Raw genomic sequence first — 56326 nt, forward strand, 5'->3', positions numbered from 1 at the left:
GTCGCTCAGCGCTTCGCGACCCGGGTCGAGGCCGGCATCGTGTGGATCAACGACCACGGCGCCAAGCCGCCCGGTATCCCCTTCGGCGGCTTCAAGTACAGCGGCATCGGCAAGGAAGGCTCGCTCGAGGAGTTGATCAGCTACACGCGCGAGAAGAGCATCGTGCAACGGATGATGTGAGCACTCCTGCGAGTCGAGACGGCGGGCGGCCCATCCGGGCTCGCCCGCCGTCTCGTCTTCGGGCGTCTCGTCACCCGTCTCGACCGGCGTCGTGGTCCCCGTCCACGTTCGCGCCGTCGCTGAACAGCAGTGACTTGATGGTGACGGGCACGGTGTTCGAAGGGAACCGCAGCGTGCCGAGGTCGACGAAGTCGAAGTCCCACAACCGAACGCCGTCGATGCAGAGCACGTCGCTCTTCACCTCGAGCTCCTCACGGAGCAGGCGGCCCACCGAGCGGGCGACGTCCGCGTCCAGGACGAGCACGAGGGGCCGGTCCGCCTCGATGGCGGGGCGCATGGCATCGGCGACGCCCCGGGCAAAGGCATGGAGACGCGGATAACTCGGCAGTCCGCTCCAGCCCAGCGCCAGTGCCACGTCGTCATGGGCGGGATCGAGGTCGAATGCTTCGAGGCGCTGTGCGACCGCGACCGCTACTGCTTGCGGATCGATGTCGTCGCCGAGGCTCAGGTCGGGTCGGACGACCTGCAGGTTCCGCCGGGGCAGCAGCCGGTCGGGATCGCTGATGTAGCCCGTACTCCCGCTCAACTGGATCGAATACTCGGAGGCACCGAGCGCCGTCGCCCGGATGCACTCACCCGGCGGCAGGACCGGGAAGGGGAACGATCCGTCCTCGATCCGCTCGCGCAGGCGTCCACCGAGCGCAGGACCGAGGTCGCCGAAGTCGCGGGACTCGCGGCCGTAGACGTACTCCCCGACGCCGCCCGAGAACATGACGCCGTCGATCGCCGTCCTGGCGGGCAATGGGCCTGCCAGGACGCGCAGACCGTGACCTTCGCGGTCGACGAGGAGGTCGACGAGCGCATCGGCCATCGCGGCCCCGACGCGGGAGCGCTGGTCCTCGGTCGCGGTGTCCCCCGGTTCCCAACTCAGCCCGGCGCGGCAGGCGTGCGCCCGGCCGGACGGCTCGAGGCGACGGATGATCGCGTCGTCGTCGACGGCGACGAGCCGACCGCCGACGTCCACGGCGGCGGTCTCGAGCACCTGGCCGCGCTCGACCAACCCCAGCTTGGTGGTCCCGCCGCCGATGTCGATGTTGAGGATGCGGGAGGACTGCTCGTACGAGCGCTGGGCCGCGCCGGATCCGTACGCCGCCAGCATCGCCTCCATCTTGTGGCCAGCCGTTGCGCAGACCAGTTCGCCGCCCTGCTCGGACAGGACCTGCGTGATCCGCGCGGCGTTGCGCCGTCGCAGTGCCTCGCCCGTCAGGATGACGACGCCCGTGTCGATGCGTGCCGGGTCCGCCTTCGCGGCGGCATATGCGGCGTCGATCATGCGTCCCAGCGCTTCGGCATCGATCTGGTCGTCCGGGCGGTAGGGCGTCAACTCGACCGGTGACCGGTACCAGGTGTCGCGGCGCACGACGATGAATCGGCTGCTCAGCTCCTCGCCGATGCGGCGCAGCAGCAGGTTGGAGAAGATGACCTGCGTCCCCGACGAGCCGACGTCGATGCCCACGCTGGTGAGCTCGACGTTGTCTTGCTGCCAGATCGGGTTGTCCTCGATCGGCAGGACGACCTCATGATCGTGGACGTGGTCGTGGTCCGGCGTGACGTTCGTGTAGACGAAGGAAGGGCCGTCGGCTGCGCTGCTCATGCGTCGTCCTCACTCACGGCGCGTCGAGGTCCCGACGCGCGTGGCCCGGCCCCTGCGGGCCGGGCCACCGTTCGGGCGGAGCCGTCAGGCGTCCGCGTCGGCCTTGGGCGGCAGATCCGCGAGCTCCGCCTCGTAGAACTGCTCCATCTGCGGTTCGAGACCGTGCTCGGCGAGGGCCTTGGCGAAGGTCTCGCGGACGAGCGCCGACTCGTCGGCGTAGTCGATCTGGTCGCCACCGATGCGCTGGCTGATCCACGCCTTCGGAACGCCCTGCGCGTTTCGCACCGACACGACCTCGTGCTTGAAGGCGAGGTAGCGGGCGGGTTCGGTCCCGGCGTTGAAGTGCTGGTGGAACCACATGTTCGGAGGCACGATGAGGCTGCCTGGCCCCCAGTCGTAGCGCTTCGGCTCTTCCCCCTCGGGCCACATCAGGCTGTAACCCTGACCGGACAGGATGATCACGTGCGCGCCCGGCCCGTGCCGGTGGGCCTTCTTGTAGGTCGCGGTAGGGAACTGCGAGATGTGGCTGTTCATCGAACCCTTGGCCATCGAGAACCGGATGTGGCCACCGCCGGCGCCGCGTTCCTTGGCCTCGATCAGGGGCAGGGTCACCGTGTCGGCCACGAAGTTGGTGTCGAGGAGCAACCCCTTCTGCTCGCCCTTGGGCGCGAAGTAGTCGGGGTCGCCGTCGAAGCGGTTCAGGAAGTCGTGTGCGGTTCCGAACACGAAGTCCACGTCGTCGTAGAGGTTCAGCACCGGTGGGAGGTTGGTCGAGGACACGAAACGGGCTGTCTTCTGGCCCGAGGCGTTGAAGTGCTGGTGATGGGTGTTCAGCGGGATCGCGAACATCGAGCCGGCCTGCCACTCGAAGGTGACCTCGGCGCCAGCGTCGTTCCAGACCTTGGTCGAACCCTGCCCGTCGAGGATCAGGATCATTTCCTCGAACAACTGCCGCTGGGGGGCGAGGCTGGCCCCGGCCGGGATCTCGCACACGTAGCAGTCGTTGGAGGTCCGCGACGCCTCGTGGTTGATGTAGACGCCGCGCCCGCCGCGGCGTTCCCACGGCTTGAGTTCGACGGTGCGCAGGTCGGGGACGTAGTGGGCAGCGATGATGTCCAACCCCTCTGCGGCCACCCACCTGGTGTAAGGCGTCTCCTTCTCGGTGGCGAACTTCCTCGCCATCTTGTCGTCGACCAGTGCGTCCTTGGCCATCGGGTGCTCCTCGGGGGTCACTGCTCGAGGTTCGTCTCGAACGATCGTCGATGGAGGCGCGCCGCCGGGTGCGGCGCGGATTCGGTCCCAGGATACCAGGGAAAGGCTAATAGGTCTAACCATTCACGTTCCATGGTCACGCATTGACGCTTCGCGCGCTGCTGCGGCATACTGGCCTAAGTTCATACCTTTAGCCCAAGCGTGACGGTTCGCTCATGCCAGGGTGGGGTCGAGCGTGGGAGCGCGCATGGACCTGCCAGCCGGGGCACCGACTGCCGACGAGTTGTGGGATGCCGGCCTGGGGCGGCTGTCCGCCGAGGTACGCGACCACCTCCTCGGTGGCGCGAGCGACGGCTGCGGCCCCGCGCGCAACCGGGCCGCTCTCGAGCAGGTCCTGTTCGTCCCCAAGGTCGTCGGTGGGGCCCGACCGCCGGACCTCGGCACGACGTTCCTGGGGCGTCGGATCTCCGCACCCTTCGGCACGGCGCCGATCGGGTCGGTGGATCTCGCGACGCCGCAGGCTGCCCGGGCCATCGTCGAGGTCCTCGCACGACGGGGGCTGGCGGGCTTCGTGGGACTGCTCGCGCTGGAGGACCTGCGCACGATGGCGCCGCTGCCCGAGTCGGCGGTCATGCTGCAGCTGTATCTGCGTGGCGACGACGGCTGGTTGCATGAGACCGTCAAGCTGTCCGAGGACAAGGGTTTTCACGGGTTCTGCGTCACGGTCGACAGCCGGGAGAAGGCCTACCGTCCCCGCGACCGGCGCAACCGCTACGTCAAGCGCGACAACCTCGGCAAGCCACCGAACCTGCCGGACGACCCCCTCGCCTACGACCACCAGCGTGCAGTCGACTGGCAGCGCTTGGAGCGGCTGCGCGCGATGACCGACCGTCCGCTCGTGTTGAAGGGGCTGCTGCACACCGCCGAGGCCCGTCGGGCCGTGGAGGTCGGCTTCGACGGCGTCTATGTGTCGAACCACGGCGGTCGCAACGTCGGGCACACGATCGCTACGGCCGAGGCACTCGCAGAGATCGCCCAGGTCGTCCCCGAGGAGTGCGCCGTGGTGGTCGACGGCGGGTTCCGCGACGCCGAGGACGTGCTCAAGGCCCGCTGCCTGGGGGCGGATCTCGTCACCTTCGGGCGGTCGCACTTCCTGGCGCTCGCCGCGGGCGGGGCGGCCGGACTCGAAGCGCTCTTCGAAGCGCTCGACGAGCAGATGCGCCTGACCATGCGACTGTTGGGCGTGGAGTCGCTCGCGGAACTGACACCCGATCTCGTGCGCATCGGCCCGCCGTGGCAGACCGTCCACGCCCACCACTGAGCACCGAGCAGTCGCGGACCGGACACGTTCGGCCGTCCGCGGCGAGGAGGAACACGTGACGAACTACGCCACGGCAGCCAAGGGCACGTTCGTGCCCCCGACCGGCGAGGAGTTCGCCGGGCCGCGCAAGTTCAAGAGCCCCAAGCAACCCTACGACATCTTCATGGAGTCGGAGGGCATCCCGATCCACCGGGACATCGGCTACCGCGACGTCCGCGAGTTGGAGTTGGCCGACTGGGCCCGCACCGGTGGACGTGGGGCATACATCCAGCTGCTGGGCACCGAAGAGCTGTGGGGTATGTACGTGCTCGAGGTCCCCGGCGGCGCCGCCCTGGAGATCGAGCAGCACATCTACGAGAAGATCGTCTACGTCGTCGAGGGCGCCGGTACGACCGAGGTCTGGCGCAGCACCGATGACCTCGGCAAGGAACCGCAGCGTTTCGAGTGGCACGACGGGTCGCTGTTCGCCATCCCGCTCAACGCGCGCCATCGCTTCGTCAACGGCAGCGACAAGCGCGCGCTCATGGTGGTCGGCACGACGGCGCCGCCGGTCTTCAACCTCTTCGACAACACGGCGTTCGTCTTCGACAACCCCTATCCGTTCGAGGAGCGCTACAACGCCGAATCGGGGTTCTTCGACTACCACGACGACCTGGTGCCCGACCCGGTCCGCGGTCGGGCGATGCAGGTGACCAGCCTCATCCCCGACCTGGTCAACCTGGAGCTGCCGTTGGACAACCAGCGGGGGCCGGGCATGCGGCGCATCCAGCCCTGGATGGCCAACGCCCGCTTCTACATGAAGATCCTCGAGTACCAGATTGGGCGCTACTCGCCGGCTCACTACCACCCGCCCAGCGCCGTCCTGCTGTGTGTCAAGGGTGGCGGCTACACCTACACCTGGCCCCGCGAGATCGGACTTCGCCCCTGGGCGGACGGCAAGGCCGACCAGGTGAAGCGCGTCGACTACGTCCCCGGTGGGCTCGTGGCGGCGGCACCCGGTGGCGGTGACTGGGTGCACCAGCACTTCGCCGTCAGCCGTGAGCCGCTGCGGGTGCTGGCGATGAACGGGCCACCGAGCGCGCGCATCGGCGGACTGTTCGCTCCGCCGGGCAAGGAACTGACCAGCTCGAACCTCGGCATGTCCGAGGGCGGTCGGAGTATCGAGTACTGGGCCGAGGACCCGCACATCCGTGCGGAGTTCGAGTCCGAGCTCGCCAAGGTGGGGCTGGAGTCCACGATGCCGCCCGAGCTGTACACGCGGCCCCAGTGACCGCCCCCGACGCGTGGCACGAACCGCCGCCCGGCAGCCACCTGCCGGGTCTCGACGGCGATCAGCTGGTACTGGTCAGCTCCGGGATCGACATCGGCTCGTCGACGATGCACCTCGCCGTGTCACGCCTCGTCGTCGAGCGCGACGGGGGCGGGTTCGAGATCGTTGGACGAGAGCTCGCCTACGAATCCCCGGTCGTGCTGACGCCCTACGTCGACGGCGCGCAGATAGACACCGAACAGGTCGAGCGAGTCTTCCGTTCCTTCTATGCCGAGGCCGGACTCGAGCCGGTGCACGTCGACACCGGTGTCGTGATCCTCACCGGCGTGGCCCTCGAACGGACCAATGCGCGCGCGCTCGGGGAGGTGGTCGCTTCGTGGGGCGGGCACTTCCTGTCGGTAGCTGCCGGGGACCGGCTCGAGGGGGTCCTGGCGGCGCACGGATCGGGCGCGGTCGAGCGGTCGCGGTCGGTCGGCACCGTGGCCAACGTCGACATCGGCGGGGGCACCGTCAAGATCTCCTGGTGTCGAGACGGCCGCGTGCTGGACGTCCAGGCCTTCGACATCGGTACCCGCCTGATCGCCTGGCAGCCCGAGTCCCGGGCGGTGCAGCGCCTGGAACCGACCGGGGCACAGCTGGTCGCCGCGTTGGACCTGCCGCCCGTTGCGCTCGGCGAGGGATTCCTGCCGGGGCACGAGCACGCCCTGACGAAAGGGGTCGCCCAGCACCTCGTCGCATTCCTGGCCGGCGAGCAGACCCCCCTGATGATGGCCACCGCGCGTGGCTCCGCCCAGCCACCCCGCGTGGCGCCGGACGAGGTCGTCTTCTCGGGAGGGTTTGCCGAATACCTGCTGGCGCGTGCCGACGGAGACTTCAGCGACCTGGGGAAGGCCATGGCCGCGGCGCTCGGGGACGTCGTCGGTCAGCGCCAGGACGTGACGGTCGCGCCCGTGGGCATCCGCGCGACCGCCATCGGAGCGGGCCAGTTCACGGTGCAGGTCAGTGGCATCACGATCCACCGCACCGCCGGGTTCCCCCTGCCGCTGCGCAACCTGCCGGTCGTCCGACTCTCGCCGGTCGGTGCGGCCGACCTGGCCGAGGAACTGCGCGCGCGGCTGCGTCTGCTCGAACTGCACGACCAGTCGGTGGCGATCGCGTTGCCCTGGTCGGGCCCAGCGAGCTACGAGCGGCTGCGCTCGTGCGCAGCCGCACTGGCCGACGGCGTCGGTCCGTTGCTCGAACGCGGGCTGCCGGTGGCGGTGGTGTGCGACGGCGACGTGGCACGGCTCCTGGGACAGCACCTCACCGCGACCAGCGGGGACGCGGCGTCGTTCCTGGTCGTCGACGGCATCGAGGTCGAGGAACTGGACTTCCTCGACCTGGGGGAACCCGTCGGGGCGTACGGCGCCATCCCGGTGACCGTGAAATCACTGGCGTTTCGCGACGAGGTCGGACAACGCCCCCGAGCGTGGCACCACACCGGCTGAACAACCCACCATCACACCAACACACGACGTTGCCGCGGGCAACGGTGGAAGGAGAACCGATGCTCGTCGTCGATCCGGATGCGCACTACATCGAGGACCATCGGGAGCTGGCCAATTACGTCCCCGAACCCATGCGGACGCGGTTGCAGAAGGCGAAGCTGGGCCATCTGCTGTCGAACAGCACGGGAGACCGGTTCATGAGCGGACGCATCCAGCGTCCGCTGATCAAGTCGTTGGAGAAGGCTCCGGCCAACGAGTCCTACGGGCTGCAACGCCCGGAGGACGTCCCGGCGATCATGAAGTTCCTGGGCGTCGACATCTCGGTGCAACTGCCGGGCAAGATGCTGCAGCTGTCCACGGCGCAGCAGCGTGACGTGGCGGTGGCGCTGTGCGAGGGGTTCGCCCAGTACATGATCGATCAGGTGGTAGACCCCTCCGAGGGCATCTATTCGATGATCATCGCGCCGCACCAGGACCCCGAACGCGCGGCCGAGCTGATCTACCGCTTCGCCGAGAGCCCGGGGATGTGTGCGGTCTGCTTCATCACCCAGGGCATCTCGCCCCCGCTCGGTGACCGGCACTACGACCCGATCTACCGGGCTGCTCAGGACGTCGAACTGCCGATCGTGTACCACGCCAACGGCGCCTCGATCGATCACTTCCCGATCCGCGGGTTCCAAAAGTTCCTCGAGACCCACACGCTCGGCTTCATCTTCTACAACCTGGCGACGCTGGTGAGCATGCTGGTGCAGGGCGTGCCCGAGCGGTTCCCGCGTCTGAAGTTCTCGTTCCAGGAAGCGGGGATCTTCTACATCCCCATGCTGATGCACCGACTGGACGCCGGCTACAAGAAGCGCCGCTCGGAAGCGCCGTTGCTGAAGCGTCTGCCGAGCGAGTACATGATGGACTTCTACTACGGCACGCAGCCGATGGAGGAGCCGAACGACATCAAGCAACTCGAGATGATGTTCGAGATGATCGACGCGCCGAACACGCTTATCTATTCCTCGGACTATCCCCACTGGGACTTCGACATGCCGTCGCGCATCACGGACCTGCCCTTCCTGAGTGACGAGGGCAAGGCCAAGATCCTGGGTGGGAACGCGGTCGACCTCTACCGGTTCGTCTGAGAGCGGGAGCAGCCATGGAAACCCAGACACGAGTGTCCGCCGCCGAGGTTCGTGAGGAAGGGCGGCTGCGCGTGACGGTCAGCGGCCAACCCGTCGTGGTGTTCGACTTCCAGGGCGGGTTCGTCGCCTACGTCGACGTGTGTCCGCACCAAGGAGGCCCGGTGTGCTCCGACGGTTCCCTGCATCCGTTCCTGACCGCGGAGCTCGACGAGGCCGGACGTGCCGTCGACACCTGGGCACCGGGCGGGGAACGCGTGCTGGCTTGCCCCTGGCACGGCTGGGAGTTCTGGCTGGAGGACGGCGTGCTCATCGCCGATCCGACGAAACGGCTCCGCCGGGTCTCGGTCACGATGGACGGCGACGACCTCGTGCTCGCACTCTGAGGCGACCCACCGCCTCACGCGCCGCCCTCGCCCCCACGCCCTGCCACCGGCGTCATCCGGCCGGGGCGTCGCGGGGGCGACGGCGTTTGAGCCAGCCGTAGTACGTGAAGAAAACCAGCGGGATGCCGAGTCCGGCGAGCAGGAACGTCGGCTCGTACCCGAGCGCATCCACCGAGACGCCACCCACGACAGGCCCGATGATCTTGCCGATGTCCAGGCCGGACATGTACGTGCCGGACGCCAGGCCGCGTTGACGGTCGCCGGCGCCGGCCGAGTCCATCACCAGGGCGGCGGACGACACCCGCAACAACGCCCGGCTGGTGCCGATCCCGAGCCGCGACCAGCAGAACCACGTAGAGACGCGAAACCGTCAGGGCTGCCGTGGCGGCGCCGCCGAGTATCACCATCCACGGCAGCACCGAGCGGTAGTGGATGCGCTTGAACAGGGCCGGCGTGGTGAACCGGATGGCGGAACTGAGTGCGGAACTGGCGCCGGTGAGTGAGCCGATCTGCGTCAGGCTCAGGCCGATCGCCAGCCCGAAGAGGGGGAAGAAGGTCGTCAACACGCCGCTGAGCAGGTTGATGTGCAGCGCGCAGAAGAACGCCAGCCAGACGTAGGGGCCGACGGCGGGCAGCAGGCGACCTGGGGAAAGTCGCGAGCGTGTCGGCGCGGACCCGGGCGACGGCGACGGCGCACGCCCGTCGCCGCCTCGACCAGTGCCCCAGAGTGCGCTCGCGAGTCCGATCGCGGCCAGCAACGGGAACGCCGCAACGGCCGTCAGTGCGCCCGAGAGGCCGAGTACGTCACCGGCCGCGCCGCCGACGAAGCCCGCCAGGCCGTAGCCCGCCCCGATGCAGCCGGTGTACCAGCCCATCAGGGAGCCGGCGTCACCGTTCGGGCGCAGCTCCATGACGGCCGCGAGGCCACCCGTGGAGGCGACGGCGAACCCCATGCCGTTGACGGCCACCGTCACGGCCAGCCACCGCGGTGTGCTGCTGTTGGCGAGGACGACGAAGGAGCCGGCCTGCAGCAAGCAGCCCATCGGCACGAGCCAGCGCAGACGGTGCGCTCGGTACAGCGCGCTGATCACGAAGCGGGACGCCAGCGCGGCCACGCTGTAGGCGGCCACGATGGGCCCGATGACGGGCGCGGCCACGCCTTGTTCGGCGAGGTGCGGAGCCAGCAGCAGGAGGACGGCGCCGTCGCCGAGCGTGAAGACGGACGAGGAGACGAACAGCAGCATCACGGCTCGTCGGCTGGCCGTCTGCATGCCGCCCAGCGTCAATCACGTTTCCTCACCATCGGTCAGTCCATCCTACCTTGGCGAGGTGGGGCGGGATCTCACACCTTGCGGAGCAGCCTCGCGGTGCTGGCCGGCATGTCGCGCCCCCGGAGCAGATGCGTGATCAGGACGTCGCGGGCACCCTCGGCGTTTCGGTCAGCGAGGTACTCCACCAAGGCCTCGTGCTCTTCGACGGTGCGCTTGTGGGCGTCGCGGCGGACCTCCGTCGCGCGAACCGCGGCCATCGACAGCGGCCCGGAGAACGTCTCGGCAAGCATGACCACCGCGGGGTTGTGTGCGGCGCGGGCGAGTTCGGCGTGGAACTGGACCGACAGCTTGGTGTCGTACTCGTCCTGCTCGAGCTTCTCGCGGGACTGTCGGCACAGGTCGCGGAGTCGGGCGATGTCCTCGTCGGTGACGCGTTCCAGCACGAGGTCGAGGATGCCGAGCTCGACGACCAGACGTGTCTCGGCGATCTGTTCGGGCTCGAATGTGCCCATGAACAGCATGTTCGAGAGGCTCTCGCCCACGACCGAGGGCGACGGCGTGGTCACGAACGCACCGCCGGCCGAGCCCACCCGGATGTCGACGAGGCCCATGGCTTCGAGGACCCGCAGCGCGTCACGGACGGTGACCCGACTGACCCCGAACGTCTCGGCGAGCTCCCGCTCCGCCGGGAGGCGATCGCCCGGTTGCAGACGACCGCCACGGATCAGGGCGATCACCTGCGAGACGATCTCGCTGGACATCCGGGTGCCGGTCACGGGCGAGAGATAGGACGACACGGACATCGGGGACTCCTGGATGGCGGCGGCCGACGCCCGTCCCGCCAGATGCGTGAGCTTCGCAGGAGGCTAGCTCGCGAATCGTCGGACCGTGGAAACTTCGCCCCTTTGCCGCCCAGTGGGTCTATGGTAAAACCATTGCCATCGGCGCGACCGTCGCGCCCGAACGGACGGACCCATCATGAGCGTCGTCGTTGGCTTCGCCGAACGTCCCGAGGCGGAGCGCGCGTTACAGGTCGCGGCCGACGAGGCGCGTCTGCACGACCTGCCGCTGCACGTCGTGCACATCGCGAAGGTGGGCGTCGGCCAGGACGACAACGAATCGATTCTCTCCCATCGCGAGCGCCTGAGTGCCATCGAGGCCAAGTACCAGGCCGAAGGACTCGACTGCACCGCGCGTGAGGTGTTCGCGCAGGGGCGGGTCAGCGAGGCCCTGATCGAGGAGGCCCGCGACCGGGCAGCGTCGCTGCTCGTCATCGGCATCCGCAGTCGCTCGGCCGTCGGCAAGTTGCTCGTCGGCAGCGTCGCGCAAGAGGTCATCATGGGCGCCGCCTGCCCCGTGCTGTCCGTGAAGCCCTGACCGTTCAGACGCGAAAATAGCTAATTGTCCTACCTTTAGCTAGCATGACGCTTGTCGAGGAGATGCGCTGATGGCGGACGAGGTACTCGCGGCGGTGCGCGTGGCGCCGTCCACGACCGAGCTGCGGACCTTTCCCTGGCCTCGTGTGCCCGACGACGGTGCGTTGCTGAAGGTGGAGGTCGCCGGGATCTGCGGCACCGATGTCAAGATGTACGCCAAACCGCCCTTCGACGACCCCGTCATCATGGGGCACGAGAACATCGGCGTCCTGGTGGAGGCGGGGCCGAAGTTCCTCGAGCGCCACGGTGTCGCACTCGGCGACCGGCTCTTCGTCGAGCACTACGTCGCCTGCTACCGCTGCCACTGGTGTCACCGCGGCGACTACCGGCACTGCGAGCTGACGGACTGGCGCACGAACCCGCACGCGCGGCGATACGGCTACACCTCGGCCGACAACGAGCACCACCTGTGGGGCGGCTTCTCGCAGTACATGTACCTGCCCTGGAACGCCGTGATCCACGCCGTGCCCGACGGCGTGTCCGCCGAGCTCGCGGGACTGGTCACGCCGCTGTCCAACGGCATCGAGTGGGCGTTGTTCGAGGGCGGCGTCGGCTACGACAGCACGGTGCTGATCCAGGGCCCCGGCCAGCAGGGGCTGTCCCAGGTCGTCGCCTGCAAGCAGGCGGGTGCCTCGAACATCGTCGTCAGTGGCACCTCGCGAGACGGGGCGCGATTGCAGCTGGCGCTGGAACTCGGCGCCGACCACGTCGTCGACGTGCAGCAGCAGGACCCCTACGCCGCCGTCATGGACGCGACCGCAGGCGTCGGCGTCGACGTGGTCCTCGACTGCACCGCCGGGGCGGGCACCGCGCCTCTCCTGCTCGGCATCGACGTCCTGAAGCGCCGCGGCGGCACCGTGGTCGCGCAGGGCGAGTTGGCCGCCTTCCCGGACTTCCCGCTCAAGAAGCTCACCGAGAAGGCTGCCGCCCTCAAGAGCGCCCGCGGACACCGGTACGAGGCGTGCGAACTCGCGCTCAGGCAGCTCGCCTCGCACCGGTTTCCGCTCGAGCGGCTGGCGACGCACACGTTCGACCTCGAACAGACCGACCGTGCCATCCGCACGGTCGGTGGCGAGACCGACGAGGACGTCATCCACGTGTCGCTGCTGCCGTGGGGGAGCGGTGCGAACTGAGTCGAGGCCACCCCCCGGTGACGGCGGGGCCGGGCTCGACGCGAGGGCAAGGAGCGGCACATGGGCATCGTGAAACGGAAGGTCGACCGCGCACACATCGAGCTCGTCGACGGCCTGGCCGCCTGTGGCGTCGCCACCGTGCACGAGGCGCAGGGCCGCACCGGCCTGCTGGCGTCCCGGATCGGACCCGTCTACGCGGGCGCCCGCGTCGCCGGTACGGCGGTGACGGTGTCGGCGCCACCGGCCGACAACTGGATGCTGCACGTCGCGGTCGAGCAGTGCCAGCCCGGAGACCTGCTCGTGGTCAGTCCGACGGCCCCCTCCGATGCGGGCTACTTCGGAGAACTGCTCGCCACGGCGCTGCAGGCACGCGACGTCCGCGGCCTCGTCATCGACGCGGGCTGCCGTGACGTCTCCGAGTTGCAGGTCATGGGCTTTCCCGTCTGGTCGAAATGCGTGTCCGCGTTCGGCACGGTCAAGGAGACGCTGGGCGACGTGAATCTGCCGATCGTCTGCGCCGGGCAGTACATCGAGCCCGGCGACGTCGTCGTGGCGGACGACGACGGCGTGGTGGTCGTGCCGCGGGCACGTGCGGCCGACGTCCTGGCGGCCTCCCGCGCGCGTGAGGAGAAGGAGGCGCGCTCGCGGGCCCGCTACGCGGCCGGAGAGCTGAGTCTCGACGTCGGCGCGATGCGCGAACGGCTCGAGCGCAAGGGCCTCCGTTACGTCGACTGACCCGCCAACGGGAGCTTCCCATGATCATCGACTGCCACGGCCACTACACGACGGCCCCGCCGCAGCTGCAGCGCTTCCGAGACGACCAACTGGCACGGCTCCGCGACCCGACGCGACCACCCGCGACGCTGGGCGCCATCTCCGACGGGGAGATCCGCGAGAGCATCGAGCAGCACCAGTTGCGCGTCCTGCGTGAACGCGGCGGCGACGTCATGGTGTTCTCCCCGAAGGCGTCCGGCATGGAGCACCACGTGCCGGACAGCGACACGGCGGCGGCCTGGGCGCGTGCCTCGAACGACCTCGTGCACCGGGTGACCGAGCTGTTCCCGGAGACGTTCGCGGGTGTCTGCCAGCTGCCGCAGACGCCGGACGGCGCCCTCGGCCCGGTGATCGCGGAACTACGCCGTTGTGTCGAGGATCTCGGATTCGTGGGTTGCAACCTCAACCCGGATCCGTCGGGTGGCCACTGGACCTCCTCCCCGCTGACCGACGAGTCCTGGTTCCCGTTGTACGAGACCATGATCGAGTTGGACGTACCGGCGATGATCCACGTCTCGTCCTCGTGCAACCCGAACTTCCACACCCTCGGCGCGCACTACCTCAACGCCGACACCTCGGTGTTCATGCAGTTCGTGCAGGGGGATCTGTTCGCGCGGTTCCCCGAGTTACGCTTCGTCATCCCGCACGGCGGCGGCGCCGTGCCGTACCACTGGGGTCGCTACCAGGGGCTCGCGACCCGACTGGGCCGTCCCCCGATCGAACAGCACGTGATGAACAACGTGTTCTTCGACACCGCCGTCTACCACCAGCCCGGCATCGAGTTGCTCACCCGTGTCGTCGGCATCGACAACCTGTTGTTCGCGTCCGAGATGCTGGGCGCCGTCCGCGGCGACAATCCCGACACCGGCTCGGGATGGGACGACACGCTTCGTTACCTCGAAGCTGTGGACCTGACGCCGGACGAGCGCAAGCGCATCTACGAGGCCAACGCGCTGCGGGTCTACCCGCGACTCGCCGCGCGACTCACCGGATGAGTGCACGGCGGTCGGCGTCTCGACCGATCGCCAGGGAGGAAGGTCCATGCCACCACTACCGCTGACGTTCGCCTGCGGCGATTACGACCGCACCCGGGCACTCGAGGAAGGCACCGTCCGGGCCAGCGGGATCTCGCTCAACTATCTGCGGCTGCCGGTCGAGGAGACCTTCTTCCGCATGATGCGCCATCAGGAGTTCGATGTCGCGGAGATGTCGTTCTCGTCCTACGTCGTCTCGCTGCAGCGGGACGACCCACCCTTCGTCGCGTTGCCGGTGTACACCTCACGGATGTTCCGGCACGGCGGGATCTTCGTGCGCTCCGATGCCGGGATCGAGCAACCCGAGGACCTCGTCGGCAAGACGGTGGGGTCGCCGGAGTTCCAGCTCAGCGCTTGCGTCTGGATCCGCGGCATCCTCGCCGAGCACCACGGCCTGCCGGTCGACTCCGTGCGCTACCGGACCGGTGGGCAGGAGAAGCCCGGCCGCATCGAGAAGGCAGCGCTGGATCTCCCGCCCGAGATCGAGGTGGAACCGATCGCGCCCGGCCAGACGTTGTCGCGGATGCTGGTCGAGGGCGAGATCGATGCCATCTATTCACCGCGGATCCCGTCCCCGTTCACGGAGGGTGACCCCCGCGTCCGCAGGTTGTTCCCGGACGTGATCGCGGCCGAGACCAAGTACTTCGGCAAGACCGGCATCTTCCCGATCATGCACGTCGTCGCCATCCGTCGGGAGGTCTACGAGACCAACCGGTGGATCGCGCAGTCGCTGATGAAGGCGTTCTCCGAGGCGAAGGAACGGGCATACCGCCGGTTCGACGACTCGTCCGCGCTGCCGTTCACCTTGCCGTGGATGACCCTGCAGTTCGAGGAGGCGCGACGGCGACTCGGTGACGACTTCTGGTCGTACGGGCTCCAGGACAACTGGGACGACCTCGACGCCTTCCTGCGCTACCACCATGAGCAGGGGTTGTCCAAGCGCCGCGTGACGCCCGAGGAACTGTTCGCGCCCGAGGCGTTGGAGTCGTTCGTGATCTAGGCCGGACGTTTGTCGCGGCCGGTCACCGCAGGTGGAGGCACCGTGATCGATCCGAGGTCCACGCCGACGCGGACCTTCCTGGTATGGCCCGTGCTCGTGCTCGTCGGCTCCCGTCTGGCGCGACGGCCGCTCGACTGGCGGTTCGCGCCTGTCGCCGCCGGCGGGTACATGCTGTACCGAACGGCCGGCACCTACCGCACCCGTCACGGTGGCGGCGGCCCGGGGATGGCCCAACCGGCGGAGCGTCTCGTCACCACCGGCCCGTACGCGATGAGCCGTAACCCGATGTACCTGGGGCATCTGCTCACGTTCGCGGCCTTCGTCGGGGCGACCCGCTCCCGCTGGTCGGCAGCGGTGTTCGGGTGGCACCTGCGATGGTTCGACGACCGCGCCGCCACCGACGAGCGCCAGCTGCGGGAGCGCTTCGGCGAGGACTACGAGCACTACCGCGCTGCCGTGCCGCGTTGGCTGCCCTGGCGCGGGGGTCAGCTCAGGCGACTGCTCCGGCCGCCCTCCGGCACCGCCGGCGCCGACGCATGAGCGGAGTCGACGTGCAGCAGCTCCACGAGGATCCCGCCCGGGCCGTCGCCGAAGCCTGCCGGGCGCTGGCGGTCGCCGGCGTGCTTGACGGCATCCTCGGCCACATCTCCCTGCGTGCCGACGAGCGCAGCCTCTGGGTCCGCTGCCGCGGCCGTGACGAGCCCGGCCTGCGCTACTCCCGTGCGGCCGACGTGCACCTGGTCGGGCTCGACGGTGAGGCGCCGGCCACCCCGGAACACCGCGCCCCGAACGAGCTGCCGATCCACACCGCCGTGTTGCGTGCCCGGCCCGACGTCCACGCCGTCGTGCATGCGCATCCGCCGCACGCGCTGTTGGTCGGGCTGGCGGATCTCGCTCTCGAACCCATCTTCGGTGCGTACGACATACCGGCCATGCGTCTCGCGGAACGGGGGGTGCCGGTCTATCCGCGGAGCGTGCTCGTCAACGACGACGAGATCGGCCGTGAGGTGGCGGAGGCGTTGGGGCCGGCGCAGGTGTGCCTGCTCCGCGGCCACGGCATCGTGGCGGTGGGCTCCTCGCTCGCCGCCGCGGTCGTGGCGGCGGACACGCTGGAGCGGCTGTGTCGCGTCACGGTGGAGCTCGCACGTCTGGGGGCTCGCGCGGCTGCCGTGCCCGAGGCCGACCGTGCACAGCTGCCGGACCTCGGAGCCGGGTTCAACGACCGGTTTGCCTACCAGCACCTGCTGGCGCGACTCCGTGCCGTCGAGGGGAGGTGAGTCACGAGCCGCCGGCGTCCGCGTCGAAGGGTGCCCGCATGACGACGCCGGCGCTGCTGGCGAGCAGTACGCCCAGCGCGACGAAGATGGCCGCGACCCCCGCGGCGCCGCCGATGGCGCCGAAGGCGGCCGGCAGCGCGACCTGACCCCCGCGGTTGCCCATGAGCCGCACGCCGATGGCGATGCCGCGTGAATCCGCTGGCACGGCTCGCGTGACCCAGGCCAGCGACATGGGCTGGCCGAGCCCCAGCCCGAAGCCGGCGACGGCCAGGAGGACGCCGAGCAGCGGCACGCTGGTCGTCGTCGGGAACAACAGCAGGGCGAGGCCGGGCAGCAGCAGCCCGAGCAGGAAAAGGTGCCGTCGCCCGAGCCAACGCAGCAGCGGCACCAACGCCAGTCGGGACAGGACCGACGCCGCCGCGCGAAGCGAGAGCAGGAGCCCAACGGCCGCGACCGAGATGCCGTTCGCCTCGCCATAGACGGGGACGTAGGCCACGAGGATGTCGATGGTCGCGAGGACGGCCAGGCTGGCCAGCATCGCCTGTGGCATGGACCGAAGCCGCAGGATGCGGACCATGGCGGCCAACGCCGCATCGGTGCGCGGGGGCGTCTTCTCCCGTACCCCCGACGGTGGCGGCCAACGGCGCAGCGATGCCGCGAGCACCACGAGACCGACCAGGAAGGTGACGCTCGCCCACAGTGCGGTCGTGGTGCCGCCACCCGCGAGCGACGAGACGAACCCACCCACGGCCGGTCCCGTCACCTGGCCCAACGACCCCATCACGGCGAAGGCGCCGTACCGGGCGTCTCTCTGGTCCGGCGGGCTGCAGTTGGCGACGAGGGTCTGCAGCGCCACGAGCCCGAAGATCTGCCCGGCTCCGAGCACCGCCTGGGCGACCCCGAGCATGAGGACGCTGCTGACCACCGCCAGCCACGCCGCCATGGCGGTCATCACGATCGCGCCGCCGAGGAGGAAGCGCGACTCCCCGAAGCGATCGACCCACTGGCCCGTCGGGACCGCCACGACGAACGACAACAGGGCATACGACGCTGCCACGTAGCCGATCTGTGCGGTGCTCGCGCCGATCTCCAAGGCGCGGTAGGACACCATCGGCCGGATGACGTTCAGGGAGGTCGTGAGCAGGAACACGCAACTGGCGCAACGCAGGAACCATCCGGCCGTCATGGCTGTCCTCGCGCCTCGCGGCGGTCTCGGGGATCGGGCGGAGGCGGACGCCGCACACCGCGCCGGGGACGCCGGCGTCAGCCGGCCGGAAGCAGGTCGTGACTCGGCGCCTGCAGACAGCGTCGCCCGAGCCCGAGGTCGACGACGGTGGCGTACTTGCGGTGCATGTCCAACAGGTTCACCGCGTGGGAGACGGGGCTACGGTCGAAGACGGCGTCCTCGACCACGGCCACCTGGAACCCGTGTGAGTAGGCGTCGACGACCGAGGCGCGCACACAACCGCTCGTGCTCTCACCGGCCACGACCAGGCTGTCGACGGAGCGTTGGCGCAGCCACGTCGAGAGCGGCGTCCCGAAGAAGGCGCTCGCGCGGGTCTTCCGGACGAGCAACTCGCCCGCCACCGGCGTGAACTGCGGCATGAGGCGGTAGCGCTCACCGGTCTCGTCGGCGTTCTGGCGGCGCGCGGTGGCGGCACCGAGTGTCGATTCCGGCCTGTCCTCGCCGCTCGTGTGCGCGATCGGCACGCCCGCCTCACGCGCTGTCCCGAGCAGTGTCAGCAATGGATCGAGTGCCTCCCAGGCAGCCGGGCCGCACGATCCCGGCCACTTCTCGATCGCGGTCTCCAGTGGCTCCGGCCCGTCACCGAAGGCCGACACGTAGAGGTCGATGAGCAGCAGCGCCGGACGCGTGCCGAACCGTCGGTTCCTGACGTAGCGGTCGGCGAAGACGCGGTCCTGCTCGGTCAGCAGGTGGTCCCAGGGCCGCACTGAGGAGGCCGTCATGCCGGGTCGCCGAAGTGGAGGCCGTCGGGGGCCGGGACCGGGGGCACCTTCTTGTTCTGCGCCGAGTCACCCGTGAGGAGGTGGCCGTCCGTCCCGACGCGGTCGTTGCCCTCCGGCGGCTTCCCGGTGCCGACGCGCAGGAGGACGAGATTGCCCTCGCCGGTGCTCTCGAAGCGGTAGTAGATGCCGCGGGGGAGCAGGATGCCTTCATAGGGGCCGACCGTCATGGCGTCGTCGTTCGCGTCGTAGAACGTCGCCTGCCCTTCGAGCACCACGAACGTGTGGTCCTCGTGCTGGTGTGCATGCAGCGCGTTCTCGCCGCCCTTCGCGTAGACCTTGACGCGGACGGCCAGTTGATCGGTCCGTGCGACGGTGGTGTTGCTCCGCCCCTCCACGAGGTACGGCGTGCGGAGCGTGAAGTGCTGTGGCTTCTGGGCGACCGTGCTCATGTGCTTCTTCCTGTCCTCCTCGCCGGACGTCGGCCGCTCGAGTGCGGCCGACGTCCGTCCGAGGTTCGCCGGCGTCAGCTGTTCTCCGCGATGATGGCGCGAACGCTGTCGGGTGTGTCGAGGGCGGTCGCGATGATGCGTTCCACCTCCTCGTGGCCGCGCCAGTCCAGCTCCAGGTCCTGACGCTCGAACTCCTCGATGAAGGCGGGGTCGTTGGCGATGTTCTCCAACGCCTGGCGCAGTTCGGCCAGACGGTCGGCGGGCACACCGGGCGGCGCGGCGAGGGCCCGGCCGAGACCGTTGATCGCGACCAGCGACTCCGCCATCACGAGCCGTTCGCCTTCCAGGCCGATGTCGTACAGCGACGGAACGCCCGGGTACATGTCTTCGAGCGGCTCGTCGCCCACCACGACCAACACGCGCTGGTCGCCGGCCTCCACGAACGGCAGTGACGTGCTCGCCGTGTTGGCGTCGGCCATGACCTCGCCGGCGACGACGGCCAGGTTCGACTCCGCACTGCCTTCGAAGCCGCTGATGAAGCGTGCGTTCTGCAGGTCCAGGATCTCCATGAGGAGCGCGGACGTCAGGTGCGACCCGCCGCCGGGGCCCGTGGTCGCGAACGTGATCTCGTCGTCGGTTCCCATGAGCTCCTGGATGTCCTCGTAGGGCAGGTCCGCGTACACGTTCATGACCCGCGGTTCGGCCGCGAGCCGCCCGAGCCACTCGAACTCCCCGATCTCGAACTCGACGCCCTGCGCATCACTGAGGACCGAACCGAGCGTGCCGGTCCCATTGATGAGCGTGATGACGGTGCCGTCGTTCACGCCGGTGTAGACCTGGTTGAGGTTGAGCAGGCCACCGGCTCCCGGGTTGTTCGAGACGGTGACGTCGGCGTCGAGTTCCTCCGCCAGGAACGGCGCCAGGGCGCGCGCGTACGTGTCGTAGCCGCCACCCGGGCTGACGCCGAGCGAGATCTCGATGAGTTCTCCGGCGAACAGCCCACCGGCATCGCCGGCAGCGGCGTCGGACGTGTCCGCGCCCTCCGGCTCGTCGCTCGCTGCCTGGCCGGCGTCGGTTCCGGTCCCGCCGCAGGCGCCGAGCAGCAGGGTGAGGGGCAGCGCGACGCCGGCGAGCGCTCGCCGCGGACGGGGGATCAGCATCGAAGAACTCCCAGGAGTGAGACAGCCGAGCGTCGACTGAACGCCCGTGGACCAATGGTATAACAATCACACGCCGCGGGGGGCCGGTGACGGCGTCAGCCGAGGTGGCTGTCCATCTCGAGGGCCCGTTCGAAGTGGGCGACCTGCAACTCCGCGTCGGGCTGCATGCCGGCGGCTTCGACGGCCACGAGCTTCGCGTTGTGGCACAGGAAGGCGAGGTCCGCGCCGACCATGCCGTCGGTCCGCTCGCTCAGGTGCTCGACCAGTCGATCGACGCCGGTCTGCTCGGCGATCGGGGCATTGCGCAGGTGGATGCGCAGGATCGCCGCGCGTTCGGCGGCGTCCGGGGCCGAGACGTGCAGGTGGATGCCGAAGCGGCCCGGCCGCAGAGCGGCCGGATCGACCATCTCGAGCCGGTTCGTGGCGCCGACGACGACCACGCGGCCGCGACGCTCCATGCCGTCGAGCTCCGCGAGCAGCTGGTTGACCACCCGCTGGGGGGCGCGGGTGCCCTCGTGTTCGAGGTCGCTGCGTCTGGGGACGACGGCGTCGAGTTGATCGAAGAAGATGATGCACGGTTCGGTTCGGCTGGCGACGTCGAAGACGTGACGCACGCTCTCCTCGGACTCGCCCAGCCACTGCGAGAACAACTCCGGACCCTGGATCGGGATGAAGTTGACGCCCGACTCCCGTGCGATCGCCTGCGCCAGCAGCGTCTTGCCGGTGCCCGGCGGGCCGTGCAGCAGCACACCCAGATTCCGCGACAGTCCCGCCCGCTCGAACACCTCGGGATGGCGCAGCGGCAGCTGCACGAGATCCTGCAGGCGGCGCTTGACGTCCTCCAGGCCGCCGATGTCCTCCCAGCCGACGTCGGGATAGGAGATCAACGACTCGCGCATCGCCGATGGGTGGACCTTGCCGAGCGCGTCCTCGAAGTCCCGCTCACGCACCACGAGCTCCTCGGGTGCCGGATAGTTCGCGATCGAGGGCGACTCGACGAAGCGGGCGGCGGCGTGGCGCAGGGCGTTCAGGCCGGCCTCGCGCGACAACTCCATCAGGTCGGCGCCCACGTAGCCGTATGCCCGCTCGGCGATGTTCGGTAGTGCCGCTTGGGCATCGTCCGCCAGCGGCATCTCGCGGGTGTGCACGCGCAAAATCTGCTCGCGGGCGGCGCTGGAGGGGGTGGGGAAGTAGATCTCCCGGTCGAACCGTCCGGCCCGGCGCAGGGCCGGATCGATCGCGTCGATGCGGTTCGTCGTCCCGATCACGATCACACCCTCGGCGTTCTTGAGGCCGTCGAGCAGTGCCAGCAGTTGCGTGACGGACCGAGCGTCCGACTGGCTCGAGGCCATCCGCCGGAACGGGGCGATCGCGTCGATCTCGTCGATGAAGACGATGGAGGGTGGCTTGAGGCTGGCTTCGGCGAAGACCTTGCGCAGATTCGCCTCGGTCTCGCCGGAGTAGGTGCCGACCACCTCGGGGCCGTTGATGTAGAACAGCTCGGCGTTGATCTCGTTGGCGACGCTGCGCGCGAGCAGGGTCTTGCCGGTGCCCGGCGCCCCGTAGAAGATCACGCCGCGGGGCGGGTTGATCCCCAGTTGCCGGTAGACCTGGGGAAAGACCAGCGGCAGTTCGACGAACTCGCGGACCTCGCGAATCTGTACCGTCAGACCACCGACGTCCTCGAACGTGGTGTCGACGACGGTCTCGGACAGGCCGGCATGGTCGTGGTCGTGATCCGACGGCCCGTGATGGTGGTGGTCCTCGTCGATCAACCAGACGGTCGTGTCGTCGACGACCACCCCCTCGTCGTTCGCATCGCCCTTGACGTAGTGGACCGCGTAGGTGATGCCGGCGAGCGTCCCTTCGAGACGGACGTAGAGCAACATGCCCGGACGCACCGCCACGTGTTGGGCTGCCAGCTGCCGCTTGAGGGCCGGTACCACGTTCGGGTCGTAGTGCTGGCTCATGTCGATGCCCGGGATGAGACCCACCTCGACCGCAGGATCGGGGGTGGCCGATTCGATCTCGACGGCTTCGTGCGGGTAGGCCTTCAGTGCCTGGCGCGTGAACCGGTCGATCCGGATCGAGCCGGGATGGGGATCGCCGTCCCCGTCGACGACCTGGCAGAGCGTGCTGCGCTGGCGTTCGGTCCGCAGCCGCACGTGGTCGCCGGTGGCGACCCCGAGTTCCTCGCGAAGGTCGTCCGCGAGCGCGGCGCCCGCCACGCAGGCCGTGCGGTAGTCGATGGGGCGAGGGTCGACGACGCCGGACGCGGACAACGCAGGCTCCGATTCTCGGTCGTGGGCACCGTGGCAGGCGCTTCCGATGAGGACAGGATACCCAAAGCTCTATTGGTTAGTCCTATAGTGTAGGATCGAGGAGTTCCGCCGGCCGCAAGCGAGGCGCGCGGCCGGAGCATCTGACGGATCGGGAGGAGCACGTCGTGGAGCAGGTTCGCACGCAGACACAGACGCGAGAGCAGACGAAGCAGAACGTGCACGTCTACACCGAGCACTACGACAAGAAGCGCATCTACGTCCGCGAGGTGAGCAGCAACCGCTACAGCCTGGCTGCCGAACGACGCGAGCGACTCGACCGCATCCCGCGGGTGTTCACGCCGGAACTCGGGCACGGCAAGAAGGAGAACTGGGCGGTCATGCGCCCGGGCGACGAGACGTTTCGCTCGCAGAGCCTCGACGTCCACTTCGTCACCGTGCAACCCAACGGCCGCAACGACGGGCACGGGCATCAGAACGAGGCGATGTTCTACGTGCTCGAGGGCGATGGCGGCTACGAGATGCACGACGGCAAACGGTACGACTGGAACGCGGGTGACGCCGTCGCCGTGCACAACGACTGCGTGCACTGGCACAACAACCCGAATCCCGAGAAGCGGGCCGTCTGCCTGGTCATGAAGCCGAAGCCCCTGGCGCTTTTCCTGGGACTGACCTACCAGGGAAAGATCGGCTACAAGCCGGAGAACGAGCACCTGTACGAGCCGCGCAGCGAGTGGCTCACGGCCCGGCCGGAAGGCGACGACGAGATCCCCAAGGTCCTGCCCAAGGATGCCACCCCCTTCGAACTGACGCCCTTCGGGTACACGCGCCGTATCGCCGGCGAGGGCGTGCCGCTGCGGATCAAGGGTGTCGAGGCCTATCTGCACCAGATCCCGGAGGGCAGCCGATCGGGCAAGCGGTGGAAGATGCCCGACGAGGTCGCCTACGTCCGTGAAGGTGAGGGCTACGACCTGCACTGGGACGTCGAGGCAGAGATCGACGACCAGTACTACGCGCGCATCGCCAAGAAGCCGACCAAGTGGGAGTGGAAGCAGGGCGACGTCATCTGGACGCCGCACAACACCATCGTGCAGCGCTTCAACACCGGTGCGGGGACGGCCGAACTCATCGCCGGGTCGAACCGGGTCTTCAACCTGCTCGGCTACTCACGCGTCCACTACTTCGAGAACGCGCCCGAGTACGACGCTGGCTGACACGTCCGGCAGTTGCCGACTCCTGTCCCGGACGCGCCGCGACACCCCTCCGCTGGCTCCGCGACCGGCCCTCCTGCTGTCCGGCGAGAGGCGCGCGGGGGGCGATGTCTGGATGAGTCGGCCGCCGGGCCCATGCGGTGTTCGGGCCCGGGGGTCTGCCGGCTCCTCGCTTCGCCCTGGCGGACGTGGTGGATCCCCTCGTGCTCATCTCCGATTCGCCCGCGCTGGCGTCCTCATCGACCCGGGGTTCTCGTAACGCGACCCTGACCCGGAGGCAGCGGTGCCGCATCGCTGGCCTCACCGGTTTCGGCGCCGCTCGGCGTCCGGGCAGGGCGACCGTGTCGGAGGGCGGCGATGCCCAGGAGGGCCAGGCCGATCCCACCACCCGCAAGGAACCCGAGCGTGAGGCCGACGGCCGACATGAGGGGTCCGACGACGACCGGGGCGGCCGTCGAGGCGCCCTGATTCACCGTCCCGCGGAGTCCCAGGGCCAGGCCGCGACAGTCGTCGGGCGCGGCCGTCGTGACGATGCTGATCAGCAGGGGGAGGCTCAGTCCGATCGCGACCCCGATCAGCGCCGGCGTGAGGAACACCCACGGCATGGCGGTCGAGGCGGGCGCGATGAGCAGTCCGACCGCCCCGCAACCCAAGCCGGCGATCGTCGCCCACTGGGGGGTCATACGCTGCGCCCAACCGCCGGCGGTGGGTGCCATGCACGCGGCGACGAAGCCCGCGGTCGCCATCACGACCCCGGCAACGGCCGGATCGACCGCTTGCTCGACGAGGAACACCGGGAGAAACGTCGAGAAGATGGTGGAGATCCACAGTCGCGCGGAGGTCAACACCAAGGCCACCTGGATGCCAGGTATCCGGGTCAGTCCTGCAGCAGCACGCAAGCCGGTGCCGCGCTTCTTGGCAGCAGCCGATGCCCCACCGGGCTGGGTCTCTCGTAGACCGGCGCCAATGGTCGCGAACAGCAGCGCGTACACGGCAGGCACGAGCAGGGCCCAGCGAAAGCCGACGAGGCTGGCCGCCCCACCGACCAGCAACGGGCCCGTCATCTTGCCGACGTTGCCGAAGAACGCGAATCGGCCGGTGAGGCGCGGTCGTTCGTCGGCGTCCACGGCGGCGGCCGTGATGTAGGTCTGCGACGCGACCCAACCCAGGTTACGGGCGACGCCGTGCAGCGGCTGGAGGAGCAGGAACACCCACACGCTGCTGGTCATCGCGAACGCCACGGAGACGAGGCCGGTCGCGATCGCTCCGACCACGAAGCTGCGTTTCGGCCCCAGGCGATCGATGATGGCGCCGCACGGTATGGAGGTGAGTGCGGCAGCCAGCGCGCCGGCACTCACGATGAGCCCGATGAGGTCGAATCCCGCGCCGAGCTCACGTGCGCGGAGGGGCACCAGGAACGCGACCTGTGCGGTCATCGCGAGCCCGAAGGCGCCGACGAGGTAGGCGAGCCAGAGGCGGCGCGTCCGTGTATCGCCCCGGGGAACCCCCATCCGCTACCTCCCTCGCTTCACCCATCGGTCAGACCATACTACCGCGATTGTGCGCGAGTGAACCGATGGGTGAGGCGTGTCCCGCTCGGCCGCTCCCGGCCGGTGATGGTGGCGAGCAGGTCCGCAGGGTCATCCGTCACCTCGTCGCCGGCCCAGGCGACGAACTGGTCGGGCCGCACCAGGACGTAGCGGGCCTCGTAGGCGCCTCGCCCGCCGGCCAGATCGTCGCGGACCACGGTCAGCGGGATCCGTGCCTGGCTCGCCGCCTGCGCGAACCGCTGGAGTTGCGCCTCGTCCCCATCGAACGACAGCAGGGTGAATCCCGTGCCGAGCGCATCGAAGCTCGTCATGCCCGACGACAGCGGCTGCGGGGCGAGGTGGTGGCCGGGCCGGGCCTCGAAGCGGTGCTGCCCGAGGCCGCTCGTCCGCGCGCCATCCGCGGCGAGCACAACGGGAGACCCGCCGTAGTGGGGCTCGAAGCGTGCCAGGCGTTGGCCGAAGCCCATCGCCATGTCCTCGAACGCCGCCGCGAACGCTTCGCGGTCGCGGTCAGGAGAGTAGTTGGCCAGGAACCGGCGGTCGTCTCGGATCCACCCACCGATGATCTCCTCGCCCACGTCGCGGAAGACGGGTTGCCGTTCGAGACTGTAGGAATCGAGGAGCGCCTCGCCGCCCCAGCCCTGCAGCACGGCGGCCAGCTTCCAGCCCAAGTTGACGGCATCTTCGAGGCCGTTGTTGAGGCCATAGCCGCCGTAGGGCGGGTGGGTGTGGGCTGCGTCACCGGCGATGAAAGTTCGCCCGGAGCGGTACGTCGTTGCGACCTGCACCCGCAGGTCCCAGAAGCCGACGTGGTCGATCGTCGCTCGGAACGGGAAGCCGGCGGCCTCGTCCAGGGCGCGCTGGGGGTCGAACGTCTCGGACGACATGCCGCGCGGCACAGGGGCGTGGAAGAAGAACTCCTCGTCCGCGTCGACCCGGCCGAAGAATCGCCAGTACCCCTCGAGGTCGGGATGCATCACGCGGTAGGTCGAACGCTCGGGATACCGGCGCGCGAGCTCGTCGTGCAGATGGCGGCTTCGGAACACGACCAGCGTGACGAGTTCGTCCCAGTCGGTTCCCTCTCGGGCGATGTCGGCCTGTTCACGGACGAGCGAGTGGCCGCCGTCGCACCCAACGACGTACTCGGCGTCGAAGCGCTGCTCCTCGCCCGCGACGACCGCGCGGACCCAGGCCCCACCGCTGTCCTGTCCGATCGCCACGACCTCGGCCCCGAACTGGGCGTCGACACACGGAAAGTCCTGCAGGCGTCGACGCAGCACGGCTTCCGTCCGGTATTGCGGAAGGCGCTCGTTCTCGCGCGCGTAGTAGCCCTTGACGACTTCCCGGGTCGGCTTGACGTGCCAGTGGTCGCTCTGCAGGTCCCCGTAGACGGTGACCTGGCCGATCGGCATGTCGCGCGGCATGAGCCGCGCGTCTCGGATCTCTGCTTCGACCCCCCAGTTCGCGAACGTCTCCAGGGTGCGTTGCGAGAGTCCCTGGCCCTTGGGGATACGCGACAGCTCCGTGCGTTTCTCCAGAACTGCGCACGTGATGCCGCGGCGGCCGAGTTCGAGCGCGAGTCCGACGCCCACCGGCCCGCCGCCCACGATCACGACCTGGTATCGAGACATGCGTTCCTCATCTCTGTCTATGCCCACGACGGGCTATAGGTTATACCTTTCTGGCCAAGTATTGGTTCGGTCCCGTGCGTCGACGCACGGCTGCGGCGCCTTTTCTCCGGGAACGTGCGCCGACGGCAGGAGGAGTGCCTGGTGACCAAAGACACTCCCGGTCCTGTGGGATACGGCCGCGTACTGCGCTCGAGATGGGCGCTCGTGTCCGTCGCGACCCTGCTGTACTGGACAGCGGCGCACGCGCTGCGACCGCTGGTACCACTCCATCTCGATGCGCTCGGAGCGAGCGAGGCCACCGTGGGACTGGTGATCGCGCTGTTCCCGCTCAGTTCGCTCGGGCTGGCGATCCCGAGTGGCCGCCTCGTCGACCGCGTCGGTGTCCGCCGCGTGTTGGCGTTCGGTCTGGTCGGCATGGTGTCCGGCGGTGTCGGTTTCGCCGTCGCTCCGACGGTTGCTGCCGTGGCTGCGTTCACCGTGCTGATCGGTCTGGCCGAACTGGCCACCTGGGTCTCGCTGCAGGCGTACGCCAGCGAGGGCGGCCGCGGCGACTTCCTCACCCGCCAGCTCGCGCTCTTCTCCCTGGCGTGGGGCGGTGGCATCGCTGGCGGGCCCATCATCGGCACGCTTCTCTACGACAGGTACGGGTTCTCCGCGGTAGGCGTGTGTTACGCGTTGTGCGGAACCATCGCCGTCGTGGCCTTGTGGGTGGCACCCCGCGTCGGGCGACCGGCGGTGCGGGAGCGCCGGTCGGTGCGATCGGGCATCGCCAGCATGTGGGCCACCCTGCCGGTTCGGGCGACGCTGTTGTCCAGCTTCGTCGCCCTGTTCGTGCAAGGCATCAAGGCGTCGTTCCTTCCGCTGTACTTGGAGCGCGCCGGCCTCGACGTGCCTCTGATCGGCGTCCTCCTGTCCGTCAGCGGTATCGCGGCCCTGGTGGTGCGCCTGCCTCTGCCCCGCGTCGTCAGGCGGCTGGGGCCTGGGCGCGCGCTCGTGTTGAGCATGTGGCTCGCGGTCGTCCCGATGGGCCTGTTCCCCTTCACCCGCGGATTCGCGGTGTGGCTCGCGCTCGCGGTGTTCGTGGGGGTCGGCCTCGGGGCGAACCCGCCCATCACCGTGGAACTGATGGCTCGCCACACGGATGCCGCCGAACGTGGCGTGGCCATGGGGCTCCGGCTGACGGCCAACCGCCTCGCGCAGGTCATTCAACCCATCGCCTTCGGCGCACTGGTGTCCGCTGCCGGCTTCGCCACCGCGTTCACCGCGGCCACCGGGGCGCTGGCCGTGATCACCGGGTGGACGAGCTCACTTCGAGACGCGCTCGCACCCTCGGGTGACGACTGACGTGGTCGCTGCCAGGCCAGGGGCCGTCTTCACCAGCCACTTGCACGGTGGACCCCAGCAGGCAGCTGCGGCGCCCCTCTGGCTGAGGCGTCGCTATCCTCGCAATGGTCTGAGGGTTCGACAGATGAATGGTGATGGTCCGATGACGATCACGAAAGAGCCGCTCGAGTTGTCCTCGTTGGTCGTGGACGAGCCGTTCCGGTTCCGCGTCGACAGCCGTATCCAGCGGGATGACAACATCTTCCGGCTCGAGCTGGCCCGCATCTTCGGCCGGACGTGGCAGTTCGTGGCGCACGAATCCGAGGTGGCCGTGCCGGGCGACTATCGGACCACGGTGCTGGCCGGGCAGCCGGTCATCGTCAGCCGCGGAGAGGACGGTCGCATCCATGTCGTGCTCAACCGCTGCATGCACCGCGGCGCGGTCGTCTGCCGGTCCGAACGCGGCCATGGCAACCACTTCCGGTGCCCCTACCACAACTGGGTCTACCGAAACGACGGCGCGCTCGTCGGTATGGCGCAGCGCGCCGGCTACGGGCCGAACTTCGAGGCCGGTGAGCTCGACCTGGTCCGCGTGCCGCGTGTCGACACGTATCGGGGGCTGATCTTCGCGTGCCTGGATCCGGATGCGTCCGACCTCGAGGAGCGACTGGGGCCGACGGCCTGGTACATCGATCAGTGGGCCGACCGGTCGCCGCACGGCTCGGTCCGGGTCACGTCCGGCGTGCATCGCTATCGCTACCCGGGCAACTGGAAGTTCCAGGTCGAGAACGGCATCGACGGCTACCACGGCAACTACGTGCACGAGTCGTTCGTCACGTTGCTCGATCGCTCGGGTGAGCGCCGGCGGCAGGAGGTCGTCCGAGCCCGCAACGAGCAGGCCACGAACAACCATGCCCGCAGCCTGGCGAACGGCGACAGCATGCTCGAACGCGAGGAGGGCATGCTCGGCACGTTCGACTACGCCGCGAATCCGCGCTACCGGCGCCAGCTCGAGGAGGCGCACGGCGCCGATCGAGTCGCGGACATCCTCACGCAGCGCAACCTGTTCATCTTCCCGAACCTGTACCTGTTCGAGTCCCACATCCGGGTTATTCGGCCGCTGTCGGCCACGGACACGATCGTGGACGCTCTGCCCACGTGGCTCGACGGCATCGACGACGACATCAACACCGCGCGACTTCGTGAGCACGAGCGGTTCTTCGGCCCGTCCAGCTTCGGTGCAACAGACGACATCGAGATCTTCGTCCTCAACCAGACAGGCGTGCAGGCGACAGCTGCCCGATGGCTGGACTTCTCCCGGGGACTCGAGCGAGAACGCCGGCAGCCCGATGGCAGCATCGTGGGGCACTCGACCGACGAGGTGCCGCAACGCGCGCTGTATCGCACCTGGTTCCGGATGCTGCAGCAGGAGCGGGCGGATGGTTGAGCCGGCGGCCCCGACGCTCACGGTGGCGGAGGCCGCAGAGCTCCTCTACACCGAGGCGGCCCTACTGGACGACCGACACCTCGACGAATGGCTGGCGCTGTTCACCGAAGACGCCCGCTACTGGTTGCCGATGGCCGACGAGGACCCGTCGTGCGAGCCGTCGCTGGTGTACGACGATCGCGCACGCCTCGACGAGCGCGTCTTCCGGCTGCTGGACACGCCGGCGTACGCGCAGATGCCGCCGTCGCGCACCCAGCACGACGTCACCAACGTTCGCGTGCTGCAGCAGCATGGTCGGGACGCGGTCGTGGGCTGCAACCTCGTGGTGCACGAGGTCCGGGTGGGGGACCCCTCACAGATCGGTCTCGCGACTCCGCGCAGCCTCGCCGGGCGTAGCACCTACGGGTTGCGGTGGGCGCCGGACGAGGGTTGGCGCATCGCCGAGAAGACCGTGCGTCTGCTTGCCCGGGAACTGCCGCAGTTCAACCTGACCTTCATCATCTGACCACGAGGTGCACGTGCCAACGCCCTGGGACTCCCTTGCAGGTGGCGAGGACCTCCAGGCCCGGTCCCGCGACGGACAGGACTACCTCGTGATGCGCAACGAGTTCGCCACTGTCTGGCTCGCTCTCGACCGCACGCCCAACGGTGTGCGCCTCGTGGTCACGGACGCGGATGCGCGCACGAGCATCGCCCTGGACCCCCTGGAACTCGAGGCCATCTCTCGCATGCGCCACGAGGACTTCGACGTCCGCATCCTGGAGCGGGGCAGCGGGCCGGAGCCAACCGCATGAACGCTGCCGACGCGCGTCTGCCGCGGTCGGCCGTGGCTCGGTCGGACAATTATTCCTCTTTGGTCGAACCCTTGACGGGTGCCTGCGGAATCCCTTAAGGTCCGACCAAATGTGGGTGTTCCCCGAACGGTGCCGGGCGGTCATCAGGGCGGCCGGGAGGAGCTCGGAATGGCGTCTCGACGGCAGGATGTGATCCTGACCGCCTCGCTGCTGGTGGCGATCGGTGCGATGACGTTCATGGCCTTCGATTTCAACGAGCAGGCACGACGCATTCCGCTGGTCGTCGGGATCCCGACCACCGCCCTGCTGGCCGTGCAGCTGCTGCGCAGTCTGCTCGCCCTTAAGACAGGCAACCCGGCGCTGGCGGACACCGCGGAAGCGGTCGACGAGCAAGAGGACGGCCTGGGGGGCGGCCGTGATCGCTCCGGAGGCGACGCGTCGGAGGTCTCGGCCGACGAGGCCCGGGCGGGCACCGCCATCGAGGCGGCGAAGCCCTCCCGGCTGGAGACGTCAGCGGCTGCGTCCATGCCGATGAAGGCCTCGACGCTGAGTGCCTTCGGCTGGGTGCTGGCGCTGGGCGTGTCGTTCTACCTGCTGGGGATGCTGGCCACGGTGCCGGTGTTCTTCCTGGCGTTCATGCGCCTGTACGCCAGGGAACGGTGGTGGGTCATCGCTGTTGCGTCGGGTGTGACGCTGGCGGTCATCCACGTGTTCTTCGTGGTCCTGCTCGAGGTGCGGCTCTATCAGGGCCGCTTCGGCGAACTGCTGCCCTGGTGAGTTCGCTGCCCGCGCGCCGACGGAAGGTGCCCCCGTGCTGACCGACATGTTCAGCGGACTGGGTCTGCTCGGCGGCACCGCCCTCCTCTACATGCTGATCGGGATCGTGTTCTCGACCATCGCGGTCGTGACCCCCGGCCTCGGAGGCCTGTTCGCGATCGCCATCGTCCTCCCCTTCGCGTTCCAGCTCGAACCGCCGGTCGGCATCGCCCTCATCATGGGCGTGACGGTGGTCAGCGGCACGGGCAACACGATCACCTCCGTCCTCTACGGCATCCCCGGCTCCGCGTCCGGGGTGGCCACGACCTTCGACGGCTACCCGATGTCGCGGCGGGGCGAAGGCATCCGGGCCGTGGCTGCCGGGCTGACGGCGTCGGCGATCGGCGGTGTGTTCGGCGCGGTGGTCCTCGGGTTCGCGCTGCCGGTCCTACGGCCGTTGGTCCTGCTGTTCCGGTCGCCCGAGTTCCTCGCGCTGATCCTGCTGGCATTGGTGTTCATGGCGTTCGTCGGGCAGAGCGATCCCATGAAGGGGCTGATCTCGGGCGGCATCGGACTCATGCTGTCGTTCGTCGGCCTCGAGCAGAGCACCGCGGCGCAACGGTGGACGTTCGGGCAACTCTATCTCTGGGACGGCATCGCGCTGGTTCCCGTCGTGCTGGGTCTCTACGCGATCACGGAGATGATCGACCTCATACGTCAAGGCAGCGCCATCAACGAGTCCGGCCAGCAGGAGCACTGGTGGGTCCAGATGCGCCGCGGCATGGCCGACACCGTCCGGCATTGGAGGGCCACGTTGCAGAGCTCGTTCGCGGGCCTGTGGGTGGGCATGGCGCCTGGCCTGGGGGACGCGGCGGCACAGTTCGTCGGTTACGCGCAGGTGGCGAAGACCTCCAAGAATCCGAAGGCGTTCGGCACCGGCACCGTGGAGGGGGTCATCGCGGCCGACGCGGCCACGAACTCGAAGGAGGGTGGCGCGCTCATCCCGACCCTGGCATTCGGGATCCCTGGCAGCGCCTCGATGGCGATCGTGCTGGCAGCGTTCCTGGCGTTCGGTATCCAGCCGGGTCCGTCCATGCTCAGCGAGAACATCAGCATCGTGTGGATGATCATCTGGATCCTGGTCATCGGCAACCTCATCGGCACCGTGGTGACCCTCGCGATCACGCCGGGGATGGCCAAGCTCACCGAGTTGCGGACGTCCCTCATCGTGCCCCCCATCCTCATCGCGAGCATCTTCGGTGCCTTCAGTGCCAGCAACGCGATCGGCGACGTCGTGGTCATGATCGCCGTGGGGTTCCTGGGCTGGCTCCTCAAGCACAACGGCTATTCGCGCGCGATCTTGCTGATCGGCTTCGTGCTCGGCCAACTGCTCGAGCAGAACTATCTGCTGATGATGCGGGTCTATGGCGCCGGTGCGCTCACGCGCCCGATCGCCGTCGGCATCTATGCCCTGACCGCGTTGATCATCGTCGTCCCATTGTTGAAGTGGCTGTACCGGGTGGTGCGGGGGTAGCGCCCGATTCGCTCCGTTGACACCCCTCACCCGGCACCCTACGCTCGTTTTGGTCGGACCATAAAACCAACTGTCGCTCTTCCGAGGAGGCCGAGCCGTGGCCGTCGACGTGGCGCACGACGTCACCTTCCAGCGCCAGCAGATCGCGAGTCGGACCTACGGCTTCCGGATCGGTGGCTCGCGCATCCAGCAGGAGCGTTCGACGCTGCCCGCTGTGGATCCGACGACGGAACGCACCATCACGGACGTGCCGCTGGCGACGATGGACGACGTCGACGATGCCGTCGCAGCCGCGAACGAAGCGGGGCGTGCCTGGGGCCGGCTGCATTGGACGGAGCGTGCACGTGCGCTGCGGGCCTTCGCCGACGTCATCGAGGAACACGCGGAGGAACTCGGCCGACTCGACACGGTCGATGCCGGCCTGCCGATCTCGACCGCCGTCAAGGACGCGCACGACGCGGCCAAGGCCTGTCGCTACTTCGCGGGACTAGCGGGAGAGGTCGTTGGCCGTGCGTTCCCCTGGTCCCCGGGTGCGCCCTTCATGCACACGAACCGCGAGCCGTACGGCGTGGTCGGCAAGATCGTGCCGTTCAACCACCCGGTGAAGTTCGCCGCGGTGAAATCCGCACCGGCGCTCGTCACCGGCAACAGCGTGATCGTCAAGCCGAGCGAGTTCACCATGCTCTCGGCACTGCGCCTCGCTGAGCTGGCGGACGAGGTGCTGCCGCCCGGGGTCTTCACCGTGCTGCCGGGCGGTGCCGACGTCGGTGCCGCCCTGGTCGAGCATCCGGACGTGCCACGGCTCGCATTCACCGGTTCCGTGGCGACGGGCCAGCACGTCATGCGGGGCGCCGCGACCGAGATCAAGCACGTCACCGCCGAACTCGGCGGGAAGAACCCGCTGCTGGTCTTCCCCGACGTGGACATCCCGCAGGTCGCTCGCGCGGCGGTGAACTCACTCGACCTGTTCCGCTCACCGGGGCAGGCGTGCTGGTCCACGTCGCGGGTCTTCGTCCACGAGGCGATCCACGACCGTTTCCTGGACGAGGTGCTGCGGGTCGTCGCGACCATCCAGGTCGGCGACCCGCTCGACCAGGCGATGGACATCGGGCCCGTCGCCTACGAAGGGCATCGCGACCGCGTGGACGAACTGATCCGCTCGGGCATCGAGGAAGGAGCCCGGCCTCTGGCCGGCGGCATTCCCGATCGTGAGCGCACCGGCTTCTTCGTGGACCCGACCGTGTTCGCAGACGTCGAGCCCGGCATGCGGATCGCCCAGGAGGAGGTCTTCGGCCCGGTCATGTCGGTGCTGCGGTGGTCGGACGAGTCGTCGCTCTTGGCGGCCGCCAACGACGTGCCCTACGGCTTGACCGCGGCGATCTGGAGTGCCGACGTGGGACGCGCACAGGTGATCGCTCGTGAACTCCAGGCCGGCATCGTGTGGATCAACACCGCCTCGGCCCGTCCCGTGGGCATGCCCTTCGGCGGCTACAAGCGCAGCGGCGTCGGCAAGGAAGGCAACTTGGAGGACCTGTTCAGCTACACGCAGGAGAAGGCGGTCATCGTCGGGACGGACGCTCGGTCCTCGGAGGACCTCGATCCGGTGTGCTGAATCGTCGCGGCACCACGAAGGCGGCGCGACGCGGGAGTACCACCACCGATCGGTGTGGTGGAGGCGATAGAGGGAGAAGCCACATGAACGGCAAACGACTGCGAGGCGTGATCGCGGTCCTCTCTGCGGCAGCGCTGCTCCTCGCGGCGTGCGGCGGAGACGACGCGACCGAGACGGAACCGGGAGCGGAGACCGCGACCGACACGGACCCGGCCGAGGGTGACGAGGCGGGCGCCGAGGAGGACGCCGACGCCGGCGGCGAGATCCCCGAGGACAATCCGCTCGCCGGAGAGCAGATCACCCTGACGGTCGGCGTCGGACCCGGTGGCGGGTACGACGCCTACGTGCGGCTGATCGCCCCGTACCTCGAAGAGCAACTCGGGGCGACCGTGGTGATCAACAACGAGCCCGGCGCCGGAGGCCTCGTTGCCCTCAACAACCTGCTCGCGTCGCCGCCCGACGGTACGCAGGTCATGTTGATCAACGGCTCGGGCATCGCCGGCTCGGCACTCGCCGAGGCGGAAGGTGTCAACTTCGAGCTCGAGGACCTGACGTATCTCGCCCGTGTCTACGCCGGCCCGAAGCTGATCGGTTCCGGCCCGGACTCCGGGTACGAGACGCTCGAAGACCTCGAGAACGCCGACGACCCCTTCCTGTTCGGGGCGAGCGGACCCGGGGCTTCCACCTACGTCGAAGCACTCCTCGTCATGGAGATCCTCGGCTATCCGTACGAGATCGTGACCGGATACGACGGTTCGTCGGATGTCCTCGCCGCCATGCTCGTCGGCGAGGTCGACGGCATCATCGTCGACCTCGACACGCTCGGCCCCACGGTCGACGAGGGCGACGCCATCCCGATCCTGCTCACCGGCACCGAGGAGCGCTCCGACCAGGTGCCGGACACGCCCATCCTCCGGGAGCTCGACCTCGACAGTGAGCAACAGGAGCTCGTCGACGCCTTCGAGGCGCTGCTCGATCTGGGACGCAGCCTGGTCGCGCATCCGGACACGCCCGACGAGTTGGTGCAGACGCTACGGACGGCGTTCGACAACATCCTGACCGATCCCGACTTCGTCGAGGATGCCGAAAGCCAGGGACGTCCGATCGGGTACGTCGATGCGGCCGGCGTCGAGGACCTCGTCGACACCATCACACAAGCGCCCGAGCGCTTCCGCGAACTGGTCAGCCTGGGCTTCTGAGCTCGCTGCGCGGCATCGTCGGGTCCGACCTCCCGGGTCGGACCCGACGGCGCTGGACACCATCTGACCGACACCATCTGACCATGGAGGTCAGCCATGCTCGTCGCCGACGCACTGGTGCGCCAGCTCCAGGCCCTCGAGGTCGAGTACGTCTTCGGGCTACCTGGGAGTACGGAGGGCCCGCTCCTCGACGCGCTCGGCCGTGTCGACCAACCACGTTTCGTGCTCGGCCTGCACGAATCCATCGTCGTCGCGATGGCCGACGGGTACGCACGGGTTTCCGGTCGACCTGGTGTGGTGTCGCTGCACACGTCGGTCGGGACCGGCAATGCCGTCGGGCAGGTGATGAACAGCTGGGTCGATCGCTCGCCGATCGTTGCCATCATCGGTCACAAGGATGCGCGCATCGCCAACCGCGATGGTTTCTGCACCGTCGAGCACCTACCGGGATTGTTGCGCCCCTACACGAAGTGGAGCCGGTCCGTCGAGGACCCGCAGCTGGCCGTCGAGGACCTGACGCGTGCGTTCGCGCTGGCGCAGCGCATCCCGACGGGTCCGGTGGCGCTGGTCGTCACGGAGGACCGCGCCGCGGCCGACGTCGAGCAGGCGAAGGAAGCCACCATCGGTGCGACCCCGGCCGGCGCAGCGCCGTCATCAGCGGCGATCGAGGAACTGCGGCAGCGGCTGCGTGGCGCCAGCCGGCCCCTCTTCCTCGCCGGCGACGGCGTCGCGCGCACGGGCGCCCGGCAGCTCCTCGTCGAGGTCGCCGAGGAGTTCGGCGTGCCGGTCCTGCTCGAACCTCGCCGTTCCGCGGCACGCATCAACGTCCCGACCGATGCATCGGTGTGCTGCGGCGAGTACCAGCCGGATCACCCGGCTGTTCGCGACGCCGACCTGGTGGTGGCATTCGGCGCCCGCGTCTTCGTGGAGTTCGAGCCGGCGACGGGGTCCGAGCTTCCCGAGGGCGCCGCACTCGTGCACGTGCACGACGACCCGAGCGAGCTGAACAAGCGCTACCCAGCGGATCAGGCAATCGTGGCGAGCAGCGCGGAGACGCTACGGGCGCTACGGGGGACGGCGGACCCGATGGCAGCCGAGGAAGGTCGAGGCCGGATGCGCGAACTCGTGCATGCGTATCGGACCGCGCGTCAGGAACGACGTGATGCGGCCGTCGACGACGACTCGTCGCTCAGCGTCGACCTGGTTGCGCAGACCCTGGACGAACGGCTCGCCGATGACACGATCGTGATCGACGAGGGTGTCCGCTCCTCACGTGTGCTTCTGCGGCATCTGCAGATAGGCGCCGATCGTGAATACCACCGCAACACCGGTGGCGCGATCGGCTGGGGTTTGCCGGCGGCAATCGGAGCGAGGTTGGCGGCGCCGGAGCGTCCCGTGGTGCTGTTCGTCGGCGACGGCAGCGCGCTGATGTCGATCCAGGCCCTGTGGACTGCGGCCCGCTACGAGCTCGACGTGACCGTCTTCGTCTCGAACAACCGTGGATACCAGGCGGTGCAGGCCGCCGTCGAGAAACATCGCGCAGGTCGGCTGGACGGACCGGCGGTGGGGGCGGGGATCGACGGGCCCGCCCCGGACTTCGTCCCGCTGGCCGCCGGTTTCGGCGTGCCGGCGCGAGCGGTCGACACCGTCGGCCAGCTCCGTGAGGCGATGGACTGGGCCAGAGACGAGACGGGGCCGACACTCATCGAACTGCGACTGGAGGCGGGCGAACACGTCGGAACCGGCGCCGTCGGAGGCTGACCACCCTCCGGCGCGTCGCTCAGGCCGGCGTCGTCTGCTCGCTCCGCAGCAGCTGGTCACGGACACGTTCGGGCGTGAACGGCAGCGATCGCAGACGGACACCGCAGGCGTCCGCTATCGCATTGGCGATCGCCGGGGCGACGAGTGGCGTGGTGGCCTCACCTGCTCCGAGCGGCCGGCTGCCGGGACGGTCGAGCAGTACGACGCGCATGCCGGGCACCTGCGAGGCGCGTGCCACCCGATAGCTCGCCCAGTCGGTCGTCACGACGCCGGTCCGATCGACGCGCAACTCCTCGCCGAAGGTGCGGCTCAGGCCGTGCACCACGCCACCCTCCAGTTGCTGCCTGAGCCCGTCTGCATCGACGACGGCACCGGCGTCGACCGCGACCGTCAGGTGCAGGGGCGCGAGCAGGCTGGCCTCGAGATCCACCGCCACACGGGCGACCACGGCCGCATACGCCTTGTCGCCCGCATAGCGTGCCAGCGCCACACCTCGGCCGATCGGCATCGCGCCCGACGACGGCACGGAGGTGTCGTCGACCCGCAGTGCCTCGTCCAGCACCCGTCGGGCGCGGTCGTTCTGAAGGTGGCGACGCCGCAATTCGACCGGGTCGAGCTGCAGCCCGGCGGCGATCTCGTCCATCATGGATTCGATGGCGAAGACGTGCAGGACGGCTCCCAGCGATCGCAGCGAACTCGTCCGCAGCGGTCCGTCGACGTGACGTGCCCGCGCGTGGACGGCGTCGAATGCGTAGATCGGATCGAGGTTGCGCCCTCCACCGCCACTGGCGCCGAGCTCCGGACGTCCGACGTCCCCGGCACGTAGCCAGGCGGGGATCAGGCGGTCGCCCTGCCCTCGGGGCCGGGCGCCGTGGGCGTCGGTCAACGCGTCGTGCCGCCAACCGGCCACCTTGCCGTCCGCAGTGACCCACGCGTCGACGTCGGCCCGCATCGCCGAGCCATACGGCTCGACGACGAACTCCTGCCACGGCTCGAACGCGAAGCGGACGTGTTGCCCGGGCACGATGTCGGCGGCCAGCATCGCGAATGCCGCGGCATCGTCAGCTGCGTTGTGGCCATAGCAGCCGGGCCCCGGCACTTGGTGGACCGTGATCTGGTTCTGGGCCCGGCCACTGATCGCGGCGAGTTCGGCACGGAGCGGGAAGATTCCTTGCGTCTGTGACCAGACCTGGAGGCCGTCATCTTCACTGAGGGCGACAGCGGCGGACGGCGCGATGGGAGCGTGCGCCTGATAGGGCTTGTCGTAGACGGCGCGGAAGTGACGGAGTTCCTCGTGATCCGCCGGGAGCGTGTCGTCGCGTGCGGTCCACGCGGTCCCGTCGTCGTCACCCAACAGCCGGTGGTCGGCCGGGCCGGGTCGCAGCGTCGGGCCGGACCAGCGCGCGCCCGCCGCGATCGTGTCGGCACCGCGCCGGGCCGTCTCCTCGTCCTGTGCGACCACCAGCACGAGGCTGCCGTCGACGGCGACGGCACATACTTGCGACCACGACCGGACGGCCTTCGTGGCGGCAGACTCCAGGCGAGCCTGAGGATGTGGCGGAATGACGGCCCGCGCGTGCAGGAGCCCCGGGGGCTGCAAGTCGTGCACGTATCCGGTCTCGCCACGAAGCTTCTGCCGGAACTCGTGGTGGCCTTCCTGTCGAACCGCGGAGGCGAACTGCCAGCTTGGCGACACGTCCGTGCGGATCCGACCGACGACGGGATCACCGTCGACGAGTTCGGCGATCGAGAGGTGCGCGGTGCCGCCGACGAGCACGGCGTCGTGACGTATCGACCACTCGTCGGCGCCGGGGGCCCGGGCGCGGGCCCGTTCGATCAGGATCTGTCTCGCCGTGGCAGCGGCGAGCGCGACGGCCAGTCCACTTTGCTGCATGGAACGACTGCCCGAGGTGAACCCTTCGTTTGGGCTCGTCGCGGTCGTGGGGGTGTCGACCCAGACACGCGCGGCCTCGACGCCCAGCGTCGCGGCCGCGACCCGGCGCAGCGCGGTGTGCACCGCCTGCCCGATGTCGGAGCGCCCGCTCAGCAGCTGCACCGTCCCGTCGGCGTGGAACCGAAGCCAGTGCTCGACGCGGGGTGCGGCGGTGAGCTCTGGCGGCAGTTGCGCCGGTCGGGCGTCGACGGCGTCATCGTCGATCCTGATGAGCTCGCAGGCACTGATGTCGTCGCTCGGTTCGACGGCGCGTGCCCGGCTGGTCGTTGCTGCGGCAGGCACGGCGGCGATGCCCAGTACGCGGCGCGCTGCCTGGAGTAGCCGGGGATACGCGCCGCAGCGGCACAGGTGCTCGTCGAACGTCGCGCGCAGATCGGCGTCCGTGACCGGGTGTGGTGTCGCGGCCAGGCCGACCGTCGCTGCCACGAAACCTGGGACGCAGTAGCCGCACTGACCTGCGTCGATCGAGGAGAAAGCGTCCCGCGCGAGCTGCCATGCGGCCGTGTCCGCCTGGGGCGTGGTGACCTCGCGTCGCGCCACCGTGGCCAGCGTCCGGTCGCAGCTGGTCGCTCGCTCGCCGTCGACGAGGACCGCGCACGTCCCGCACTGGCCGGCTCCGCATCCGGCCCGGACCGCCCGCGGGCCACGCAGCTCCCGCAGCACGTCGATCAGGCGCCGATCGCCGCCGCCGCTACGCACCGCCCGCCCGTCGAGCCGGAACTCGACGACGGCGTCGGGCGGTGGCGTGTCGTCACTGGCAGCCACGTGTACCCCTACTTCGCCGTCAAGATCAGGTGTCGAAGCTCGGAAGGATGGTGGTGTCCCCGTCGATCCGTTCGAGGAGACGCCGTAGGTGGAGGGCGAGGATCTCCTGCGCTTCCCGTTCGTCGCGGCGGCGAAGCGCGTCGATCAGTTGCCGATGCTCCGCGATGCCCTGCTCGGCCATGTGGGGGGCCTTGGCGGCCGCCCGGATCATGGATCGCAGCACCGGTTCGTGGAGGGCGTCGATGATGATCGCCGTGGCGGGGCTGTGACTGGCACGCGCGAGCGCAACGTGGAACGCCACGGAGTGGTGGAAGTCGTGTTCCCCCTCGCGCAAAGCGACCTCGGCACGGTCGGTGAGGGCCTCGAGCTCGCGGAGGTCGGCTTCCTGGGCGCGGCGGCAGGCGAGCGGGATGGCGCCGAGTTCCAGGACGGCTCGCGCCTCGGTCACCTGTGCGGGGCTGAGATCGTCCAGCGCCAACATGTGCGTGATCCGCTCGGCGATCAGGCCCGGTGGCGGCTTGGTGACGAACGTGCCGCCTTTGGCGCCCACTCTGACGGTGACGAGGCCTTCGGCCTGCAGGGTGCGCAGCGCATCTCTGACCGACCCGCGGCTGACCCCGAAGGCTTCGGCGAGTTGCCGTTCCGGGGGGAACTGGTCGCCGGTCGCGACCGTCCGCGACAGGATCACACGGCGTAATCGCCTCGTGATCTCGGAGGCTGGCGACGTGCTGTCGATCGTCTGCACGTCGAGCTGGTCGAGCTCGAGCCGGCTCATGCAGTCACGCTTCCTCCTTGCGCTCCATCGCGCCGCGGAGGCAAAGGTATGATGGTTGGTTCATCCTAGCTGGTCCCGGCAGGTGCCGCGGCGGAGCGGTGGGCAGAACGCGCCGCCTAGTCGCGGATGTCCTGCAGGAACCACTCGCGAGGGAGTTGTCGGCCCAGGCCACGCTCGCGAGCCTTCCGGTACACCACCTGCCCGACGCTGGAGAACTGCAGGCCCTGGTTGCCGACATTGCGGTAGAAGGTGACCTGCTCCGGGCTGGTACGTCCCGGGACTTCGCCCGCGAGCAGCGCGGACAGATCGGGTTTGTCACCGCCGCGCCCGCGATCGGTGAAGCGTGGGTCGTCACCACCAAACCCGGGATTCGGGTTGGGCGGGGGGATGCGCTGCAACTGCTCGCTGGTGCCCCCGAGGTAGGCAGCGGGCGACATGCCGCGCTCGGCTTGGAACCGCTCCGTCTGCGGCATTTGGACGCCGGCCGTGCCCTGGCGGATCACGACGTCGAAGCGGCTCATCGCGGCCTCGGGGAGCTCACGGCGCCCAAGGTTCGTGACATGCATCCCGGGCTCGATCCATGCCGCGTCATAGACAGGCTGCATGGAATCGGTGCACGACGCGAGGATGTCGACCCCCGCGACGGCCTCACGGGCCGAGTCGACCGCGGTCACCTCGATGTCGAGGCGCTCGGACATCTCTCGCGCGTAGGTCTCGCGATTTGCCACGGTGGGGCTGTACACCTTGCATCGCTCGATCGGCCGGACGCAGGCGAACGCCTCGAGGTAGGTCCGGGCCATGCCCCCGGAGCCGAGCATGCCGACGGCCGTGGCGTCCTCGCGGGCGAGTAGTTTGACGCCGATCGCCGCACCGCCGCCGACCCGCATGTGCTGGAGCACGCCGTCATTGATCAGTGCCAGCGGCTCGGCGTTGACGGTGGAGATGAGCAGGATCAACCCGCAGTAGGTCCCCGGCTCGACGGCGTACTTCTCCTCGGTCCAATTGCCCGCGTCGTCGGTCGGCCACTCGACGACATCGGACTTCATGCGGATGGCGAAGTAGCCGTCATTGGCACCCTCCATCGAGCCCCAACGGAAGTAGCCCGTCGGTGGACCGGGAGCGTAGAGATCGATGCGCGGACGATGGATGGACTCGCCGCTCCGCAGCCCGTCGAAAGCGCGCTCCTGAGCGGCGATGCAGTCCTCCATGGTGAGGACCTGGCCGACGGTCTCGTTGTCGATCAGCAGCATGCGTTCCCTACTCGTTCGACACGTGCAGCGGGAGGAACAGGTCCTCAGGTGCCGGGGCGGACTCCAGGAAGCGTTGGTCGACGAGGAAGTCGAGGAACGCCTCGATGGCCGCGCGATTCGCTTCCAGGCCGTAGGGCCACGGGTCGCCGTGGAACAGGATGTCGACCTCTTCGAGATCGGCGTGCAACCACGGAAGCGTGTAACGACTCGAGCCCGAGAAGCGCATCTGTTCGAGACACCAGGACTTGGATGCCTGGAACGCCTTGAACAGCGACTCGGCGATCCACGGATGGCGCTCCACGAGGGGCTCGCGCAAGACCAGCGTGTGCATCATGGGGAAGATGCCGGTACGTGCGTAGTAGTCCCGCTCGGCCTCCCGGTAGTCCGGGAAGAGTCGATCGACCACGTGGCTCGACCGGTAACTGTCGGGCATACGTGCGCCGAGGTAGGCGTCGATCTCGCCGTCGCGCAGCAGGTCGGAGAGGCACACGTCATTGCCGACGAATTCGATGTCGAGGGGTCCGCTCGGACGCAGGTCAAGCACGTCGGGGTCGCGGGGGGCGTTGACGCCGCCCTCTTTCCAGGCGATCGACGCGAGGTCGACACCGTATTCGGAGGCGAGGATGCCCCGGATCCACACACCGGCGGTCTGGTGGTACTCCTGCACCCCGACGCGCCGGCCCTCGAGATCCTTGGGGTTCGCGATGCCACGATCGGAGCGGACGAACACGTAGCCGTGTCGGAACATTCGCGAGGGGAACACGGGCAGTGCGACGAAGGGGAACCCGCCCCGGGACCGCAGTTGCGTGTAGAGCGACAGTGACATCTCGGACGCGTCGAACGAGTGCTTCTTGATCATCCGTGCGAACAGTTCCGGTGGTGACTGCACCGGCACGTACGTGACGTCGATGCCCTCCGGTTGCACGATCCCGCGCTGCAACGCCTCCATACGGTCGTAGGGGCCGCAGGCGATCGTCACGGGCAAGGTGCGCATCGGCTTCCTTCCAGAGGCGGGCAAATGGTACTACCAATGCGCCATCTTGTCACCCTTCCTTGAGCGCGGCGCGGACCACCAACACCGGGCAGTCGGCACGCAGCAGCAGGTGTTGCACCGTGCTGCCGAGCACCAGCTTGCCGACGGGGGAGCGGTGACGGCTCCCCACGACGAGCAGATCGGCATCCAGATCCCGTAGGACCGACAGCAGGACCCGCCCGTGCTCGTGGGGTTCGAGCAGTACCTCGGCTCGCCCCTCGACACCGTCCTGCGCCAGCCGCTCGCGCAGGTTCTCCATCAACCGGCGGTAGTGGGCGATGACCTCGGGCCGCTCGTTGCGTACGCCGACCCGGGCGACGTGGAGGACGTGCAGGGTGGCCTGTCGTAGTTTCGATTCGGCGATGCCGGCGTCCACGGCGGCGTGGCCGTGCGGCGTGTCGTTGAAGGCGACGACGATGTTCATCCGGGCTCCTGTCGATCTCAGGTGGCGACGCGATAGGTTCGTAGCCGTCGGCCCCACAAGCCGTAGCCCCCGACAGCCAGCAGTGGGAGGATGCCACCCAGGGCCAGGGCATTGGCCGGCCCCAGCAGGGCCGAGACCCACCCGACGTTCGCGTCACCGATGGCGGGACCGCCGCGGACGGCGACCTGGTAGAGGGAGGTCACCCGACCGCGGAGGTGGTCCGGCGTCTCGAGTTGCACCGCTGAGTGGCGTACGACGCTGGCGACCGCATCGGTCGCGCCAAGGCAGACGGCGGCTGCCACGGCTAGCGCGAACGCCGGCGCCAACGCGAGCCCCATGACCGAGCTGCCGTATGCGGCCGTGGCCGCGAGCACCAGCGACCCGCTGAGTGCGCGGTTTCCCCAGCGCACCATGATGGCTGTGCCGACGAGGGCTCCGGCGGACGGTGCGGCCGCGAGCAGGCCGTAGGCGACCTCGCCGACGCGCAGCACCTCGACGGCGAGGGCGGGCAGCACGGCACGCCAGCCGGCGAGCAATGTCGTTGCGAGGTCGAGGCTCAGAAATTGGAGGATGACCGGACGGCCCCGGATGAATCTGGCGCCTTCCGCCATCCTCCGCCAGACGCGGATGGGCTCGCCGTCGGCACGGTGGGCGGGGATGCGCAGCATCGGCAGGATCAGCACCAACGCCAGGTAGGTGGCGGCGTCAAGGAGATACATCAGCCCGGGGCCGCCGATGGCGATGAGGGCGCCGCCGAGTGCCGGCCCCAGCAGGACGGCGAGCTCGCGCGTCGGGTTGACGATCGCGAACGCCTGTGCCAGCTGCTCGCGGGGGACCAGTGCGGGGATCAGTGCGGTCCTCGTCGGACTGTCGAAGGTTGAAGCAGCCGTGTTCACGAGGACGGTGATGTAGATGTGCCATGCCTCCACCGCCCCGGCAACCGACAGCAACCCCAGCGTGAGGCTCGCGACCAGAGACAGGAACTGGGTCCCCTGCAGCAGGCGCCGGCGGTCGACCCGGTCCGCGATCACGCCTCCGAGGGGTGAGAGCGTGACGAGCGCGAGCCCCTGGACGACTCCGACCACGCTCACGAGCGCGGTCGAGCGGGTCAGGTCGTAGACGTGGTAGAGGTTGACGACGAACGTGCCGCGCACGCCGATCTCGGACAGCATGACGCCGCACCAGTACAGGCTGAAGTCGCGATTGCGGAACAACGACGACAGGTTCGACGGCACCGTCAGAGGCCTCCCGGCGGCCGGAGGATGGGGAGCAAAGGTTAGTCCATTTTGGACCCGCGGCACAGGGCGTGAGTGGCGCTGCCGTGATGGCAGGCACACAATTGTCGATTGCCGAACCGCCATCCCCGGTTCGCGCGTGTCTCGGTCCGCGTTCATCCAGTACGTGAAGGCGAGCGGTTCTTTGCCGCGTGGCTGCCGTTGACGAACGGCATGCGCCGCGGCGAGGTCGCCGGGCTGTCCTGGGATGCCCTCGACCCTGGATGGCAAGCGCCTCACGGTGCACTGGCAACTCGGGCTCGTCGACAACCGACCGACCCCAAAGCGCGACTCGAAGTCGCGTGCCGTTCGGCACGATGGCGCTCTATTTCGCGAAGTCGAGGCCGTCGAGCCCGGAGCGCAACAACGGCAGAAGCGTGCGATCGCCGCCGAGCTCTGGCAGCCATCCGGACCGATCACCTCGGCACGGCGCGTTCCATCACCTGGGAGGACGGGCGCCTCATCAACCTGAGCGGTTCACGACCTGGCTGCAGCGCCGCTCTTCGACTCCGGGCTGCCCGCGATCAGGCTCCACAACGTCCGCGAACTCCGACGCCTCTGCAGGACTGGAGAAGGCGATCAACCGGCGGTCGACGAGGCGACCACGCTCGCGCGCGCCATCCTGGGCGTTAACGACCTTCTGGGGCGCTCGCCGAGCTTCTGAGTCCGCCGACGGCGGGTCCGCGCACTCGGTAGGGAACCCGCTGTCCTGCTCTTCACCAGCTCTCGTGTCCACCGCGGTCCGCGAGCGGCCGTCACGGTGCGGTCCTCGCAGCCATGTTCGCGCTTCTCCGCAGGTCAGATGAGGTGCGAGCGGGGGGACTCGAACCCCCACAGCCTGTTGGGCCACTGGGACCTAAACCCAGCGCGTCTGCCAGTTCCGCCACGCTCGCGCGGGCGGCAGGGTAGGCCGTCGGCCGCCCCGCGTGACAGCCGGGAGGCAGAGGCCCACGCCGAGGCGGGAGTTCAGCGCGAGGCGACGAAGAAGAACACGGCGGCGACCACCGCGGCGATCAGCAGGCCCACGACACCGCCGAGATAGATGCCGACGACCGTCAGGCCGATGACCACGCCCCACACCCAGCCGCGGCGGGCGAAGACGGGGTCGTTGGCGCGCTCGGCGCCGGGGCGCTGCGGTTCGGGGTCGGACTGGCTCACGGACGTCTCCTGCGACGGCTCGGATGCACAGTAGGGACGCCGGTGGCGGCAAACCCCGTCGTGCGTCAACGACGGACGCCCGACCTCGCCGAGTCGGACCGGACGAGGCCCCGCAGTCCGTCCTTGGCGCGTCGAGTTGGTCGCCCGTACAGTCCGGGCGCAGAAGTCGTCGGCCCCCGTCGTCGGCGACGCCGAGGGGCTGGCACGCGCTCGACCGGGAGCGACGGCATGGAGCAGTGTGTGGCGTGCGACCGCCTCGGAGCACCCGTGTGTTCCCTGGCGTGTGTGCGCCGCGCCCGGGCGGAGTTGCGCAGCAACCTGCGAGAGCTGCGCCGCATGGCCGTCGACGCCGCCCACAGCGACCGCCGCCAGGACCTGCAGGAGCGCAACGGCCGGCTGACGTCGGCACTCATCGCCTGGCGCCCGGCGCGGCCGTCGAACGATGCCTGCTCTGCCAACGGCTCCCGCCACGACCGGTCCGACTGACGGCGACCGGACGCGCCCGGTCCAGTGGCCGCCTGCTCGTCAGTCGTCCCCGCCGTCGCGACGAAATGGCGGGCCGGGCCGAGGCGCCTGCTCCTCGAGACCGCGACCGTGCTCGCCGGGGACGAGCAGGCGCCCGACGTAGATGACCTGCGCGGTGAGGGCGACGAAGCCGGCTGTCGCGAGGTAGAAGCCGGTCGGCAGCGGCAGCGCCGTCGGGATGACCGCGCCGACGACCCACGCCAGCGCGAACAGCGTCTCCGAGCGCGTGAACGCCATCCCGCGTCGCTCGGCGTCGACGCTGGCTTGCAACAGGCCGTCGAAGGCCAGCTTGGCGGTGCCCCAGGCGAAGCCGGCCGCCAACGCCAGCAGCGCGCCGGTCGCCAGTCCGAACGCCTGTCCGGCCAGGAACGCCGCCGCCGCCTCGACGGCCAGCGCCGCGACCACCATGGGCTCCTCGCGCAGCCGCGCCTCGAGATACGGCGCGGCCAGGGACGCCAGCGCGAACCCGGCCCCGCCGGCGGCCAGCAAGGCCCCGAAGTCCAGCAGGGCGCCCTCCACCTGGTGGAACGCGAAGGCCAGGAGCAGCAGCAGGAAGCCGTTGAGGGCCCGCACCACGGCGGTCGAGATCTGCGCAGCCCGAACGGACGGCGGCAGGTGCACACGCAGCATGCCCTTGACCGACGGACCCGGGTGCCGTGCCGGCTCGACGACGTCGTCCTCCGGGTCCGGCAGTCGCCGCGCCAGCCAGGCAGCGGACAGCGCCGCCAGGCTCGCGAGGTACAGCGGCGCCGAGGCACCCCCGAGCCACAGCGCCAGCACACCCAGGGCGCCGGCCACGAGGCCGGCGAGTGTCCCGATCCACGCCAGCCGCCCGTTCGCGGCCACCAGCGCGTGCCGCGAGTCCAGCGCGATCGGTAGCAGCGCATGGCGGGTGATCGCATGCACCCGGGACAGCAGCAGCAGTCCGAAGGCGGCCGGGAACAGCCACCAGGCATCCGGGTTCACCGCCACCAGCAGAGCGAGGGCCGCGCGACCCCCGGCGGCGGCCACCATCGCGCTGCGAACGGCCAGCGGGGAGCGGTACAACACCCGTCCGAGCACCGGTCCGATGACCGCGAACGGTGCGACCGTCAGCAGCAGGTACAGGGCGACGTTCGCGCGGGCCTCGGCCGAGGGCACCCCGAAGAAGAGCGTGCCCGCCAGGCCGACGGCGATCAGGGTGTCGTGCATGGTGCTGGCCACCTGTACGAACGCGAGATCGCGAAAGCCCCTCCCGCCGGTCTCGAACAGGCGGCGCACCCGCTCGCCGACCCACTGTGCCCCCAGCCGGCCGGCACGCCCCGAACCGGTGTCGTCGGGGTCGTTGCTCCAGGTCGCCACGACCGGGACGCTAGCGGCCCGGCGCGACGCAGGCGCGGCATCGACGCGAACACCCGAACGTCGCACCGGCGACGATCACCCGGCCCGGGTGACGCGCACGCGACGATTCGGGTGCATCGTGCGAGCGTGCGGGGTCGTGCTACGAGGGAGCGCCACGCGGGAGGCGCTGCGCGAACCCGCCGGAGGGCGGAAGGTCATGCAACCGGTCACTCGTCTTCGTGTGCCCGAGGTCGTCGTCTTCGACCGCACCTGGATCCTGCTCGCGGCCCTGCTGTTCGTCATCTCGGGCTCGACGAACGTCGTCGCCGGGCTCGGGATGCTGTTGGGCGGCAGGCTGTCCTCGGTGCTCACGCCGTTCGTCGACCCACCGGTCTGGGGTTGGACGCTGGTGGCCCTCGGTGGGCTGCAGGCGCTGAGCTGCCTCGGGCTGTTCGCCCACCGGGCCTGGGCGGGGTCACTCGGCATCGGCACGGCCGGGACGACCGTGTTCGTCCAGGCCATGCTGCTGCCGCTGGCGCCGGCGGTGGCGGGCCCGCTGATCGGCGTCAACGTGCTGGGGATCTCGTCGGTCGTGGGACGCGGACCGAGCAGCACCTGAAGGCGGCGGCGACCGGTTCTGTGTCAGGCGAACCGTCGGCGTGCCCATGCCAGGGCGCCCGGCGCCATGCCCTTGAACTTCGGGACCTCGTGCAGCTCGGCGACCAGCAACGGGGTGCCCGGCGGTAGCGCGTCCTTCAGGCCGTGGTAGACGGTCGATCGCGACTGCTCGCTGTCGACGAACAGCAGGCCGGGGCGCAGTTCCCGCAGCTCGCGCCACGGGCCCGCCGTGCCGGTCGGCAGCGCGTGTCCGTCGAGGTCGGCCAGGTACAGCACGGGTCCTCCTCGGCGTCGCGTGGGCGGCACCCTAGGTGTGCCGGGCCCGCCGGGGGTGGGGGCGATACGGTGCCGCCGCCGGTGTCCCGAGGAGCGGCCGTGGACGACGTGGCGGTGGAACCGAACCCGACCGTCGTCTTCGTGCTCGGCGGCGGCGGCGTCCACGGTGCCGTCCAGGTCGGCATGCTGCAGGCGCTGCAGGAGCACGACATCCGCCCCGACCTCATCCTCGGCACGTCGGTGGGTGCCATGAACGGCGCCATGCTGGCCGCGCGACCCGACGACACGGTCCAGCGGCTGCGTGCGCTGTGGACCAACCTCGCCGACTACAGCCCGTTCGAGGCGTCGCTGCTCGAGCGCGCCAGCACGCTGACCAGGTCCCGGACCCATCTGCACGGCAACCACCGGCTGCGGCGGCTGTTGCTGTCGTACCTCCCCGCGCGGACGTTCGGCGAGCTGGTGGTTCCCTTCCAGTGCGTTGCCGCCAGCATCGAACGGGCCGGCGCCCGCTGGTTCGCCGACGGGCCACTGATCGACGCGCTCCTCGCCTCGACCGCCGTCCCCGGCCTGCTGCCACCGGTGGCGCTCGGCGGCGAGCACTACCTCGACGGCGGTCTGGTCGACAGCATCCCGGTCGGCCGCGCGCTGGAGCTCGGCGCCACCTGCATCTACGTCCTCCAGGTCGGCCGGGTGGAGCAGCCGTTGCGCGTCCCGACCAAGCCGTGGGAGGTCGGGTTGATCGCCTTCGAGATCGCGCGTCGACACCGGTTCGTGGAGGCGATGGGACGCGTTCCCGAGGGCGTCGAGGTGCACGTACTGCCCACCGGGCTGTCCGACGCCATGGACTTCACCGATCCGGCACAGTTCCGCTACCGCGACACGACGAAGGCGGCCGAACGCATGGAGACCGCGCACCTCGCGTCGTCCGCCTACCTCACCGAACGGCAGCGGCCGGCGAGGAGGGCTGGGCGCGACGGGGGCGCGGCACGCGCCGAGGAGGGCTGACATGCTGCCGCCGCGCTGGGCGCGCCGGCTCGTGCTGGCACCGGCCGTACCGCTGCTGACCCTCCTCGTGCTGACCACGCTGCCGCTGACCCTGCTGGTCGCGGCGTTCGCGTCGCCGGTCCTGCCGGGGCGCCTGCGCCCGCTGCGCATCCTGCTGTTCGCGCTGGTGTTCCTGCTGGCCGAGTCCGTTGCGCTGGTGGCCATGGGCGCGTTGTGGTTGGCCAGCGGGTTCGGGCGGCGGATCGGCGAGGACCGTTGGCAGGCCGCGCACTACGCGGTCATGCGGCACTATCTCGCCGTCCTGGTCCACACGGCGCAGCGGACCTTCAAGCTGGACTTCGCGGTCGACGACGAAGCGGCGATGCCCGGCGCCGACACCTTTGACGCACCCGCGCCGGTCGTGGTGCTCAGCCGGCACGCCGGTCCGGGAGACTCGTTCCTGCTGGTGCACGGTCTGCTGCAGCGCGGCCTGCGGCCGCGGATCGTGCTGCGCGCGGACCTGCAGTGGGCACCGGCCCTGGACGTCGGTCTCAACCGCATCCCGACCCACTTCGTGGCGCGTGGCGCCCCCCGCGGCACCGGCACGGCGGCCGTCGCGGTGCTGGCGGCCGGCCTGCGCTCCGGCGACGCCCTGGTGCTCTTCCCGGAGGGGCGCAACTTCACCCCCGCCCGACGGCTGCACTCCATCGCGCGGCTGGAGGAGCTCGACCGTCACGACGAGGCCGAGCAGGCCCGCCAGATGCGCCACGTGCTGACGCCGCGGCCGGGCGGCGCCCTGGCGGCCCTGACGGCGGCACCGGCAGCCGACGTCGTCTTCGTGGCGCACACCGGGCTCGAGGACCTCTCCAGCGTCGTCGACCTGTGGCGTGGCCTGCCGATGGACTCGCAGATCGAGATCGAGGCGTGGCGCGTCCCGGCTGCAGAGGTGCCCACCGACCGCGCCGAGGCGGAGGAGTGGCTACTGACCTGGTGGCGACGGATCGACGGCTGGATCCTCGCGCGTCACGGTCCCGCCGCCATCCCCGACGCGGTCGTCACCGCCGTCGGCGGGGTCGAGCCGGGCGCCGACGCCCCGCAGGCGCCGGAGCGGGACGGCCTGCCGTCGGAGGAACCGTCCGGGCCGTGATCGGTCAGGGTGCCGCTCCGCGGGCGTGCTGGCGCTGCAGCCATCGCCCGACGTCGGCCTGGCGGATCACCCCGACCACGCGCCCACCGTCGGCGACCGTCACGGTCCCGTCCCGCTCCGACAGCAGGCCGTCGAGCATGCGGCCGACGTCGCTGTGCACGTCCACGGGCGGGTGCCGCGAGAACGGATCCATCACGTCGGCCACGGGCGTCGCCGAACGGTGTTCCGGGCGCACGGCGGTCAATCGGCGCAGCGTGACCACGCCGACGCTGTCGCCCGCCGCCGGTTCCTCCACCACGGCCGTGTCGCGCCGCCGCCAGAGGCTGGGATCCGCGATCGCCGAGGCCACGTCCACGTCGCCGCGGACACGGGGCGGGTCGGGCTCCATCAGCGCTGCCGCCGGCACGCCCCGCAGCCGTCTCCGCCACCGGCTGGTGGCGCCCTCCCGGCGAGCCGCGTCGGCCAGGAACCAGCCGATGGCCACCGACCACAGCCCGCCGAGGTCGCCGGTCGTCACCAGGGACGCGAGCCCGAGCGCGATCAACACGTAGCCGAGCAGCACGCCGGCGCGGCTGGCCACACGGGTGGCGAGCACGGGGTTGCCGGTGCGCGCCCACACCAGCGAACGCAGTACCCGCCCGCCGTCGAGCGGCAGGCCGGGCAGCAGGTTGAACGCGGCCAGGAACAGGTTGATGGTGCCGAGCCACGCCAGCAGCCACACCGGCGCGCCACGGTCCGGCCCGCCCAGCCAGCTCGCGAGCAGCAGCAGCCCGGCGCCGACCAACCCGCTGGTCAGCGGTCCGACCACGCTCACCAACAGCTCGTCGCCCGGCCGCCGGTCCGCGACCTTGGCATGCGTGGCGCCGCCGAACACGAACAGTGTGATGCCGGTCACCTGGTAGCCGCGCCGGCGCCCGACGAGCGCGTGCGCCAGCTCGTGCACGAGGACGGAGCCGAAGAACACGATGGCACCCGCAAGGGCGAGCAGGAGTCCGGACGCCGGTTCGGTGCCTGGGAAGGCGGCGACGATGCGTGCGTCGAAACTGGAGACGATCAGGAACAGGATCAGGATCCAGGACGGGTCGATCCGCACGTCGACACCGGCGAGGCGCGCCACCCGCCAAGTGCTGCGTGCCATCGCGACCTCCGGCGTGAAGGTGCAGGCGTGCCCCGCTCCGCGGAGCAGGGCCGCCGAACGGCTCGTGCGCTAGACCGCGAGAATGCGTGACTTCTGCGTGTTGTACTCCTCGTCGGTGAGGGCGCCGGTGTCGTGCAACTGCGCGAGCCGCGCCAGTTCGTCGGTCGTCGAGGTGGTGCCTGCGGCTTCCCGGATGTAGGCACGGGTCGCCTGGTCCATCTCGTAGGCGCTGCGGCGCTGCCGCTCCTGCATGGAACGCCCGCGCGCGATCAGGTAGACGAGCACGCCGAGATAGGGGAGGGCCACGACGAAGATCGTCCATCCGGCCTTGCCCCAGCCGGACAGGTCGTGGCTGCGGAAGATGTCGGCGAAGACCGTGATCAGCAGCCAGAACCAGACGATCCAGAGGAAGAAGATAAGCATCGCCCAGAAGACGTCCAAGAGTGGCATCAGGTGCTCCTTGTTGCGGCCACGGTGTCGCGCGGGCGCCGTGCCCATGCGCTGACCCGATCGTCCGTCGGCGGTGTTACTTCGGCATCACCCCGAGGGTGAGACGACCCGCCGCCGCGCTCCTCCTCCAACCGCTTGCAGCCCGTGGACCTCCGCTGCGGGTCCATCGTCACTGCTCATTGGGCCCCCTCCGGCCGAGGGGCCGGATGTGCACGGCCCACCCGCTGCGTCCCATCGGGTGAGGCAACGGCAGCCCGTCGGCGGACGATGTCGGCACGGGCCGGCCGCCTCCGGACTGCCCCGGCCCGCAGCCGAGCACAGGATCAGGACGAAGGGATCCCCGATGGATCTGGCAGCGATCAACCTGGAGTCGGACGTGGTGGAGGCGCAGTTGGCCGCCTACGCGGACCATCACGATCGCGCTTCCACGGCCATCAAGTCCGCACTGGCCGCCCTGCAGGCCGGGCAGATGGTCGTCGACCTGCGCACCGTCTTCCACGAGGCGATGTTCGAGGTCCGTGAGCGCCGCGACACCACCTACGAGCACGCCCGCGAGCACGGTGGGACCGTCCGCACGACCTTGGCACGCGCCACCCGCACGACGCCGTCGGTCGCGATCGCACCGGCGCACCACGCGGGCCACCAGCTGCGGCTTACGGTCCGCGGCTCGGGTGACCTGATCTTCCAGAGTGGCGTGTGGCAGCTGCGTGTCCCGCAGACGGTCCGCACCGCCGGTACCCGCCGCGTGCTCGACCGCTGGGTCGAGCGCGTGCCGGAAACCCCCGCCTACATCAGGAAGCAGCCCGGCGACCTCCTGCTGTGGGAGGCGAGCTGGACCTCGGTACCGCGCTCGGAGTTCGACCCGGCCCTGCTCGAGCACCTCGACGGGTGGCTCTACCTCGTGCGTGAGGTGTGGGACCTGACCGACGTCGAGCGTGGCGTGCTGGCCTGAGGCGACCGGACGCCCGGCCCCACCCGACGGGTGAGGCCGGGCACCGTGTCGACGTGTCACGGTCGTCGCCCCGCGAACCTCCAGAAGGGAGACAGGATGACGATCGGACCCGTCCAACTGCTCGTGATCGGCTTCGAGCACCCCGACTTCCAGGGCGAGATCATCGGCGAGCTGCAGCGCCTCACCGAGAACGACCTGATCCGGGTCATCGACGCACTCGCCGTCCACAAGGACGCCGACGGCAACGTGGAACGTCTGCGTGGCACCGACCTCAGCGGTGAGGAACAAGCACAGTTCGGCGCCATGGTCGGGGCGCTCGTCGGACTCGGCATGGGCGGCGAGGAAGGGATGATGGACGGCGCCGAACTCGGTGAAGCCGCCGTCGAGCAGCGTGGCGGGATCTTCGACGAGGAGAACGCCTGGGACGTGCTCGCCGACATCCCCGAGGACACCGCCGCGGCGCTCATCCTGGTCGAGCACCGCTGGGCGATCCCCTTCCGGGACGCGGTCGCCCGGGCCGGCGGCTTCCGGCTGGCCGCGGAGTTCATCAGCCCGCTTGACCTCATCGCACTCGGCCTGGTGGCCGCGGACGAGGCCGAGCAGCTCGAGGCCGCCGACGCCGGCGCGCTGTGACGGACGCAGGAGGTAGGACCATGCCAGGAGCACGACGCGTCGCCCGACGGACCGGCCGCCGGACGGCGAGACGCACCACCCGGCGAGTCGCGCGACGCATGCGCTGAGCGAGCACCGAGAGGACGTCCGCCGGCCTGCGCCGGCGGACGTCTCGTTCTCAGCCCTCCGTCGGCGGCCAGTCCGACCGGTCCGACCGGTTGGTGAAGGCCCGCATCGGTGCCAAAAGCAGCAGCACGCTGGTCAGCAGGCCGAGCACGGCGCCGGCAGTGGTCGAGAAGGCGCCGACCAAGATCATGGCCACGATCCCCAGGGGGACGAGCCAGGCGGCACGCCGCCACACCCAGGAGGCGGCGGTCATCGCGGCCTTGCGTCCGCGCTCGTGACCATGGCGTGTCGACTCGTCGTCGGCGAAGCACTGTGCGAGTTCGGCGAGCGCGCGTTGCTCGGCGGTCGTCAGCCTCACGCGGTCGTGGGCGGGCCCCATGCTGGCGGACATGACCGGACCTTCCGTGCTGGTCGACGTCGTCGGCGGCTCACCTCGCGACTCTCGGACGAAGCGGCCTGGCCAGCATCACCCGGCGGGTGATCCGCCGAGGGCGAGTTCTTCGGCGGCGGCCGGGTCAGCGCCGGCCACCGTCGTGCCCGCCAGGTGGGACGCCGCTGTTGGTCCCCGGGGTGGCAGCGGCGCCCGGCGCGGCGGGCGCGTCCCCGCGCGGCCTCTCCTGGCCGCCCCGGGAGGTCACCCGCGAGGTCGTCATCGCCGCCGCCGGCGATCCCGCGCGGCCCTCGGCCACGGCGATGCCCCACAGTGCGAGCAGCACCAGCGGGACGACCACGACGACGGACAGCAGCGTGATGCCGACGAGGGCGAGCACCAGGATCCCCAGGGCGATGGCTCCCAGGCGGAACGCGGTGTCGTAGCGGGCGACGAACCCCTCGACGTCGCTGCCGCCGGGCCGGCTGGCGGTGCTGGTGCGGATCACCTCGTACGTGCGCCGTGCCCAGGCCGGCCGTGAGGCGAGGTGGGCGGCGAAGGCGACCAGCAACGCCACGACCAGCACGAGCAGCATCGTCGTCCGCAGGGAGTCCAGGACGGAGTCCGTGAGCGTGCCCACGGCCGCCTGCCCCTCGGGTGTCGCCGCCTGGCCCGCGACGGTGCCCTGCAGGTTGCGCAGCAGCAGCATCGTGAGCACGGTCGCGATGGCCGTGCCGAGGCCGAGGTACAGCACGGTCCGGCGGCGGTGTCGGGACAGCACCACCGTGCCGGCGACGAGCGCGAGCGTGACGACGACCCCCAGCCACACCAGCTGATCGGCCGCGCGCGCGGCCGCCTGCAGCTGCGCCAGGTCGTCCTGCGACATGAGCGGAACCTGACCGAAGTCGCTGGGCAGGTCGACCCCCAGCGCCTCGCCCAGACGTTGCACGGCGGTCTCCGGGTCGACGTTCGCGGCGATGTCGGGGATCCTGGCGCCGTCGAACCCCGCCGCCTGCAGGCCCTGGTCGGCGAGCTGCGTCAGGACCTGCGCCACCGCTGGCACGAGGTTGAGCCGCACCTCGCCCGAGGCCACCTCGACGTTCGGCAGTTGCGAGTAGTCGCCGCGCACGAGCGCCACCGCCCGCAGGTGGGCGTTGCGTGTCAGGTCCACCAGGAGGTTCTCGAACTCCGGCGTCTGGACGATCCGGTCGATCAACTGGTCGATGCGCCCCTCGATGCCGCTGGCGATCGGGCCTGCGAGCTGCTCGAGCTGCGGCAACGGCAGCGACTGGACACGCTGCTGCTGTTGTGCGGTGAGCCCCAGCGCGCCCCCGAGGTTGGTGCTCAGCGTGTCGCCGAGCTCGGTCAGCGCCTGGTCGAGCCGGTTCTCCAGGTCCAATGCCTGCACCGTCTCGGTGGTCAGGCGGGTCGACACGGCCTCGGCGACCTGCAGGCTCGTCAGCCCGGGCTGGACCGCGTCCATGAACCGGTTCGTGTCGAAGACGGTGCTGCGCAGCCAGATCGCGACGCTCGTCAGCGCGATCGCGAGGACCGTGAACACGACGAGGATCCAGGTGGCGATGTCGCGGACGCGCTGCCCGGTGGACGGCGGCTGTGCCTCGAGTTCCTGCACGCGCCGCTGCAGCCGCACCACCTCGACCTCGAGGAGTTGCCGTTGCGGATCGGCGTCGCCGCCGGCGGGCCGCCGGTCGCCGCCTGCTTCGGAGCTGCTCACGATGCGCCTCCCGGAACCGGGGGTCCTTGGTCACGGACGACGGCCGCGCGCCGTGTCCGCGAGGCGGCGCGCGCGGCCGGTGTGCCCGCAAGTCAACGTCCCGCTCCCGGCGGCGGCCTCACCCGCGGGTGAGGTTGGGCCGCCGGGGGCGGGGCACGGTGAGCGGGACCGTGTTCGCTCGTGTCGCGACCGTGCGAGGAGGCC

Annotated in this window: 53 protein-coding genes, 1 tRNA gene and 1 pseudogene (1 of these 55 cut by a window edge); 29 read left to right on the plus strand and 26 right to left on the minus strand. The window is 69.8% G+C overall.

Features of this window, described 5'->3' with window-relative positions:
* Window positions 1–180, plus strand: the 3' end of a protein-coding gene (locus ACERM0_RS16915) for an aldehyde dehydrogenase family protein (protein WP_373679793.1). Its footprint begins 1278 nt before the window's first position; only the last 180 of its 1458 coding nucleotides appear in the window; the start codon falls outside the window, past its left edge; its stop codon occupies window positions 178–180.
* Window positions 181–250: 70 nt separating this feature from the next.
* Here ACERM0_RS16915 and ACERM0_RS16920 read toward each other — a convergent pair whose 3' ends face one another.
* Entirely contained in the window at window positions 251–1834 is a 1584-nt protein-coding gene (locus ACERM0_RS16920; protein WP_373679794.1) for an ethanolamine ammonia-lyase reactivating factor EutA, read from the minus strand.
* An 84-nt stretch (window positions 1835–1918) separates the two neighbouring features.
* On the minus strand, window positions 1919–3046 hold the full coding sequence (locus ACERM0_RS16925) for an ethanolamine ammonia lyase-activating protein (RefSeq protein ID WP_373679795.1): 1128 nt from the start codon (window positions 3044–3046) through the stop codon (window positions 1919–1921).
* 247 nt (window positions 3047–3293) lie between these two features.
* On the opposite strand from ACERM0_RS16925, the gene ACERM0_RS16930 reads away from it, so the two are divergent.
* The 5 genes from ACERM0_RS16930 to ACERM0_RS16950 are packed head-to-tail and all read left to right on the plus strand — an operon-like array spanning window position 3294 to window position 8637.
* On the plus strand, window positions 3294–4367 hold the full coding sequence (locus ACERM0_RS16930; RefSeq protein WP_373679796.1) for an alpha-hydroxy acid oxidase: 1074 nt from the start codon (window positions 3294–3296) through the stop codon (window positions 4365–4367).
* Between the two features lie 55 nt (window positions 4368–4422).
* Window positions 4423–5637 carry a cupin gene (locus ACERM0_RS16935; RefSeq protein ID WP_373679797.1) on the plus strand — a complete coding sequence of 405 codons (1215 nt, stop codon included), beginning with the start codon at window positions 4423–4425 and terminating at the stop codon, window positions 5635–5637.
* Entirely contained in the window at window positions 5634–7124 is a 1491-nt protein-coding gene (locus ACERM0_RS16940; RefSeq protein ID WP_373679798.1) for an ethanolamine ammonia-lyase reactivating factor EutA, read from the plus strand. Before ACERM0_RS16935 ends, ACERM0_RS16940 begins: the two co-directional genes overlap by 4 nt.
* A 59-nt stretch (window positions 7125–7183) precedes the next feature.
* Window positions 7184–8254 (plus strand): amidohydrolase family protein, encoded by a 1071-nt coding sequence (locus ACERM0_RS16945; RefSeq protein ID WP_373679799.1) that lies wholly within the window; start codon window positions 7184–7186, stop codon window positions 8252–8254.
* A 14-nt stretch (window positions 8255–8268) separates the two neighbouring features.
* The gene (locus ACERM0_RS16950; RefSeq protein WP_373679800.1) at window positions 8269–8637 is read left to right on the plus strand and encodes a Rieske (2Fe-2S) protein; all 369 of its coding nucleotides are present in this window, start codon (window positions 8269–8271) and stop codon (window positions 8635–8637) included.
* A 52-nt stretch (window positions 8638–8689) separates the two neighbouring features.
* Here ACERM0_RS16950 and ACERM0_RS16955 read toward each other — a convergent pair whose 3' ends face one another.
* The 3 genes and pseudogenes from ACERM0_RS16955 to ACERM0_RS16965 form a co-directional block, all read right to left on the minus strand.
* Window positions 8690–8938, minus strand: coding sequence for an MFS transporter (locus tag ACERM0_RS16955; RefSeq protein ID WP_373679951.1), 249 nt, complete (start codon window positions 8936–8938; stop codon window positions 8690–8692).
* Window positions 8939–9002: 64 nt separating this feature from the next.
* Window positions 9003–9908: pseudogene (locus tag ACERM0_RS16960) on the minus strand (MFS transporter); the annotation flags it as partial.
* Between the two features lie 71 nt (window positions 9909–9979).
* Window positions 9980–10711, minus strand: coding sequence for a FadR/GntR family transcriptional regulator (locus ACERM0_RS16965; protein ID WP_373679801.1), 732 nt, complete (start codon window positions 10709–10711; stop codon window positions 9980–9982).
* 175 nt (window positions 10712–10886) lie between these two features.
* Here ACERM0_RS16965 and ACERM0_RS16970 point away from each other — a divergent pair, with 175 nt between their 5' ends.
* From ACERM0_RS16970 to ACERM0_RS17000, 7 genes are all read left to right on the plus strand, one after another.
* Window positions 10887–11285 carry a universal stress protein gene (locus ACERM0_RS16970; protein ID WP_373679802.1) on the plus strand — a complete coding sequence of 133 codons (399 nt, stop codon included), beginning with the start codon at window positions 10887–10889 and terminating at the stop codon, window positions 11283–11285.
* Window positions 11286–11355: 70 nt separating this feature from the next.
* On the plus strand, window positions 11356–12477 hold the full coding sequence (locus ACERM0_RS16975; protein WP_373679803.1) for a zinc-binding dehydrogenase: 1122 nt from the start codon (window positions 11356–11358) through the stop codon (window positions 12475–12477).
* 60 nt (window positions 12478–12537) lie between these two features.
* On the plus strand, window positions 12538–13212 hold the full coding sequence (locus ACERM0_RS16980) for a 4-carboxy-4-hydroxy-2-oxoadipate aldolase/oxaloacetate decarboxylase (protein ID WP_373679804.1): 675 nt from the start codon (window positions 12538–12540) through the stop codon (window positions 13210–13212).
* Between the two features lie 20 nt (window positions 13213–13232).
* A complete protein-coding gene (locus ACERM0_RS16985) occupies window positions 13233–14246 on the plus strand; it encodes an amidohydrolase family protein (protein WP_373679805.1) in 1014 nt (337 codons plus the stop codon).
* A 46-nt stretch (window positions 14247–14292) separates the two neighbouring features.
* Window positions 14293–15285: an ABC transporter substrate-binding protein gene (locus tag ACERM0_RS16990; RefSeq protein ID WP_373679806.1), complete on the plus strand. Its 993-nt coding sequence runs from the start codon at window positions 14293–14295 to the stop codon at window positions 15283–15285.
* 42 nt (window positions 15286–15327) lie between these two features.
* On the plus strand, window positions 15328–15825 hold the full coding sequence (locus tag ACERM0_RS16995; protein ID WP_373679807.1) for an isoprenylcysteine carboxylmethyltransferase family protein: 498 nt from the start codon (window positions 15328–15330) through the stop codon (window positions 15823–15825).
* Entirely contained in the window at window positions 15822–16562 is a 741-nt protein-coding gene (locus ACERM0_RS17000) for a class II aldolase/adducin family protein (RefSeq protein WP_373679808.1), read from the plus strand. Before ACERM0_RS16995 ends, ACERM0_RS17000 begins: the two co-directional genes overlap by 4 nt.
* A gap of 1 nt (window position 16563) precedes the next feature.
* On the opposite strand, the gene ACERM0_RS17005 is transcribed toward ACERM0_RS17000, so the two are convergent.
* The 5 genes from ACERM0_RS17005 to ACERM0_RS17025 all read right to left on the minus strand — a co-directional run bounded on the left by ACERM0_RS17005 (window position 16564) and on the right by ACERM0_RS17025 (window position 22421).
* Window positions 16564–17748 carry an MFS transporter gene (locus ACERM0_RS17005; RefSeq protein WP_373679809.1) on the minus strand — a complete coding sequence of 395 codons (1185 nt, stop codon included), beginning with the start codon at window positions 17746–17748 and terminating at the stop codon, window positions 16564–16566.
* A gap of 77 nt (window positions 17749–17825) precedes the next feature.
* The gene (locus tag ACERM0_RS17010; protein ID WP_373679810.1) at window positions 17826–18530 is read right to left on the minus strand and encodes a cysteine hydrolase family protein; all 705 of its coding nucleotides are present in this window, start codon (window positions 18528–18530) and stop codon (window positions 17826–17828) included.
* Window positions 18527–18979 carry a cupin domain-containing protein gene (locus ACERM0_RS17015; protein ID WP_373679811.1) on the minus strand — a complete coding sequence of 151 codons (453 nt, stop codon included), beginning with the start codon at window positions 18977–18979 and terminating at the stop codon, window positions 18527–18529. The genes ACERM0_RS17010 and ACERM0_RS17015 overlap by 4 nt, the downstream gene beginning before the upstream one ends.
* 74 nt (window positions 18980–19053) lie before the next feature.
* Window positions 19054–20139 (minus strand): Bug family tripartite tricarboxylate transporter substrate binding protein, encoded by a 1086-nt coding sequence (locus ACERM0_RS17020; protein ID WP_373679812.1) that lies wholly within the window; start codon window positions 20137–20139, stop codon window positions 19054–19056.
* 95 nt (window positions 20140–20234) lie between these two features.
* The gene (locus tag ACERM0_RS17025; protein WP_373679813.1) at window positions 20235–22421 is read right to left on the minus strand and encodes an AAA family ATPase; all 2187 of its coding nucleotides are present in this window, start codon (window positions 22419–22421) and stop codon (window positions 20235–20237) included.
* A 164-nt stretch (window positions 22422–22585) separates the two neighbouring features.
* Between ACERM0_RS17025 and ACERM0_RS17030 the strand changes: the two genes are divergently transcribed.
* The gene (locus tag ACERM0_RS17030) at window positions 22586–23632 is read left to right on the plus strand and encodes a cupin domain-containing protein (RefSeq protein ID WP_373679814.1); all 1047 of its coding nucleotides are present in this window, start codon (window positions 22586–22588) and stop codon (window positions 23630–23632) included.
* A 233-nt stretch (window positions 23633–23865) separates the two neighbouring features.
* On the opposite strand, the gene ACERM0_RS17035 is transcribed toward ACERM0_RS17030, so the two are convergent.
* Both ACERM0_RS17035 and ACERM0_RS17040 read right to left on the minus strand, forming a co-directional pair.
* Window positions 23866–25140, minus strand: a complete 1275-nt coding sequence (locus ACERM0_RS17035; protein ID WP_373679815.1) for an MFS transporter — start codon at window positions 25138–25140, stop codon at window positions 23866–23868.
* A gap of 38 nt (window positions 25141–25178) precedes the next feature.
* Entirely contained in the window at window positions 25179–26810 is a 1632-nt protein-coding gene (locus ACERM0_RS17040; RefSeq protein WP_373679816.1) for an FAD-dependent monooxygenase, read from the minus strand.
* Window positions 26811–27014: 204 nt separating this feature from the next.
* Here ACERM0_RS17040 and ACERM0_RS17045 point away from each other — a divergent pair, with 204 nt between their 5' ends.
* From ACERM0_RS17045 to ACERM0_RS17085, 9 genes are all read left to right on the plus strand, one after another.
* Complete coding sequence (locus tag ACERM0_RS17045; RefSeq protein WP_373679817.1) at window positions 27015–28154, plus strand: MFS transporter; 1140 nt, start codon at window positions 27015–27017, stop codon at window positions 28152–28154.
* Window positions 28155–28296: 142 nt separating this feature from the next.
* Complete coding sequence (locus ACERM0_RS17050) at window positions 28297–29580, plus strand: aromatic ring-hydroxylating dioxygenase subunit alpha (RefSeq protein WP_373679818.1); 1284 nt, start codon at window positions 28297–28299, stop codon at window positions 29578–29580.
* On the plus strand, window positions 29573–30085 hold the full coding sequence (locus tag ACERM0_RS17055; RefSeq protein ID WP_373679819.1) for an aromatic-ring-hydroxylating dioxygenase subunit beta: 513 nt from the start codon (window positions 29573–29575) through the stop codon (window positions 30083–30085). The genes ACERM0_RS17050 and ACERM0_RS17055 overlap by 8 nt, the downstream gene beginning before the upstream one ends.
* Before the next feature lie 13 nt (window positions 30086–30098).
* Window positions 30099–30374: a dihydrodiol dehydrogenase gene (locus ACERM0_RS17060; protein ID WP_373679820.1), complete on the plus strand. Its 276-nt coding sequence runs from the start codon at window positions 30099–30101 to the stop codon at window positions 30372–30374.
* A gap of 168 nt (window positions 30375–30542) precedes the next feature.
* On the plus strand, window positions 30543–31151 hold the full coding sequence (locus tag ACERM0_RS17065) for a hypothetical protein (RefSeq protein WP_373679821.1): 609 nt from the start codon (window positions 30543–30545) through the stop codon (window positions 31149–31151).
* Window positions 31152–31185: 34 nt separating this feature from the next.
* Window positions 31186–32664, plus strand: coding sequence for a tripartite tricarboxylate transporter permease (locus ACERM0_RS17070; RefSeq protein ID WP_373679822.1), 1479 nt, complete (start codon window positions 31186–31188; stop codon window positions 32662–32664).
* Between the two features lie 97 nt (window positions 32665–32761).
* Entirely contained in the window at window positions 32762–34276 is a 1515-nt protein-coding gene (locus tag ACERM0_RS17075; protein ID WP_373679823.1) for an aldehyde dehydrogenase family protein, read from the plus strand.
* 83 nt (window positions 34277–34359) lie between these two features.
* Window positions 34360–35475 carry a Bug family tripartite tricarboxylate transporter substrate binding protein gene (locus tag ACERM0_RS17080; RefSeq protein WP_373679824.1) on the plus strand — a complete coding sequence of 372 codons (1116 nt, stop codon included), beginning with the start codon at window positions 34360–34362 and terminating at the stop codon, window positions 35473–35475.
* A 96-nt stretch (window positions 35476–35571) separates the two neighbouring features.
* A complete protein-coding gene (locus tag ACERM0_RS17085; protein WP_373679825.1) occupies window positions 35572–37236 on the plus strand; it encodes a thiamine pyrophosphate-binding protein in 1665 nt (554 codons plus the stop codon).
* 19 nt (window positions 37237–37255) lie between these two features.
* On the opposite strand, the gene ACERM0_RS17090 is transcribed toward ACERM0_RS17085, so the two are convergent.
* From ACERM0_RS17090 to ACERM0_RS17125, 8 genes are all read right to left on the minus strand, one after another.
* A complete protein-coding gene (locus ACERM0_RS17090; protein ID WP_373679826.1) occupies window positions 37256–39955 on the minus strand; it encodes a molybdopterin cofactor-binding domain-containing protein in 2700 nt (899 codons plus the stop codon).
* 25 nt (window positions 39956–39980) lie between these two features.
* Complete coding sequence (locus ACERM0_RS17095; protein WP_373679827.1) at window positions 39981–40700, minus strand: FadR/GntR family transcriptional regulator; 720 nt, start codon at window positions 40698–40700, stop codon at window positions 39981–39983.
* A gap of 146 nt (window positions 40701–40846) precedes the next feature.
* Window positions 40847–41980 carry an ornithine cyclodeaminase family protein gene (locus tag ACERM0_RS17100; RefSeq protein WP_373679828.1) on the minus strand — a complete coding sequence of 378 codons (1134 nt, stop codon included), beginning with the start codon at window positions 41978–41980 and terminating at the stop codon, window positions 40847–40849.
* Window positions 41981–41987: 7 nt separating this feature from the next.
* Window positions 41988–42974: an ABC transporter substrate-binding protein gene (locus ACERM0_RS17105; protein WP_373679829.1), complete on the minus strand. Its 987-nt coding sequence runs from the start codon at window positions 42972–42974 to the stop codon at window positions 41988–41990.
* 49 nt (window positions 42975–43023) lie between these two features.
* Window positions 43024–43437: a universal stress protein gene (locus ACERM0_RS17110; RefSeq protein WP_373679830.1), complete on the minus strand. Its 414-nt coding sequence runs from the start codon at window positions 43435–43437 to the stop codon at window positions 43024–43026.
* Window positions 43438–43454: 17 nt separating this feature from the next.
* Window positions 43455–44651 carry an MFS transporter gene (locus ACERM0_RS17115; protein WP_373679831.1) on the minus strand — a complete coding sequence of 399 codons (1197 nt, stop codon included), beginning with the start codon at window positions 44649–44651 and terminating at the stop codon, window positions 43455–43457.
* 868 nt (window positions 44652–45519) lie between these two features.
* A tRNA-Leu gene (locus ACERM0_RS17120) sits at window positions 45520–45604 on the minus strand.
* Window positions 45605–45677: 73 nt separating this feature from the next.
* Window positions 45678–45869 carry a hypothetical protein gene (locus tag ACERM0_RS17125; RefSeq protein WP_373679832.1) on the minus strand — a complete coding sequence of 64 codons (192 nt, stop codon included), beginning with the start codon at window positions 45867–45869 and terminating at the stop codon, window positions 45678–45680.
* Window positions 45870–46154: 285 nt separating this feature from the next.
* Here ACERM0_RS17125 and ACERM0_RS17130 point away from each other — a divergent pair, with 285 nt between their 5' ends.
* On the plus strand, window positions 46155–46355 hold the full coding sequence (locus ACERM0_RS17130; protein ID WP_373679833.1) for a hypothetical protein: 201 nt from the start codon (window positions 46155–46157) through the stop codon (window positions 46353–46355).
* Between the two features lie 39 nt (window positions 46356–46394).
* Here ACERM0_RS17130 and ACERM0_RS17135 read toward each other — a convergent pair whose 3' ends face one another.
* Window positions 46395–47735, minus strand: a complete 1341-nt coding sequence (locus ACERM0_RS17135; RefSeq protein ID WP_373679834.1) for a hypothetical protein — start codon at window positions 47733–47735, stop codon at window positions 46395–46397.
* 220 nt (window positions 47736–47955) lie between these two features.
* On the opposite strand from ACERM0_RS17135, the gene ACERM0_RS17140 reads away from it, so the two are divergent.
* Window positions 47956–48333, plus strand: a complete 378-nt coding sequence (locus ACERM0_RS17140) for a hypothetical protein (RefSeq protein ID WP_373679835.1) — start codon at window positions 47956–47958, stop codon at window positions 48331–48333.
* A 23-nt stretch (window positions 48334–48356) separates the two neighbouring features.
* Here the strand turns inward: ACERM0_RS17140 and ACERM0_RS17145 are convergent, their stop codons facing one another.
* Window positions 48357–48608, minus strand: coding sequence for a hypothetical protein (locus ACERM0_RS17145; RefSeq protein WP_373679836.1), 252 nt, complete (start codon window positions 48606–48608; stop codon window positions 48357–48359).
* Between the two features lie 99 nt (window positions 48609–48707).
* Between ACERM0_RS17145 and ACERM0_RS17150 the strand changes: the two genes are divergently transcribed.
* Window positions 48708–49613, plus strand: a complete 906-nt coding sequence (locus tag ACERM0_RS17150; RefSeq protein WP_373679837.1) for a patatin-like phospholipase family protein — start codon at window positions 48708–48710, stop codon at window positions 49611–49613.
* 1 nt (window position 49614) lies between these two features.
* The gene (locus ACERM0_RS17155; RefSeq protein ID WP_373679838.1) at window positions 49615–50739 is read left to right on the plus strand and encodes a 1-acyl-sn-glycerol-3-phosphate acyltransferase; all 1125 of its coding nucleotides are present in this window, start codon (window positions 49615–49617) and stop codon (window positions 50737–50739) included.
* A gap of 4 nt (window positions 50740–50743) precedes the next feature.
* On the opposite strand, the gene ACERM0_RS17160 is transcribed toward ACERM0_RS17155, so the two are convergent.
* Together ACERM0_RS17160 and ACERM0_RS17165 are read right to left on the minus strand one after the other, a co-directional pair.
* The gene (locus ACERM0_RS17160; RefSeq protein WP_373679839.1) at window positions 50744–51877 is read right to left on the minus strand and encodes a site-2 protease family protein; all 1134 of its coding nucleotides are present in this window, start codon (window positions 51875–51877) and stop codon (window positions 50744–50746) included.
* Window positions 51878–51946: 69 nt separating this feature from the next.
* Complete coding sequence (locus ACERM0_RS17165) at window positions 51947–52327, minus strand: SHOCT domain-containing protein (RefSeq protein ID WP_373679840.1); 381 nt, start codon at window positions 52325–52327, stop codon at window positions 51947–51949.
* Between the two features lie 343 nt (window positions 52328–52670).
* Between ACERM0_RS17165 and ACERM0_RS17170 the strand changes: the two genes are divergently transcribed.
* Both ACERM0_RS17170 and ACERM0_RS17175 read left to right on the plus strand, forming a co-directional pair.
* Window positions 52671–53279: a hypothetical protein gene (locus ACERM0_RS17170; RefSeq protein ID WP_373679841.1), complete on the plus strand. Its 609-nt coding sequence runs from the start codon at window positions 52671–52673 to the stop codon at window positions 53277–53279.
* Window positions 53280–53375: 96 nt separating this feature from the next.
* On the plus strand, window positions 53376–53912 hold the full coding sequence (locus ACERM0_RS17175; RefSeq protein WP_373679842.1) for a hypothetical protein: 537 nt from the start codon (window positions 53376–53378) through the stop codon (window positions 53910–53912).
* A 157-nt stretch (window positions 53913–54069) separates the two neighbouring features.
* Here the strand turns inward: ACERM0_RS17175 and ACERM0_RS17180 are convergent, their stop codons facing one another.
* Together ACERM0_RS17180 and ACERM0_RS17185 are read right to left on the minus strand one after the other, a co-directional pair.
* A complete protein-coding gene (locus tag ACERM0_RS17180) occupies window positions 54070–54408 on the minus strand; it encodes a hypothetical protein (protein ID WP_373679843.1) in 339 nt (112 codons plus the stop codon).
* Between the two features lie 124 nt (window positions 54409–54532).
* A complete protein-coding gene (locus ACERM0_RS17185; RefSeq protein ID WP_373679844.1) occupies window positions 54533–56122 on the minus strand; it encodes a hypothetical protein in 1590 nt (529 codons plus the stop codon).
* Window positions 56123–56326: the final 204 nt, after the last annotated feature.

Source organism: Egicoccus sp. AB-alg2, assembly GCF_041821065.1.
Taxonomy (GTDB): domain Bacteria; phylum Actinomycetota; class Nitriliruptoria; order Nitriliruptorales; family Nitriliruptoraceae; genus Egicoccus.

Bases quoted from the DNA above. Each gene is read 5' to 3' on its own strand.
- ACERM0_RS16920 (WP_373679794.1), bottom strand. From the start codon at position 1,834: ATGAGCAGCGCAGCCGACGGCCCTTCCTTCGTCTACACGAACGTCACG.
- ACERM0_RS16925 (WP_373679795.1), bottom strand. From the start codon at position 3,046: ATGGCCAAGGACGCACTGGTCGACGACAAGATGGCGAGGAAGTTCGCC.
- ACERM0_RS16930 (WP_373679796.1), top strand. From the start codon at position 3,294: ATGGACCTGCCAGCCGGGGCACCGACTGCCGACGAGTTGTGGGATGCC.
- ACERM0_RS16945 (WP_373679799.1), top strand. From the start codon at position 7,184: ATGCTCGTCGTCGATCCGGATGCGCACTACATCGAGGACCATCGGGAG.
- ACERM0_RS16950 (WP_373679800.1), top strand. From the start codon at position 8,269: ATGGAAACCCAGACACGAGTGTCCGCCGCCGAGGTTCGTGAGGAAGGG.
- ACERM0_RS16965 (WP_373679801.1), bottom strand. From the start codon at position 10,711: ATGTCCGTGTCGTCCTATCTCTCGCCCGTGACCGGCACCCGGATGTCC.
- ACERM0_RS16970 (WP_373679802.1), top strand. From the start codon at position 10,887: ATGAGCGTCGTCGTTGGCTTCGCCGAACGTCCCGAGGCGGAGCGCGCG.
- ACERM0_RS16975 (WP_373679803.1), top strand. From the start codon at position 11,356: ATGGCGGACGAGGTACTCGCGGCGGTGCGCGTGGCGCCGTCCACGACC.
- ACERM0_RS16980 (WP_373679804.1), top strand. From the start codon at position 12,538: ATGGGCATCGTGAAACGGAAGGTCGACCGCGCACACATCGAGCTCGTC.
- ACERM0_RS16985 (WP_373679805.1), top strand. From the start codon at position 13,233: ATGATCATCGACTGCCACGGCCACTACACGACGGCCCCGCCGCAGCTG.
- ACERM0_RS16990 (WP_373679806.1), top strand. From the start codon at position 14,293: ATGCCACCACTACCGCTGACGTTCGCCTGCGGCGATTACGACCGCACC.
- ACERM0_RS17000 (WP_373679808.1), top strand. From the start codon at position 15,822: ATGAGCGGAGTCGACGTGCAGCAGCTCCACGAGGATCCCGCCCGGGCC.
- ACERM0_RS17005 (WP_373679809.1), bottom strand. From the start codon at position 17,748: ATGACGGCCGGATGGTTCCTGCGTTGCGCCAGTTGCGTGTTCCTGCTC.
- ACERM0_RS17010 (WP_373679810.1), bottom strand. From the start codon at position 18,530: ATGACGGCCTCCTCAGTGCGGCCCTGGGACCACCTGCTGACCGAGCAG.
- ACERM0_RS17015 (WP_373679811.1), bottom strand. From the start codon at position 18,979: ATGAGCACGGTCGCCCAGAAGCCACAGCACTTCACGCTCCGCACGCCG.
- ACERM0_RS17020 (WP_373679812.1), bottom strand. From the start codon at position 20,139: ATGCTGATCCCCCGTCCGCGGCGAGCGCTCGCCGGCGTCGCGCTGCCC.
- ACERM0_RS17035 (WP_373679815.1), bottom strand. From the start codon at position 25,140: ATGGGGGTTCCCCGGGGCGATACACGGACGCGCCGCCTCTGGCTCGCC.
- ACERM0_RS17040 (WP_373679816.1), bottom strand. From the start codon at position 26,810: ATGTCTCGATACCAGGTCGTGATCGTGGGCGGCGGGCCGGTGGGCGTC.
- ACERM0_RS17050 (WP_373679818.1), top strand. From the start codon at position 28,297: ATGACGATCACGAAAGAGCCGCTCGAGTTGTCCTCGTTGGTCGTGGAC.
- ACERM0_RS17055 (WP_373679819.1), top strand. From the start codon at position 29,573: ATGGTTGAGCCGGCGGCCCCGACGCTCACGGTGGCGGAGGCCGCAGAG.
- ACERM0_RS17065 (WP_373679821.1), top strand. From the start codon at position 30,543: ATGGCGTCTCGACGGCAGGATGTGATCCTGACCGCCTCGCTGCTGGTG.
- ACERM0_RS17080 (WP_373679824.1), top strand. From the start codon at position 34,360: ATGAACGGCAAACGACTGCGAGGCGTGATCGCGGTCCTCTCTGCGGCA.
- ACERM0_RS17085 (WP_373679825.1), top strand. From the start codon at position 35,572: ATGCTCGTCGCCGACGCACTGGTGCGCCAGCTCCAGGCCCTCGAGGTC.
- ACERM0_RS17100 (WP_373679828.1), bottom strand. From the start codon at position 41,980: ATGCTGCTGATCGACAACGAGACCGTCGGCCAGGTCCTCACCATGGAG.
- ACERM0_RS17105 (WP_373679829.1), bottom strand. From the start codon at position 42,974: ATGCGCACCTTGCCCGTGACGATCGCCTGCGGCCCCTACGACCGTATG.
- ACERM0_RS17110 (WP_373679830.1), bottom strand. From the start codon at position 43,437: ATGAACATCGTCGTCGCCTTCAACGACACGCCGCACGGCCACGCCGCC.
- ACERM0_RS17155 (WP_373679838.1), top strand. From the start codon at position 49,615: ATGCTGCCGCCGCGCTGGGCGCGCCGGCTCGTGCTGGCACCGGCCGTA.
- ACERM0_RS17160 (WP_373679839.1), bottom strand. From the start codon at position 51,877: ATGGCACGCAGCACTTGGCGGGTGGCGCGCCTCGCCGGTGTCGACGTG.
- ACERM0_RS17165 (WP_373679840.1), bottom strand. From the start codon at position 52,327: ATGCCACTCTTGGACGTCTTCTGGGCGATGCTTATCTTCTTCCTCTGG.
- ACERM0_RS17170 (WP_373679841.1), top strand. From the start codon at position 52,671: ATGGATCTGGCAGCGATCAACCTGGAGTCGGACGTGGTGGAGGCGCAG.
- ACERM0_RS17175 (WP_373679842.1), top strand. From the start codon at position 53,376: ATGACGATCGGACCCGTCCAACTGCTCGTGATCGGCTTCGAGCACCCC.
- ACERM0_RS17180 (WP_373679843.1), bottom strand. From the start codon at position 54,408: ATGTCCGCCAGCATGGGGCCCGCCCACGACCGCGTGAGGCTGACGACC.